Genomic DNA, 57671 nt, shown 5'->3' with positions numbered 1-57671 from the left:
GAGCTCATTGCTGCCGCGCGGAAGCGGGACGAATGAATGAGCGCGAACTGGACGCTGGCTGCACCATCGCTGAGCCCGGAAATGCCGATCCGGTCAGGATCGACAACGCCAAGCGCGATCGCCTGGTCGATCCCGGTTTCGATCGCACGAAGCATGCGCCGCCGCTCGGCAAAGCCGGTCATGCCAATGCGGATGAAGCTGTCGATATCGGCAGCGCCGGAACCGGTAGCGGCGGGTGCCACGCGGTTGAAACTGAACACGGCAAAGCCCCGAGCGGCAAGCGCATGGACGGGATATTCATCGCCCGTGCCGCCCCGCAAAAAGCCCCGGCTTTGATATTGGACGACGACCAGCGGGTGCTTTTCGCCCGGCCGGTGGGTTGGCGGGAGCACGAGATCGCCATAGCCAGCAACGCCGTCACTGGCAGTCCAGCGCAGCCTTTGGACCTTGCCCATGGCGACCGAGGCAAATTCGGGATTGGGATCGAAGACCACGTTTGAGCGGCCACGATATGGATCGAGCCGGGCGATGACCCTTGGCCGATCGGCTGTTTCATGGGCGCACACCAGCTCGCCGGCGAGCGGCTGGCACCCGAACCAGGCGTCGACAGTCGCAAAGAGCGTTTTGGGGGCAGCATCTCGCCCGATCCGCCAGCGCAGGAAGCGGGTGACCCCGCCATTTTCAGGCGTGCCGCTTGCCATGAGGAGAAGGTCGCGGGGCCCCTGCCACCACAGGGCACCGGTCGCCTGGCAGGCCGGGGTCTCACAAACCAAGCGGCGAGGACCCACTTCGACGATCAGTCGGGATGAACCCATCCCCTGGCTTGGATCAACCGGCTCGAGCCAAGCGCGTGCGCCCTTTGCATTGGCCGTATAGAGGCGAGCCCCTGGCGGGAGCGGAGGCGCCTTGGTCGCCTCGGCCGGGATGGGACCGGCCGCCTGGCCGGTTTCGGGATCGATCCGGCGTTCGACAAAGGCAATGGGAAGCGGCGGGCGCGGCCTTGCTTCCGACAAGGTCCAGAAGCGACGATCATAAAGAAAGCCGCGCCGCCCTTCCGCATCGATCGCCGCCTGGGCCCCCGCCATTGGCCGGGTGGTCACAAGGAGCGTCTTGCCATCCGGCGCCCAGCGCACGGCGCGGACCTCCTCCTCGCCTTGGAGGACGGGCCACGCCCCACCCCCATCGGCCCGTGCGCGCCAGACTTGGGTGAGGCCCTTGTCGCGCCTCAGATAGACAAGCCATTCCCCATCGGGCGACCAGGCTGGCGTCACCCCCTCGATACTCCCGACAGGAAGGTCCGGAATGCCCCGCACATCGCCGCGCGCCAGGATGGGCTCGCCGCCCAGATCGACCAGGCGGGGCGTCTCGCCTGGCCGGAGCGGAACAATGACGAGGCCGATGCAGAAGCGGTCGGTGTCAGGATCGCCGCGGCGAAGGACAAGCGCGACCTTAGTGCCGTCGGGCGACAGGCTGAACGGCGCCGTACCGCCCACGAAATTTTCCGGGCCGCCAAAATCTCGCAGCCGCGCCAGATCGCCCGGTTCCACCGGGCGCGGGGCCAGGATAACCGGCGCGAGGAGCGCTTCGCGGCAGCCAGCCCATGCGGGGATGGGCTGGCAGAAAAGGACCGCACCAAGGGCCGCGAGGATGCGCCTCACCATGACTTGCTCACCGTCAGCGCAACGACCCTGCCGAGCGGGCTGGCATTATCGGGATCGAACCCCGCTGAAAAAGGCCCGAGAAAATAGGCAGCGCGGGGCGGATCGCGGTCGAAGAGGTTGGTGGCACCAAGCGACAGGCTCCATCCCCTGCCCGGTCCGGCATCGCCGAAGCCATAAGCAATCTGGAGATCAACCGTCGTCCAGCTGGCGACCTGCTGGGGTGTGGCACTGGTCAGATTGGTGTAGCTGTCGATGTAATTGGCAAAGGCAGAGACCGTCCAATGTTGGTCGGACCAGGCGGCTCGGGCGCGCAGCCTGAGATCGACCGGGTTGCCGAGCCGGTCGACGACATCGACCGCCGGTGCCGTGGCGGTGAGACCCTGGCGGATGGTGAAAATATAGGCGCCGGTCAGGCCGAGATCGGCCGTCCCACCCAGCGCATCGAAGCGGTAGCCCAGGTCAAGATCGAGCCCGCTCTGCCGGACGACCGACAGATTCTGGAGCCGCGCATCGATGAGCAGTTCAATGTCGTCCGGCGCGAGATTGAAGGGGTTCTGGAAAACGGGCGCTGCAAAAAAGCCCTGGATGGTCGCCAGCGAAGGATTGGCATCGATAATGCCTTCATAGGTTGGCCGGTTGACCAGAAAGGCCAGCAAATTGGCGGCCGGGGAATCGATCCGGTCGCGATAATCGATATTGTAGTAAGTGAGGCTGGCGGTCAGGCCGGGAAGGACAGCGGGCCGAAGATCGAGCCCAAGCGTCCAGCTGGTCGCGCGCTCGGCACGAAGCTCGGGATCATTACCCCGAATGACGAGCACATTGGTGGTGCCGGTTACCGAAGCGGGATTAGGCAGCGTGAAAGCGAAGAACAGCGAATTGGCAGGGTCCTGGCGCAGATTGTTGAAATTGGGCGCTCGGAAGGATTTGCCCCAGGTACCGCGCAAGGTCGCGCCGCGAATGGGTTCCCAGGCGATGCCGAGCTTCGGATTGGTGGTAGCGCCAAAGTCGCTATAGCGTTCGGCCCGAAGGGCCGCAGAAAGATCGAGCCGGTGGAGCCCCGGCAAATCCAGGCCCTCGCCAAAGACCGGGATGCTGAGTTCGCCATAAGCAGCGCGGACATTGCGGGGGTCGGGAAGATCGATGGGCGCGAGCGTCACCGGGGCGAGCGTCGAGACATCGCTGATCGTCGGTCGCGCGCGGTAGCGCTCCTCGCGATATTCAGTGCCGACCGCGAGCCGCAGATCGCCAGCCGGCAAGGCGACGAGCGGCCCATCGGCGCGAAGCGCTGCCGACCAGACGCTCCCGCCATTGCCAGCGCTGGTCGCTCCCCGGATGCGGGCAATAGCCGCCGGAGTGTTGGTGCCGCCGCTGCCGAACAGGTTGTAAGCCGTGGCCGGATCGGGATCCGCCAGGGCCGCAGCAAGCCGGGCCGTGTTGATTCGATTGTCGATCCGGCGCTCTTCGTCCTGCCGCCCCCAGGTTCCGTGGAGGTCAATCGACCAGCGGCCAAGTTCGGCCGCTGCGCCAAGGCTGAGGCCATAGGCCTCGACACGGCCGCTCGTTGTCTCGGGGCCGAGATCATCGACAAAGCTGTACTGGACGCGGACCGGCTGGCGCGTACCGATCGGATCCACATAAAAGGGATTGGTGACTGGGACGGTGCGGGTCGCATTGCTGATCGGGCGCTCGCGCTTTTCAAAGTTTCGCGACGAATAAAGGCCGCGCGCATAAAGGTCGAAGCCCGGCATGAACTCCTGCCTTGCCGCACCATAAACCGAGTGGCGCCGCTGGTCGGGAAGCAGGTCGGCCTGATCCCAGTCGTTGCCGGGGTTGAAGCGGTTGGGAATGAGGTCACCGGCCTGGAGATTGCGACCATCCTGGCCGGCCGGAATGGCAAAAATCTGGCCATTTGCCGCGATGATCGTCCCGGGACTGGCAAAGCGGTTCCGGTTGTCCGTGCCGCCATAAGCGCGAAGATCGTCGGTCGCATAGGCGCGGGCTGACGCCCCCAGCCGGGTCCGGCGATAAAATTCATAAGCGATCATCGCATGGCCGGTTCGCCAGCGTGTGCCAATCAGCTGGCTCGCCACCACATCCTCGGCATCGCCATCGGCGGTCGCCACCCGAAGCCGGCTTTCGGCACCTGAAAAATTACTGCGCGGGATGATGTTAACGACGCCTGCGACCGCATCCGAGCCGTAAATTGCCGAAGCCCCATCAGCGACGATCTCGATCCGCTCGATCGCCGAAGCAGGGATCATCGAGACATCGCTGAAAATGCCGGAAAAGCCGCCCAAAGGCGGCCGGTCGCCATTCAGAAGAACGAGTGTCGAGCCGGTCCCCAGGCCGCGCAGGTTGATGCTCGAGCCAGCCGCCGTGTTGAGCCCTGATTCGGACTGGAAGGAGCTGACGCCGGCGGTCTCGCCTGGCGAGCCCCCGAAATTCTGGGGAATGGTCTGGGCAATATCCTGGACGGTCGCATAGCCGCTGCGCTCGATCGCCTTGCGATCAATCACCGTGACGGTCGAACCGACGGGTCCTGAACCCCGGATCCGCGTACCCGTGACCAGAATGTCCTCATCAACCCGGCGTTCGTCTGAGGTTTCTGCGCTGCTATCCTGTTCGATAACCAGCCCATCGCCGGCGGGTCTTGCCCTGAGGCCAGATCCGGCCAGCAGGCGTTCAACTACTTCATCGAGCGTGAATGCACCGCGAACCGCCGGTGCCGTCTTGCCGCTGAGGCGCTCGGCGGGCGCGGCAATGCTCCGGCCGGTCTGGGTTGCGACGATGCGCAGCGACCGGGCGAGTGGCTGGGCTGGCAGATCATAGGTCTGGCGCTGCGCCTGTGCCGCAGCGGGTGAGGTATGCGCCAGCACAAGCATGGACATGGCAAGCGGCAATGCGGATTTGGCAAGAATGGGCATCGACAGGGGTCCCCCGGATTAGGCACACCAACGCGGCGTGGCTGGGGGTTCGACGGTGGTCGGCTGCTTTACCCTGGGAATTTATTTTGCCGAGGCGAGGATGTAGTTGCGGTTGGCGTCCTGTGAGGCATCGAGCTTGAACATGCGTCCGATTAGTCGGGCCAGCGCATCCTGGTCGCCTGATTTGAAGGTCCCGGTAAAGCGCAGCCTTCCTAGCGCAGGATCGCGCAGGATGATCGCATGGCGGCCATAGCGGTTGGCAGCGGTAAGAACGTCTGCCAGCGGGGCGCCCTCGAAGGAAAGCATGCCCGAAGGCCAGTTTTCATCGATTGCCCGAGCCTCGACAAGTTTGTCTGGCGCCTCGGCCGAAGTCGCGAGTTGCTGGCCCGGTTTTAGGAGGCGCCCCCTCGTGGCAGAACTGACTGCTGCTGACTGGCGAACCTCGACAGAGCCTTGAAGCAAGGTGACGAGAATAGTGCTATTCCCCAGGTCAACGTCGAATAATGTGCCATGCGCGATGACCTCGCGATGACCCGCATGGACGACAAAAGGTCGCTCTCGGTCATGCGCAACAGCGAACCGTGCGCGCCCCCGGATCAAGTTCAATCGCCGCTCACCTGAATCGAAGCGGACTTCCACCTCGCTATCGGTATCGAGCGTGAGCCGCGACCCGTCTGCGAGCGTCATGCTGCGAATTTCGCCGATCTTGCTGGCGATCACAGACCCGGCAGCCGAATTGGCTGGTATGAGGTTGCCATAGACAAAATTGCCGAGAACCAGGAGCAGCAGCGCGGCTGCAGCCACCTGCGCAGCTCTTACCCAGGATCGGCGCTGGAGGACCGACGCTGGGCGATGCGCCGAGTTATCCGCAAGCAGGGCGGTGTCCTCCCAACTGTCGAGGACAGCATCATAAGCGTCCGCATGCTCCGGGTCGGAGGCATACCATTGCTCGAACCGGTCCATGTCGCCCGCGCTTGGCCCCGCACGCAATCGAGCAAGCCAGGCAATGGCCTGTTCGCGCACAGGATGTGCTGTGCCGTCAATCCTGTCTTTCGAAGGCATCAGTCCTTCAGCGCCCGGTCGAGATGGTCGATTGCCTTGGTCATATGCCATTCGACGCCTTTGACGCTCAATCCATGCCGTTCAGCAATCTCTTTATAGCTTAATCCGTCAATCCGATGAGCGAGGAAAATGGCCCGCGTCTTCGGCTTTAAGCGCAACAACGCCTGTTGAAGTCGATTGAGTTTGTCACGCGCTTCGAACCTCGCCACCGGATCGCAATCGGGGAGGGCGACATCGTCAACCGGGATATGGCGTGCGAGCGATCGGTTGAGCGCTGATCGTGCGCGATCGCGCAGCAAATTTAAGGCGATTCGGTTGAGGTAGGCCTCAGGGCAGTCAACACCTCTATTACCCGTAGCTTCTGCTGATACGAACCGCACAAAGCTATCGTTGACTAGGTCATCCGCATCGTCGTGTCCCGCTCTTCGTTTGAAGAATCGACGTAACTGGGGCGCGTTGCGGTTGTATATGTCTTCTATGTGTAGGACAGATGGAATAATCCGATCGCTGGGAGTGGTGCATTCATCGTCGCTACTGCAGCGCGAATTCAAAGAATTGAAATTTGACGTCACGAACTTGTTCGCAAACCGAACCGAGTGTCGGAAACGATCCATGTTCTTGCAGTGTCGTGACTTCCAAGCATACTATTCCGACCGACGATTGTCTGTGCTCGGAAGACAAGCCGGGTGTTGAGAACATGCTTGAGACATGCGCCAACGCCTTTAGCCGCACGCGGCTTGGACATGCGCATCGGCCACCCGGCCGAACGAATGCTAGTGTCGTCTCTCAAGCGAGGTTCTCACGCCTCGGCACCACCCTCGTGGCACAAATTTAGCTTAACCGCACGATAGTGATAGGCAACCCTTTTTTTAGCTCCGGTTGCTGGAAATATTATAATAAATCTATTTGGGATATTCCGAAATTTTCAAAATGCACTTTAGTAGTATTTATTCGGCATGATATAATTTAATATTATCAAAATAGTAAAAAAGGAAACTATTTTTTATAATTTATAAATATTGTTCTATCTAATACATCAATTTGTAGCGTCTGTGAATAGTTATATCATAGACTGCGGCTGCGATGCATAAATATGCATTACTATTATTTTATATTTTTAATTTTCAATTGATCTAAATAATTATGTTTTTTGATCTAGACAGGAATATTTGATTATGATCAATTACACTTTATGATCGGCTCTGTCGCGTTTGAAGACAGATAGAAATAAGTAATGGAGGGGGAGCATGCAAAATCGCCGCCTGTTCATGACTGGCTCGGCGCTGATAGCGCTTACTGGCGTTAAGCGCGCGGCCGCCCAAGACCAGTATCAATATGACGTGCACGGACGTTTGATCTCGGTCAATCGCATAGACGGATCCAGTGTCAGTACGGCTTTCGATGCAAGCAGTAATCGCACACAAGTAACGGCAAATGGACCCGCTCCGACGCCAAGTCCTAGCGCAACGACAATTCAGCTGACCGGCTCTGCGCCCAAGAACTTGCGGGCGATTGCTAACGCCGCGGGCTATGCCGGCGCCTCGAATGCCAGCTACCGGTTTGAGGTTCCCTCAGGGACGGTGATCCAAGGAGCGGCCGGCGGCGCGGCGGCGGCGGGCGGGACCGCCATCGACACCGGTTCCTGGCCTGCGGGTGTAACGCTCGTCGTAGTCTTGCTGACAGGCTCAATCGTTCGTGGTGGCGGCGGCGGAGGCGGCGGCGGGAGCCTCACGCCATCAATGGGAGGTGCCGGCGGCGCTGCGCTGAGTGCTCAGGTTCCCATGTCCATAGAGGTCCAATCGGGCGCCATACTTCAGGGGGGCGGAGGCGGAGGCGGAGGGGCCAAAAACCATCAATTCTATACACCTTATGGTGGGGGAATGGTCGGCGGGTGCGGCGGCGGCGGAGGCGCCCCCAACGGTGCAGGCGGAATTCCTGCACTTGGAACCAATGGCGGATCAAATGGCTCGCCAGGTAATCCGGGGACCGTATCGGGTGGTGGCACTGGTGGAACTAATACCGGTCCCACCGGGGGCAATGGCGGCAATTATGGAGCTGCCGGCTTTGCAGGCCAGAACGGCGCTGCGGGCGGAGCGGCCGGCTATGCAGTGCGAAAGAATGGCCAGACCGTCACTATCAACAACAATGGAACAATTACTGGGCCGCAAGGCTAAGGTTGGAGGGGGACGAACCATGGTATCACGTAAATTGCTGAGCCTCAGCGCCTCACGCCATGCCCTAGGCGCGCTGATGTCAACCTACCCTAAGCAACATCGAGCGCCAAACCCTTTGAGGCCGATGGCCTTGCAAGTCGCTGCCTATGTAATTGGTTCCTGCGTCGTCGTGTTGCCGACGGCGGCAGTCGCCCAGACGCAAACGGCCCCACCGATTTTCCAGACGGTTGATGAGCATGGCGTGGATCTGCGTACCGGTTCGCTGACCCTCGAACTGGGCAGGATTTCCATCGGTCCTGCCGGGCCTGGTGGACTGGATTATGTTTGGCAAATCGGCGGGATCACGCGGGACAATGCCAGCGGCTTTATCGAGGAGCCGACCACGCAGCAGCCCTATCGCTACATGGTGGTCGTAAAGGGCGTTTCGCACGCCTTTTCGCTCAGTGGCGCACTAGGATCGGGCACCTTCACATCCGATCAGGGCAACGGCTCGACTCTGACCTATGACGCCGGCTCGCAAATCTTCACGCACACTGGACCGGACGGAACGATCGCTACGTTCTCAAAGGCATTGCCCGGAGGCAATCCAGCATCGCCAACAGCCCAGCTGCTGTCGATCACCTATCCGGCAGGGGAAGTGGTGACCTACCATTACCGCTATGCTCCGACGACGGCAGGATCGGTTACCACCCACACCTATTTACTACGATCGGTGGCCACCAATCTCGGCTATCAAATGCGGATCGACTGGCAGCCCACTCCAGAGGATTCCACGAAATTCTACCGGGCGAACGTTACCCTGTTCGACATGGCGGACGTGACCTGCGATCCTGCTGCAGCGAGTTGTTCAATCCCCGGTGTATGGCCATCGCTTACCTATAACCGCAGCACGAAAACGCTTGTTGACACTTCCGGGAAGTCGGTCTCATTCGAAGGGACCGAAATTCATCCGACGAAGATCGTGATGCCGTCCGGTGTGCAAAAAACGTTCAACTTCTCCGCCTACAACGTGCTGGCACCGGGGCAGGTTGCAGTTTCCGCAGTCAATGATGGCAAAGGCACCTGGGCTTATGAATATCCTGCGGGCCAATATGGTGTTCCGGTTGCGCTGGTCACGCGACCTGGCTCGACCATACAGCGAGTTTACAATTTCTCGGGGAGTGGAACTTGGGGTGAGCCTTCCTATTTTCGCGATGAGCTCAGCAATAGCATAAACTATTACTATGACAGCTTTAAGAGACTGACCTATGCTATCTATGGCAGACACGGCAGCTCTGAGTGGCGTCGTGTAGATTATACTTATGACGGACGGGGCAACCGCACCTCTGAAACCCGGACTTCGTCCGATACGACCACACCTGCAATCGGGATCAGCGCTGTATTTCCGTCCACGTGTACGAACCTCAGGACATGCAACAAGCCTTCATCGACGATCGATGCTCGTGGCAAACAAACCGATTATAGCTATGATCCGTCTAATGGTGGGTTGCTGACGGTCGAGGCGCCGGCGCCGCAGGCCGGTAGCCCACGCCCGACCACCCGTTTCTCCTACCAATCTATCGCAGCTAACTATCGTAACGGCAGCGGGGCGATCGTCTCGGGTTCGCCCGTATGGCGACAAACTGTGTTCAGTAGCTGCACGGCGGCGGCAGCTTGTGAGGGTCAAGCGTCACAGGTAAAAACTACCACCGTTTACGGGCCGGATGATGGTCTACTGCCTGTCTCCATCACCACCGGATCGGGCGACAATACGTTGCTGGCGACCACCGGATTGACTTATTATCCTAGCGGCGACGTCAAGACCATTGACGGCCCCTTGCCCGGCACGGCCGATACGACCCGGCGCTATTACGATGCCAATCGGCGACCAATCGGTGAAATCGGACCAGACCCAGACGATGCGGGCCCCCTGCCCCGCCAGGCGACGCGCATCGCCTATGACAGTGATGGACGCGTGGTATCGAACGAGACGGGATCCGCGACGGCTCAGGACGATGCGGCAATGAACGGCTTTGTTTCAGTCGAGCAGAGCTATACCGACTATGATGCCCAAGGCCGCCCCGCCCGCGTGCGCGCGGCAACTGGTGCCGGTACGAGTTCGTTGATGCAGCTGAGCTACACCAACAGCGGTCAGCCGGAATGTATGGCCGTTCGAATGAACCCCGCCGCATTTTCGTCGTTACCGGCATCGGCCTGTGACCTAGGCGCCCAAGGTTCAAATGGACCTGATCGCATCACCAAGCTGACCTACAACCCGATCGATGCCGTGCTGACGAAGACATCGGGATTTGGGACTTCATCGTCGATCACTGAGCACACAGCATATACCATATTCGGAGAGATCGAGCATGTGCGCGACGGCAACAACAATCGCACGAGCTACACCTATGATGGCCAAGGTCGCCTAAAGCGCACCTACTACCCGGTGGCTACGCTGGGTGCAAACGCAAGCTCCACGACCGACTATGAAGAGAATGTCTATCTGGCGAACGGCGATCTTACGAGCTTCCGCAAGCGCGACGGGCGTAGCCTGGGCTACACATATGACGACCTTGGACGCCTTGTGCAGTTGACAATACCCGATGGGTCAGGACTTGCGCCAACGGCTACGCGTGACAAGTTCTTCGGATATGATCTTCTCAATCGCCAGACCCATGCCCGTTTCGACTCGCACTATGGTGAAGGCATAATCAATGGCTATGATGCACTAGGCCGCCTGATCTCAGAGTCACAGGTGATGGACGGCGTCACCCGCAATCTCGGTTATTATTATGACTTGGCCGGCAATCGCACGCGCATCAATTATCCGGATGGCTCATACTTCACCTATGAGTATGACGGGGTCGGCAGGATTGCATTGATCCGGGAAAATGGCGGTCCACTGCTGAAGTCGTATAGTTATAATGCCGCAGGCCGTTGGTCCGGCGAAATATCCCGTGGAGGCGCAATCGCCACGACCGCAAGCTATGATTCATTCGGTCGAATGCAGTCCTTGAACCACGATATGGCGGGCACTGTCGGAGATTTGACTGCGAGCCTTGGCTATAATGCGGCCGGGGAGATCGTCACTCGGTCGCGGGACAATGCAAGCTACGCCTGGGTGCCAACGAGCGGGACGCTCAACTATGTGCGCAATGGCTTGAACCAATATACGACCGTCAATGGTAATCCCTACAGTCATGACTCGAACGGCAACCTAAGCTCGGACGGCGTGACCACGTACGGCTATGACGTCGAGAACCGACTGATCAGCGTCACTGGCGGCGGTCGCAACACCACCCTCCGATACGACGTGCTGGGCCGCCTCTATGAAGTGGCTGCAAACAGCGGAACAACACGTTTTCTTTATGATGGGGGCGATCTGATCGGTGAATATGACACCGGCGGGTCCCACTTGGCTCGCTACATCCATGGTGTTGCTGTTGATGAGCCTGTCGCGTGGTATTCGATCGGCGCGCCCTGGCCGTCTGCTTCCCGTGCATATGCCGCAGACGAAAGGGGCTCGATCGTCGCCGTGACCGATGCGGACGGCAACCGCATCCTCACAAATACTTACGATGAATATGGCACCCCCGGCTCGGATGCAGGCGGACGCTTTCGCTACACAGGTCAGGTGTGGCTGCCCGAAGCTGGCCTTTATTATTACAAGGCGCGAATGTATTCGCCCATGCTGGGCCGGTTCATGCAGACAGATCCGATCGGCTATGGAGACGGGCTGAACGCTTATGCCTATGTCGGCAATGACCCAATGAATATGGTCGATCCCAGCGGGTTGTGTAGCCAAAATCAAGAAAAGCGGGACGCCAATGGAAAGTTGGCTCCAACACCGGGCGGGCCTTGTCCTGATGATATTGTCGTTTGGGGACGTCGTCGAATGTCAGACGAGGACGCCGCACGCTGGCGCGGGGCTTTCTACGACAACTATGTCCGAGGGGTCTGGGACATCGGTAAGACTTTTATCCCAGGTTATGACCTTTACAATTGCATCAATTCTGGTTGCTCGGCGGCCGGATGGGCGCTGGCCGTTGCTGACATAACTCCGGTCGGGAAGGGCGTTAACACCGCCATCGATGTAGCACGATTGCTGAAACGGTTCGGTTGTGGATGCTTCGTGGCTGGCACAATGGTGGCTACGCCGGACGGGTTCGCAGCGATCGAAACGCTCAAGGAGGGAGACCTAGTCCTTTCGAAGAATGAAGCGACTAACGAATTGGGCGCCAAGCCCATCACGGGACTTATCCGACCAGATCCAAAGCCGGTGTTCGCGGTTATGCTGGATGACCCAAATGGCGAGCGCGAATTGTTCCATGCTACCGATGATCATCCGTGGAAGGTGGAAGGAAAAGGTTGGGTCGAGACGAAGGACCTTCGCCCAGGTGATCGTATCGATACAGCTGACGGAGACGATATGGTGCTCGCGGAAGTTATCGATACGGGTAAGGTTGAACAGACGTACACATTGGAAGTTGCAGACTGGCACACTTTTTTTGTCGGAAACGACAAAGTATGGGTGCATAATGCGTGCAAGAAACTAATCAAAGCTGCTGGGGCTCTAGGTTACACCTTAGACAAGAGCGTTCCGAGACAGATGGGGCAGGATGTTTTTAAAAAAGGGCGTAGTTATATTTCAAGAGATGTCACTGAACATAAAGGTGGAGCTTGGAAAATGTTCGAAATGCGCGGTGGTAATCTTGTAAGAACGGGCACTTGGAATAGTGATCTTACGGTAAGGATTGATAAATGAATTATCGATTTGGAATATCTTCTGGAGGAAAACTGAGTGATGACTGTACATTGTCAAAAAACAGTATCTTAGGAACTATATTTATTGGACAATACAGTGAAACAATAATTATCGATACCAGTATCTGGTCTCCTTCAGACTATAATAAAAGTTGGGAAAAAAGTTTAATTAGCCTGATTGAAAAAAAGATTGATACACCGTTCTGCTGCTCTTTAGGTACGAATGATATAAATATTTGGTATGCGATTTACGATATTCAAATCGTAAAGTTTTTGAATGTGATTTCAAAACGCAGTAAATTTGCTGTTTCTGGATTCAGTATAGAAGAAAAAAATAATGACCTTGCTCAAGTGCTGAAAAACCCTCAAGAACACTGGTCCGTTTGGGATCTTGATATGAGGAAACTTAATAGTATTGGAATAACAGATAAGTTAACATGCTAGTGATCTCATAAATAGGGTGAAAATATGGTGATTATCTCATTTCCGAATGCCTTCAGACTTTCGGTGTAAAGTTTTAATCGGTTAGAGGCGCTCGAGATGATTTTTTACTAGTTCTGTAGAGGCATCGAAGCGCCTGCATAGGGATCATTGTTCGACCTCTTACCAGGAACTGTCGAAATGGAGTGAGAGGTCTCGCGCTTGGCCGGTGTCTTGAGCAGAAACAAGCGATTCGAAGTGCTAAGCACACCAAAAGAGATCGCGGAAGCACCGAAAACGATAAAGCATCCCAGCAGTGTCCACCCTGCGCGGCGCAAATCGATCCGCCCGCTGAGCATCGCCAACCCGAGAGAGGCAATCGCAATGATCGCGATGACCGTTGCGACAGTTCCGAGCATGGTTGCCTCGATCCACTGTGCACCGGCCGGAAGGACCGAGCGCCCAACCATGGGTGTCAGCGGGTCATCTCTGGTCATTGCAAAACCCGCCATGCAGCTCGCGTTGTAAGAAAAGCCTGGGCATCATCTGAGACGTACTTCTTCAACCCGCCTCGTGCCCTCGTGCCGACCAAGCTGCACAAACACATCGATGGTCGACCGAACATAATGGACAATGTCATCACGGTTCAGCCGCGTCCCAGCCTGGAGAACCAGCAGCGCAATCTGTTCGATCGCCCGCTCAGTGCTATCAGCATGGACCGTGGTCATCGATCCGGGATGACCGGTGTTGACCGCGCGCAGAAACGCAAATGCCTCGTCGCCACGCAGCTCGCCCAGAATGATCCGGTCGGGACGCATCCTGAGGCTTGCCGCCACGAGGTCATTGGCAGTGACCTTCGCCTCACCCAATTCACTGCGCGCCGCCAGCAGTCCGACCGCATTGGCATGGCGGATCTGAAGCTCGGGTGTGTCCTCGATGAACAATAGCCGCTCGTGCCGCGGCACCTCGCGGAGCAGTGCGTTCAGGAAAGTAGTCTTGCCTGTGGAGGTGCCCCCTGAGATGAGGATGTTCCGGCGTCCCAGCACCGAAGCCTTCAACAAGCCTCCAATGTCACCCTTGCCGAGCAGTTCATGGAGCTTGGCGTTGGCTGCATCCGGCCTCGCTCCACCGATAAGGCCCGCAAAGGCGCCGCTAGCGGTATAGTCGTCAAGCGACAGCTCTTGCACCACATGCTTGCGAATGGCGATGGCGATGTCGCCGCGGGTTGCGGGGGGCACCACAATCTGCACGCGCTCCCCGCCTGGCAGGATCGCCGACAGGAGCGGATGTTCGCGGCTAATCCCCTGATGCGACAGCGCGGCCACCTGCCTGGCCAGTCGCAGCAGCACCGTCGAGGTGAGGCCAGGCGTTTTGTGATGCTCGATCGAGCCGCCCAGGCTTTCGGCCCAAAGCTCGCCCGGGCGATTGATATAGATGTCGGTGACATCGTCCCGGGCGAGGATCGGGAGCAGCGGCGCCAGGCTGGCGTTGAGATAAACCGGATCGAGCGCCTGGACTGCACTCACCGGTCCTGCTCCACGCCAGTAAAATCAAGATCCCGGGCGACGAACACGCTGATGCTGGTGCCCGGCCTTACGGTCAGGGTTGGCGTTACCTGCGAGGGCTGTACGGTCTGAACCGCGCCGCTGAATGAGCCTGGCAATGCGATCACGGTGGGCGAATCCACAGCGCGTGCCGCGAGGTTAGATCCGATATTCAGCATCGACTGCAGGATCGCGCCGCCGAACCGCTCGAAGAAATGGGTGTCGACGCGCGCACGCACGCCGGTTCGCCCGAGCGTGTCCGCAACAGGGGAACCAATCGCAATAGTGGCCCCGTCGGGACGGATCAGCCGGGACCAGATCACCAATGCCCGGTTCTGGCCCGGCACAGCGGTCGATTCATATTCGCCGATCAGCCGACTGCCCTTGGGCACCAGCACGCGGGACCCGTCAAAGCTGTAGACATCGCGCGAGACAATTGCGCGCGCAAACCCGGGCCGCGTTGAATCAAGCGCTGATTCAAGCACCGCCGGAATAAGGCTGCCCTGCACGATCGTTGTCGCGCGATTGGCAAATGCGCCGGCCCGTGCCCGGCTTGTATCCAGACGCTGCGAGGGTGGCGATGGACCAGCAGCGCCTCCCTGGGCCTCTCCGCCTTTAGATACAGGCGGTTCGCTCACACGACCGCCGCTCTGGTCAATCACCAATATGGGCGAGGCTGGATTGCGCTGAGGCTGGGGCGGCGCTGCGATCGGATCGGGCAGTGCTGGCTGGGGATATGGCTGATAGGGCTGCGCCGGCTGAATGACTGGCGAGGGCTGAGCGGGCGATGGCGAAGGTGTCGGCATGGGCGGCCGGACGGGAATCGCCTCGGGCCCTCGAAGCTCGATGACCGGCGCGGGCGGCACATACAGGCTAGGCGGAGGCTCGAACGCTGCCGCTGATGCCGCCCGGACCGCAGGCGCGGCAGGTGCGCGGCGCTGGCTTTCAAGCACAGCGAACAGCGCCAGACCGCCAAGGCTGATCCCCGCAAGACCAATCCATAGTGGGACCGGCTGGCGATCGCGGCCAATGCTGGGCCGGACATCGCGCAGCTCCGAGGGCTGTTCATCGCTCACCGCTTTTTCCCGTCGCGAAGCCGGTCAGCACGCGCCATGCGACGATCGATCCTGAACACGAGCCTTGAAGCAACCGCATCGATCACGAACACGCCATCGCGCATCATGCCGTTGACCAACAGCTCGCGCTTGCCCTCGACCGCATAGACCGCAGGCAGCGCTGCAGCGGCAGGCCATTCGATATAGGTCTTGGCGCCATCGTCGCTGATCCCCTGGGGCCAAAGCGACTTGTCTCCACGCAGGCGGTAGCGATGCTCGGCCTTGCCGGTCGAGGCAGCATCCATCATGCCGGGGCCGGTTACCGGCTTTGGATAGGTAAACTGCACAGTATAGGCGGTGGTCGGCAGCAGCCCTGGATAAGACACCAGGTCGAAGTAATAGCTACGCGTATCGGTGATCACCGTCATGTTGGTGACCACGCCAGACTGGCTGGGCTTCAGGAACAGGTGATTGCCGCGCTGGCTGGTCACCACCTGCCAGGCACCACTGTCACCGAGCGCCACGCTTTCGATTTTCTCATCCGGCGCAAATTCAATGCCGAGCTGATAGCCGACCGCAGCGTCCAGCTGCACGACCTGTTGCGGCCGGTATTCGATGGTTTGGAACCGGCTATTGCCGCCATATTGTTGAGCGGTTGCCGCGCTTGCCAGCAGGCAGCTGGCAGCCAGGATATGGAGAAGCGCGCCTTTCACTGCGTCATTGCCTGGCCGGGATTAACGGGGACTGGTTGCGCTTGCGTTGCCGGGCTGCTGCGTTCCGCGGGCCCTGGTGGCGGAGGGAGGACCTCTGGACTGCGCTGATATTGAGTAACCTGGAAGCCGAGCGGATTGAGAAAGCGGTCCTCGGCACGCATGGGCTCGCCCGAAAACCGGAAGCGCATCACCGCGACAAAGCTCCCGAGCGGCATTGCTGCGCCGCCGACATCGATCCTGCGCCGATCAAAGCGGACCATTGCTGTTTCGGGACCCATTGGCGTCACGCTTTTGACGATGGTCTCAACGATCGTTGACCTTGGAAAAAGCTGAAGCGGACTGTCTGGATTGGACGCCTGCATACCGGCAATGTAGCGCGAACGCGCGCTATCAGCTGACCATAAGGCTACTTTCCGGAAGGTCGGCTGCAGCGCGTTGATGTCGAAGCTTTCGCGGGCGACGACATATTGCACCAGGAACGACTGGGTGAGCGCGGTGTCGCCGTCGATCCGCGCCGGCTCAAGCGGCTTCACCGCCTGGACAAAACCGGTCTGGCGATCGACCAGCAAGGTATAGGGCTCGACCGTCTTCAGCGGCATCATCAGCATGATCGCCAGCGCTTCGAACAGGGCGATCACGGCAAGGGTGGCAGCAACGATCCAGGCGATCCGTCGCGAGCGGCGAAGCGCCGCCTGCCGATCCTGCGACCAGGTAGCGGCTTCGCGGTAGTAGGCGGTGCGATCGGTGGCGGGCTCGCTCATCCGCGCTGCTCCCGCTTGAGAGCGCCTGCGGACACGCGGCCGACCGTTCGGCGCCGGAACGACTGGCCAAGAGGTTGCAGCATCGGATCGCTGACCTGGCGATCGGGCGGTGACGCCTCCATGCGGCCACCGACCAGCGCCACGACTGGCGCGCTCGCACCCTCCCGGCGCTGGCTGCTGGCGATGGCATCGGCAATGATGAGCGCACGCGATCGCTCCTCGCTATCCGAACGGTCAGCGATGCCGGATGGACGCTCGCTTGCGGGCTGGACTGCGGCGATTGGGCTTTGGGACCCAAACCAGGGCCAACCTCTTGGCAGCTGAAAGCCCTTGGTTAGGCGGATCGCTGCGCCAATGACCGCGATCAGCGAAAGGCAGAAAATGAACGTGATCGCGAAGAGCTCGGCGGGTGCATCGGGAACTGCAATCCGCGAGGAACGCGCCGCCAGCAGATCGGTCAGCCAGGGCTCAAGCAGGGCAAGTTCAATCCCGAGCATCAATGTCACTCCGAATGTGCCCAACACCGCCCCCAGCAGCACGCGGACCCAGCCTTCGAAAAGGCCGCGCGTCGTCTCGAACAGGAGGAACAGCGCGAACAGCGGCGCGATCGCCAGGGCCAGCCCGGTGATCAGCCGAACAGCGGCAAAGGCACCGACCACACCCAACAGAAACAGGATGCGGGCACTGCCCAGGGCGAAGGCATCAAAGCCACCAAACGGCCCAAGCGCCTGGCGCGGCTCGCCGATCGGCGGCGTGCCTGCGCCGAACAACGTCATGGCGCCAAGTGCGTCATCCACCGCCGCTAGCCGCAAGGTCATGCCGCCGCCGGCACCCGGCAATCCAGAAGCCCGACCGATGCTCCCGAAGAGCTCGGCCGGGCCAAGCACCGCCGTGTCATAGACCAGCACCTGATAGGCCGGCCAGCTGGTCGCGAGCACCAGCACGATACCGATCTTCACCACCGCCAGCACCGCGTCCCGGATGGTCGGTACATAGCCAAGCAGCATCCGGTAGCCGATGATCGCGACGAAAATAGTCAGCGCCACCGACAGCAGCGTTGCTACCGGCGAACCGGGTGCCGCGAGCGCTGCATAGCCCTCGGCGCCGATGCTCCGCGCCTCGCAATCGACGAAGCGTAGCACGGTCTCCACAAAGTCGCTGCGCGCGCTCAAGGTCGGGCAAGCCATTATGCGCGCTCCAGCAGTTGCGGCATCCAGGCCGAAGGCTCGTCGCCAACGCTCGAGCGGAGCTCATCCAGAATGCGCACGGTCCGTTCACGGCCCGACAGGATGGTCAGCAGATCCTTTTCTCCGGAAAGGTTGAGGCGCGCGACCACGCTGTGCGAGCCATGCTTGATGAGGAAGCAATGCGCGCTGTCCGGCAGGGTTCGGACCAGATCGAACTCATGCGTCGATAGGCCAAAGCCGCCCATATAATCCTCTGCCCGCGCCTTGGGATTGGCCATGAAAATCTGCGTCGCTGCCTGTTCGATGATCGCGCTGGCAATCCTGCTCTCAAGCGCATCCTGCGCACTCTGGGTGGCAAAGCCGACAATGCCGTTGCGTTTCCGGATGGTCTTTTCCCAGTCCTTGATCCGGCGGACAAAAATGTCGTCGTCGAGTGCTTTCCAGCCTTCATCAACCACGATGATTGCCGGGCTACCGTCCAGGCGCTCCTCAACGCGGTGAAAGAGCACCATCATCGCCGGGCTTCTGAGTACAGGATTGTCGAGGATCTGGGTCATGTCGAACCCGACGGTCGCTGCCGAAAGGTCCGTAAGATCGCGCTCATTGTCGAACAGCCAGGCGCGCTCGCCTTCTCCCCACCAGGGCCTCAGACGAGACCAGAGGTCGGCCGCATGCGGGCGATGCCCCCCTCGGAACAAGGCTGCGAGATGCCGAAGCCGCCGATGAGGCAGCGGCTGCTCAAAATTCGCGTCCACCGCATCCTTGATCTGGGCAAGTTCTTCCACATCAGCCCCGCCGGCCAGCAGCGCCAGCCACTCGATCAGGAATTCGCGATTGGCGGGTGTATCGTCGAACTGGAGCGGATTAAGGCCGGAAGGCTCTCCCGGACGGAGAATGTCATATTGGCCGCCAATTGCCCGGATGAAGAGCTCAGCGCCGCGATCCTTGTCGAAGAAGATGATGCGCGGCGAAAACTTCCTCGCTTGAGCAAGCAGGAAGTTAAGCACCACCGTCTTGCCGGATCCCGACGGACCAATCACTGTGAAATTGCCGAGATCGCCCTGATGGAAATTGAAGAAATAAGGGCCTGCTGCCGTCGTCTCGAGCAGCGTTACTGCCTTGCCCCAATGATTGCCATCGACCGATCCGAGCGGAAAATTATGACCGCTGGCAAGCCCTGAGAAATTGCTGGTAGAGACCAGCCCTTTGCGAGCGATATAGCGGAAATTGGCCGGGAACTGAGCCCAATAGGCCGGTTCGAGCGCAATCTCTTCCCGGACACCGATGATGCCAAGATCGGCAAGCGCCGCGAGCACTTCGGCAACCCCGTCGTCCACAATTGCGGGGCTTTCGCCGCGAATGGCGACAGTCAAATGATGCTCGCCAAAGGCAGCGCGGCCGGCGGCCACATCATCCTTTGCTCGCGCGAGTTCGCCGCGCAGGCTCACTGCCTCATCCTCGGCCGACTTCATTCGCCGCAATGCCAGGTTCATGCGCGACAGGGACGCCTGGCGTTCGACAAAGGCAAAGCTTTGGCTGATTGTAAGTTCGAACGGCAGCCGCATCAGCTCATCGAACATCCCTGCCGATGTCTGGGCTGGATAATCCTTGATCGAGACGATTCCGACAAATGTTGCAGGCTCGCTTCCCATCGGGCCAAGTTCAACCAGATCCTGCCCGAAGCTCAGGCGCCGCATCGGCAGATAATGGCCGAGGTCCTCGAGCGGCAGCGCGATCGGGCGCATCTCGCCATTGAGGAGATTGGAAAGGAACTCGAGCGGCTCGGAACAGGGACCAGTGGCAGTCTCATACACGCTGAGCAGCCTGGGGGCATAAGTGCCGAGTGCTGCCATCAAGGCTTCTCGCGCATTGGTGAGCTGGCGAAGTTCATAGGCTTCAGCAACCGCCGTTTTGCCAGTCGGTGATCCGAGCCAGCCGCGAATTCGGTCCAAGGCGCCGACGCGACCCTGCAACGGGCGCCGGACCAGCGTGAGATAGAGGTCGTTCACATAAAGCTGGCGCCCAGCAAGGCGCTGATGCCAGCGCTCGTCAAGATCCGCCGAGAACGCATCGGGAAAACTGCCGGCAGCGCTAGCCTCGACCCGGCGCCGGACCACATGATGATAAAGCGCGAAATTGGAAGAACCGATCGACTGCAACATCGCGTCACGCAGCTGTTTTCGGTAGTTTAGCTCCTCGCTATCCGCAGTTTCGAAGTGGAGGCCACGCAGATGCAGGAACTGCATGATCAAGCCATCACGGGTTTCGATCGTGTGATCGTCGATGTGACGCGCATAAGGCAGATGATGGCCGACCGGCTTCTCCTTCGCGATCACTTTGGGGTCGCGCGTCAGGGCCGGTAGGAATTGCATCGCCACAACGTGTGATTGGCAACGCGCGGGCAACGCGCGATCCGGGTCAACCAAAGGTCGAAGAAGCGGGGTTCGCGCAGGCACAGCAGCACGCCAACCGCATGGATGATGAGCGCCAGCGCGATGACCCAGAAGGACCTGAAGATCAGGAATAGCTCGGCAGCGACAATCGAATTAGCCACAAAGTAACTGTAGGTGACACCGGCGAACATTTGAGGCCGCGTGAGCGCCACGAATACGGTGTCGCGATCGAGCGAGGACATTACGTCAGCCACCAACTGCGGCGGTAGACTGGATACCCGCCACGATGCTGGCTGCCCCAAAAAGAATGAAGCAGCCCAGGATCACGGTGAGGCCATAGCGCCAGTTTATCCGTCCGGTTAGCATCATGAACCCAACCACCGCCACGGCAATGACCGCAGCGACCGTTGCAACGGTGCCGAGCAGAGTGCCGCGCAACCATTGTACCGCTGATACGAAGATACCCGAACCCGCAGGATCAGCAAGATCCTGCGCCACAACAGCGTCCGATACCGCAACGCACACCCAGAAAGCGACCGCAAACAAAGCCACTCGCACCTTGCACCTCTAGAACAACGAATCCCGGAGGCAGCGTGCTTGGCTTTAGACTCGTTGGCAACAGGATATTTCAAGATATCGGTTTCAGACCTATATGACAAAACTCATACGCATGTATCTACAAAATAGTGAAAACCATCATCTTCAACGAAAGGACGTCGACAGGTGCAGTTTGCCAATCTGGGATCGTAAAATACTAGTTTACCTCGTCAGTATTATGTAACATGTTCGTCATATTCCTGAAACATTACCATCCTCGAAGATTTGATTTGACATACTTTCGATGACGAATTTAGAGTGAGTCAAAAATGTATTGCGGCTTATATTAAATTTGAATCAAAGTCGTTCAATGTCATAATAGGCTGCGATTCGCATGACGCCTTCACTTATCTTAGTCTCTCGATTCATTTGGAATAGAAGGAAACTTCGTAGATAAAGATTTGACGCTGTTTCAGCGTATCGTTCCGAATTTATCTACATTAATCGAACCATCTGGAGCAGAAAATGACAAATCGCAGCCGTGGTTTTTCACTGTTTGTTATTACGCTTTCTGCGCTCGTCTCTATGATCACGAACTATAATGAGGCTTTTGCCCAGAGTAGTGATACCGTCACTTATACGTATGATGCGTTAGGGCGCCTAACTTCCGTTAGCGAAACCACCACAGCCACTTCAACTTCTACGAGTTATGTTTATGATGCCGCTAATAATCGACAGCGTGTAACCGTGGAAGTCAGCGGTGGTGGGGATGGCGGAGCATGTACGCTGACTGCAGAAGGCGCCTATCCGGTCGCCGGGTATGTTGATACGCCATTTTGGGCATCAGTTACGCTCTCTTCTGGATGCACAAACACCGTAGTCGTTAACTATACGACGCGAGATGGTACGGCTGTATCTGGGCAAGGCTATCCTCCTTTAAGTGGTTCTCTAACCTTTAGTCAGGCTGGTACTCAATATATCCGTGTATGGGGAAATCCCTATTGTGCTGGATTATATTATTATCTGGATTTATCGACAAGCTATCCAAATGTCACTGTCAATCATCCTTCGGTATTCGTTAATATCGATTACCCATAAATGAGATTATTGGTGATAACAGCAGCCATATCGGCGTTTATATTGCAAACGTCTTCGCAATCAGTTTGCCTTGTGCGAAACGTAGACCAAGCAATGGGTGGGTCAATTATTGCCATAGTAGCGCCAAAATATATTGAAGCTGTTCGCAACAGGGGATTTGTTCAATTCGAATGTGGAAAGGTTGTAAAGGATGCGGTGCGTTTTGCTAACGAATCGTGTCGAATGGCATCAAAGTTGCGCCATAAAGAAAAAGGCATTGTATAGCACCTTTACGGTATGAGTCCTCAAGTCTTGTGTGATGCAGCAAGACAGTTGGCGGCGCTGTGACCGTCCTGATTTAGTAGCTAAAACTCTTTTGTAGACTTATATGTTTGTATCGGTTTTTGTATGAGCAGACGTTTCAAATTACTTGCAACTGCCGCATTGTTTGCAACACACTCAACAGTGTTAGAGCAAGGCCAGGTGGCTCAACACCGCTTTCGTCAGCTTGATGAAAATGGTGTTGACTTGACACATGGCGATTTTATCATGGCATTTAGGGAAGCATCGATCGGTTCGGGCGATGCTGAATTAGATCTTTTTCGTCGCAATGCTACAAACCGATCTACAGATTGGGAGTTACTAAAATTTGGTCGATTTCCGAAAATGTGCAGACGAGCGGTCCTTACCCACAAGTAATAACGATTGAGAATGGATCTGGTGAAATCAGCAGGTATGTATGCAACTCGCTGCTTGGGTTTGTTTTGACCTGCCACGGGATTTTCATCCAGCTCTGATTTGAGCCGCGGCAGTTGTGGTTATGCTTTTCGGTGCTTTGTTTGCAATGGGGTCGGGCATGCCTGACCCCATTGCAAAAATCGTTTCGGCATAGCTGGCCGGGGTCTGGTATCCGATCGAAGAGTGCGGGCGGCAGGTGTTGTAATCCTCCGCCCATTCCCGGATCACCGCGCGGGCATGGTCGAGACCGTGGAACAGCGTCTCGTTCAACAACTCGTCCCGCATCCGCCCATTGAAGGACTCCACGTAGCCGTTCTGCATCGGCTTGCCGGGAGCGATGTAGTGCCACTCGATCTTGTGATCCTTGCACCAGGCCAGGATTGCATTGGCGGTGAACTCGGTCCCGTTGTCGCTGACGATTATGCCAGGCTTGCCGCGCCAGGCGATGATGTCGGTCAGTTCGCGCGCTACGCGACGGCCGGAGATCGACGTATCGGGGATCGCGGCTAGGCATTCCCTGGTCACGTCATCGACGATGTTGAGCACCCGGAACCGCCTGCCACAGGCGAACTGGTCGTGGACGAAGTCCAGGCTCCAGCGGGCATTGGGCCGAGCCGCCACGAGGATCGGAGCCCGTGTGCCAACCGCCCTGCGCCGGGTCCGCCGCTTACGAACGCCAAGACCTTCCTCCCGATAGAGCCGGTAGACACGGTTGATCCCCGATGGCTCTCCTTCCCGCCGCAACAGGATGTGCAGCTGGCGGTAGCCGAACCGGCGCCGTTCATTGGCCAGCTCGCGCAAACGCGCGCGCAACTCCGTCTCCGGCGGCCGCCGGGACTGGTAGCGAACGCTCTTGCGATCGGCATCGATGACGCGACACGCCCGCCGCTCGCTCATCCCGTGATGATCCCGGAGATTAGCAACCGCTTCCCGCTGTGCGACGGGCGTCACCATTTTTTTGTGAGAAGGTCCTTCAACGCCGCATTGTCCAGCATGGCATCCGCCAGAAGGCGCTTCAGCTTCGCGTTCTCGTCCTCAAGCGAGCGCAGCCGCTTCGCCTCGGACACTTCCATGCCGCCGTACTTGGCCTTCCAGTTGTAGATCGTCGCCTCGGATATGCCGTGTCGACGCGCCAGATCGCCGGCCTTCACGCCGGCCTCTGCCTCCTTCAGCACACCGATGATCTGCTCTTCCGTAAACCTCTTGCGCTTCATCTCGTCCGTCCTCGTCTGGGCCGGACTCTAATCGCAACTGGAGTAAATTACCCGTGGCAGGTCAAGTACCTTCATTAGTGAGGTTGTGGCTGCCAGCCCGGCGTCAATCCCGAGCGCCTGATCGGGCTCGGCATCTGCCAGGGCAGTTCGGAAATGCTGCGGGCGGTTGCCGAGGACGATATGCTGAAGGCCGGCGTCACGCTTGCCGGGCAATACTGCGATCATGAAGGATACATCGCCTCGCTGACCGAAGGGGGCTAGCTTTCACGCTGACCGGCATGCTGATCGTCGATGAACGCGATCATCGCTTGAACGGGCGCCAAGGTGCTCTGGCTCGCTCCGCCTGAGCAAAATACGCAGAGGCCTTGCGCAGAATCTCGTTGACCTGCCACGACTGGCGAATCTCGCCCTCCAGCGCCTTCACCTTGTCGGCGACTTCGGTGGAAATGACGGACCGCTTGCCGTTATCGACCTCGACAGTCTTTACCCACTCATGCAGCGTCTGCGGAACGCAGCCGATCTTCTCCGTAATCGACATCACCGCCGCCCAGCGCGACGGATAATCGCGCTCGGGATCCAGCACCATCCGTACCGCACGCTCGCGGACCTCTGGCGCATGCTTGTTCGTCATCTTCCTCATACAGGCTCCACCTTTTCAGTAGTTGGAGCCTCCGACAAATCCGGCGCGGTTCAGATTTTCGCTCGGGACAGATCGAAAAAAATGCAAAAGGGCTCGATTTTCGACGCCTTATTCGACTTCGGTATAGCCGCTGATCCCTTTGCAGGTTTGAATGACCTGCGTTGACGACGTTAATTTTCTATTTTGCTTATGTGAACGCCTTTTCTGATAGCGATCAATAAATCGGAAAATTGCTGTTGCCATCGATGGTGAATAATGTTTTCTTCGTCGCCTAGAAGAACTTGGGGGGCGTGTCGTATGCGTGTATATCACCTCATGGTCATTGGTTTGGTCGGAGCTTCTTCTGTAGCATTTGCTGCCGAGACTGTCACATATACCTATGATGCAAAAGGGCGTCTGGTCAGAGTGGTTCATTCTGGCGGGCCTGCTGCGAATGCAGATAAACAATATAGCTACGACAAGGCGGATAATCGCAAAAAGGTCATCGTTGCAAACGCCCAATAGGGCTCGACCTGCGGTAGCGTCTGTATTGACCATCTTATCATGTGATTTTCCATTTTTTGTGACGGTGCGGCATGTTTCGAACAATTGGATTGCTATCGTGCCTGGTGTCCTTGTTTGGCTGGTCGCCAAGCCATGCGCAGAACAGAGACATGGTGCCCGAGCGCATCGAGGCTTCCCCGCAAGCCGCTCCTGGGGGCGGAGATTGTCCGTCTGGGTGTCCTGGCGAATACAATGCTCCTGCCCCGATCCCTCCTGAGCACCACGCGGTCAGTCCGGGAGGGGTCGACCTGCGTTCAGGCCAATATCAGTACAGCGAGGTCGATCTTGAAATTGGTGCAGGCGACGCGAAGCTTTCGCTTGTCCGTGAGTTTAGCACGGGGTCCTATGATCAAGTTCAAACATCTAAACAGGGATTTGGCGAACTATTCAGCCATAACTGGGACATTCGTATAATAGAGCAACGTATTCCAGTTTCAACTGCAGCAAATCCATCAGGATACGATTACCAGATGACCGTACAGTACTCTGGATTGAGTACAACATTTCGATCTCCAGCGACGAATATCAATTTTAAGGAAGTTTCTACAACTCCAACTGTTTACAGCAGGCTCGTTGCTGCAGAAACAAGTCAACCCAAAACCTATATATTTACCGGTAGTGATGGAACCATCGTTCAGTTTCGGCCGCTCCGAAATATATTGCAAGGTAGTGACTGCCTAAATCCGACATATAACAGATGTGCGTTGTATCAAAAATTACCCAACCAGATGGGACGATATTAGATTTTAATTACGATACTACAAATCCAACAGGAAATGAAACCACTCGGTTAAGAAGTGTGGTGAGCAGCAGAGGTTACGCTTTAATTCTTGAATATTCTGCTGTATCAAGCGGGTACAATGCTATAGTCAAATCTTGCGTGATTAATCTCACAAAAGTTTTAATGACATCAAGCGTATGTCCAGCAACGGGGCCATCCACCACTTACTCATACGTGGGATCCTTCCTATCATCTGTAACAAGTATTGATGGAAAAATAACAAACTATTATAAAACTATATCAAATAATAACTTTGGAACATTTTCAATTCAGCGTCCGGATGAGGCGGTTCCTTACGTTATCAACTCGTTTAGCTCGCTCAATAATTACTGGCAATTTCGTATTGAATCTCAGCAGTTTGTTACTGGTGAGTCATATTCATATGGATACAATTACATAGACCAGGCCGGAGGAGGTGTTCCGAGTATTGTGGGAGGTTATTATACTGATTCGAATGGAAAAAAGGTTGAACTGAAATACGGTGCATATCGTAAGCTTCAGCCAATTGACGATCAGACCCTTATTGTTACACCTGGGCCCGAACAAGTTATTGATCAGCTAGGTAGAGCTACCATAAGCGATTATTGTCAACAGGCTCCAATTGGTGGAAGATGCTTTATTGTACCCACAAAAACGATAAGATATCCTAATGGATCAATAAAGTCATTGCTGTGGGACGGTCAGAGAAGATTATATGAAAGCAGGCTATCTGCAGCAGGCGAATCTGACATTGTTATCACTCAAGCCTACGATTGCGCAGCGCGGGTTTGCCAAAACAAGCCTACATCGATCATTGATCCGCTTGGTCGTGTGACGAGCTACACGTACAGTTCTGTCCATGGTGGGGTGTTGACGGAGGTTTTGCCGGCTGTTGATGGTGTGTCTCCTGCCAAGAAGTACGGATATGTTCAGCGCTATGCGTGGCTGAAGAACGGCAGTGGAGGGTTTAGCCCGGCAGCTTCGCCGATCTGGCTATTGTCGGAGATGCGGACGTGCCGGACGACGGCGCTGGATTTGTCGAGCGGCGCGTGTGCGGGCGGGGTGAATGACCTTGTTCTGACGCAATATGAGTATGGCCCGGACAGTGGACCCAATAACCTCTGGCTGCGTGGCACGGCCGTTACCGCTCAAGACACCGATGGCGTCATTCGCACCCTGCGCACGTGTTACGGGTATGATGCGATGGGTCGCAAGATCTGGGAGACGGCACCGAAGGCGGGGTTGGCACAATGCAACTGAGGGCGGCAGCGATGCGCGGATTGGTGATGCTTGGGTTGCTGGTCGGAGTTGGCCCGGGCATATCGGGCATTGATCCGGCCCATGCCCAAAGCGCAGCGTCGCCGTTCACGACTGGCTATCGCTATGACGCGATGGGCCGGGTGACTGGGGTGATCAGTCCCAAGCCGGATCTAGCGCCAGACGTTCATCCTGCCACCCGCAATACCTATGACCCGGCGGGTCGGCTGGTGAAGGTGGAAATGGGCTCTCTGGCAAGCTGGCAGGAGACCGATACGCTGCCTGTCAACTGGAGCGGGTTCGACATCCATCAGACGGCCGAGATCGCTTATGACGGGATGAACCGCAAGACGGTCGAGATCCTTTGGTCAGGCGGCGTCCGCTACCAGCTCACCCAGTACAGCTATGATGCAGTGGGGCGCCTGGAATGCACGGCGGTGCGGATGAACCCGGCGGCCTATACCAGTCTGCCGGCCAGTGCCTGCACGCTGGGGGCGGAGGGGACGCAGGGCCCCGACCGGATCACACGCAACCAGTATAATGCCGCAGGCGAGCTGATTAAGGTCACCAAGGCACTCGGCACGGCGGTCGAGGCGGATGAGGTCACCTACACCTATACCCCCAATGGCAAACAAGCGAGCGTCACCGATGCGAACGGCAACCGTGCCGAGTACAGCTATGACGGCCATGACCGGCTGAAGCGATGGACGTTCCCGTCGCAAACGACGCCCGGCCAGGTCAATGCGGCCGACTATGAAGAATATGGCTATGATGCCAACGGCAACCGGACTTCTCTAAGGAAGCGGGATAGCCGGACGATCGCCTATACCTATGATGCGCTCAACCGGGTGACGGCCAAGACCTATCCCAATGGCGGGGCGCGGGCGGTTTATTACAGCTATGACCTGCGCGGGTTGCAGACGGCGGCGCGGTTCGACGGCCCATCGGGCGGCGATGCGGTGCTCAGCGGCTGGGACGGGTTCGGCCGCCCCACCACCAGCACCACCGCCATGGGTGGCACCAGCCGAACACTGACCTACAGCCATGACGCCAACGGTAACCGGATACGCGTGACTCATCCGGATGGGCAGTTCTTGAACTATCATTATGATGGATCGGATCGGCTTTACTGGGCCGATCGGAACGGAACAACGCCGATCTTCCATCCCCAGTACGACACAGCGGGTCGGGTCAGCGTGTTGTACCGGCTGAACCAGTCGGCCTTTAACTGGACGTTCGGAACGAATTATGGCTATGATGGCGTCTCGCGCATGGCGTCCTATGGCCACAGCTTCACCAGCGGCGGCAATGTCACGACCTCGTTCGGCTACAACCCTGCAAGCCAGGTCACCAGCCGGACGCGGGACAATGACCAATATGCGTTTACCGGCCATGTGAATGTGGACCGCGATTATGCGGTCAACGGGCTCAACCAATATACCAGCGCTGGCCCTGCCTCGTTCGCCTATGATCCCAATGGCAACCTGACCTCGGACGGTACCACCGGGTTCGGCTACGACATCGAGAACCGGCTGGTGAGCACGACCACCGGGGTGACCATGACCTGGGATCCGCTGGGACGGCTGTGGCAGACCTATGGGCCTTCGACCGGGGTTACCCAGTTCCTCTATGACGGCGACGCACTGGTCGCAGAATATGGCGCCGGCGGCAACATGCTGAAGCGCTACGTCCATGGCACCGCCGCCGGGGTCGATGATCCCATGGTGGAATATGACGGCAGCAGTACGGACTATCAGCGCTATCTGTTCGCCGACCACCAGGGCTCGATCATCGCGATCGCAGACCGGGACGGCAACCGCACCAACATCAACACCTATGACGAGTACGGCATCCCCGGCGCCGGCAATACCGGCCGGTTCCAATATACCGGCCAGGCCTGGATCCCGGAACTCGGCATGTACCACTACAAGGCCCGCATCTACTCCCCAACCCTCGGCAGGTTCCTCCAAACCGATCCCATCGGATACGACGACCAGATCAACCTCTACGCTTACGTCGGGAACGATCCGATGAATGGGGTGGATCCAGACGGTTTATACGAGTGTTCGGGTACAAAGGCTGAATGTCGTACTGCGGCCGCTCTGGTGCGTGGTCTGAATGCTGCCGCAAACTCAAATCGTCTTTCGAGGGCTGAGCAAGCCGAAGCTAAAAGCGTGGCAGAGACAATCGGCACCGAAGGCGATGGTAACGGACTTACGATCGACTTCGATAATCTTGGGAAAGATAAAGTTGGCAATTTCATATTGGGTCAAGCAGACAGTGTAAATAGAACTTTGACGCTAAACACGGTTGCTTTGAGCCATATCGACAAAACTATTGGAATGAGGCAGGCCTTCGTCGAAGGGGTAATTACGTTGGCCCACGAGGGGCGGCACATCCTCGACATTTATCCAAAAAGTATTGATGATAGAATTAATGTAGAAACGAGGGGCTATCAGATGGATTCTATCATCGGAGCTGCTTTTGGTAGAAACCGTTGGAATGACCGTCAGATACAGAGTGGAGCAATTCGATCGTGCGATATCACTGGAAGATTGCATGCATGCCGAGACACCTCGCGGAGACTCTACCCCAATGCATACCGATAATTGCGGTACTTCTGATATTACCTGCTTGTAAGGAGCAGGTATATCGTCTGGGCTCATGTTGGAATAAATCGGACATTTCTACTAGTTTGAATGTAGAAGGAGCAGTTATAATTGAAGGACGAAATAGAGAATCTACGTTAATATTTCCTACAGGGTGTACGTCCGAGGGAGTTGAAATGCGCCTAAATGACAATAATATGTCATTGGAAATGATGGCGCAAAATAAAATAGTTTCTGACGAAGCGGGCGCTGTATTCTTCGAAGGCAATATTAGCGGCAGAGTGATTAGAAATCGCGATAATGAAATAATGATTGAAGTATTCAAGGTTAAGGATTTATACTCACTCGATCCGGCTTATGTTATTGCACGATCAAAAGAGATGGAAAGTCGATCAGATCGGGCCGGGAACCCATGAACAAGTGCTGGTCGATTATGGCTGCGACGTAATGTGGTGGGCGGCCGTGAGCAGGAGAGCTGTGCAGTAGCTGTCTACCACATTACGTCAAAAACGGTCCAGTTTTGACGGGGGAGAGCATCATCTATCCACGGCATCGCCAGAGTATCTGGCGGCAAAAGTGGTTCGATCCGCGACCACTGTTCGACTGAAAATCAGCAAAATCCGCATTCATCACGCCTCCTCGCTATGGAGCGATGAAGCATGTGTGGACGACCCCTGGAGTGGAAGAGCATTTTTGCAGCGATCAGCACCGGTCGGGTGCATCCATGTGTTCGGCCTGTTCGGGCAGCACCGCAGTATCCATCCGGTGCGGGCCGCATGAGAAACGTAATCAGGCTGCGAGGGCCTCGCGCTGCGGGATCCAGTTCCAGGGCAGGAGTTCGCCGAGGCAGCTGATCGATTGATCGGCGATGAGCGCAAGGACGTCGGCGAGCCATGCCTACGAATCGACATCGTTCAGCCTGGCGGTCTGGATCAGCGTGTAGATGACCGCGGCGCGCTCGCCGCCGCGATCAGAGCCACAAAACAGCCAGGCCTTCCGGCCCAAGGGCACGCAGCGTAGCGCGCGTTCGGCCGCTTTGTTAGTCATGCAGATGCGTCCGTCGTCGAGGAACCGGGTGAACGCGTCCCAGCGCTTGAGCATGTAGAGGCGGGCCTTTGCCATATCATGGCTGCGCGACAGCTTACCAACCTGATCGGTGAGCCAGGTGTGGAGCTCGGTCATCAGCGGCGCGCTGAGTTGTTGGCGAACGGCGAGCCGGTCGGCCGGAACCTTGCCATTGATGCCCCGCTCGATGTCGAACAGCGCATCGAGCCGCTGCACGGCATCGAGCGCGATCGGATAGATCATGCTGGCGCGCTCGCCGCGGCTCTTCTTGCGCGCGGCGCCCTCGACGTTGGCGAGCTCGAAGAACTTGCGCCGCGCATGCGCGTAGCAGCCAGCCTCGAGGATCGGTCCAGGCGCACGGCCGTTGCGATACAACTCACCATAGCCGCCATAGGCGTCGGCCTGTAGGATCCCCGACCAGGAGGCGAGATGCGCCTGCGGATGCTGGCCGCGCCGATCGCGCGAGTAATGGAACAGCGCGGCGGGCGGGTCCGCGCCGGCGAACGGCTTGTCGTCGCGCACATACACCCACAGTCGACCGGTATCGGTCTTGCCCCTGGCCATCACCGGCACAGTGATGTCGTCTCTGTGGAACCGCTCAGCGGCGAGTACATGCGCCTCGATCAGCCGATAGAGTGGGGTGAGCGCATGAGCCGCAGTACCGACCTGATCGGCGAGCGTCGAGGTGCTGAGCGTCACGCCTTCACGGGCGAAGCGATCAGCCTGACGGTTGAGGGGCTGGTGTTGCCCGTACTTCTCGAACAGCAGCATGGCGAGGAAGCTTGGACCTGCCCATCCGCGCGGCATGACATGGAACGGCGCTGGGGGCTGCGAGATCTTCTCGCCGTCCCGGCAGGCGAACTTCTCGCGCACGGTCTGGCTAAGGTGCTGGCGGTGCAGCGATCACCGTCGCATCGATTATCTGACCGCCCTTCGGCAGATAGCCGCTGGCCTTCAGTCGCGCATCGAACAGCGCGAACAGCTTCTCGATCGCCCGGGCTTGCACCAGGTGCTCGCGGAACAGCCAGATCGTCCTGGCATCAGGGCTCGGTGCATTTGGCGTTAGGCCCAGAAATTGCAGGAACGACAGCCAGTCCCCGATCTGGAACTCCGCCTGATCGTCGGACAGATTGTACAGCGCCTGGAGGAACAGCGCCTTAAACATCATAACGGGATCATAGGGCGGCCTGCCGCCCCTCGCCCCATCCGAGCGCTTCAACACCTTATCCAGACGGTAGCGGAACGGCTCGAAATCGACCAGCTCGGCCAATGTCACCAGCGGATCGCCGCCTTTGATCAGACGCGCCAGATGTTCCTCCTAATCCCAAAAACCAGCCTGCCGCCCCATGACCGCCTCCCATCATCGCAAAGGCAAGTGAATGACGACGCCGAGTAACCGTCAGAGGTTTTTCGAGGCGTCCATCTAGTGAAACCCTGAAGTCTTGCAAATGCATCGTGGGTTCGATTATTATGGTGGGAACCGAACTAAGCCTGCAAAGCGTTGGTTCAGGACGAAAAAGTTTTTGGGCCTTACTGTGGTATATTCCGAGGTATGCGGAAAACTTGGATCGATAAGAATCAAGAAATCTCAGCCGCTTATCAAATTGGTTCGAATCCCTCCCGCTCCGCCACCGGCCATGCCACAAGGGTCCGCACAGGGCCGGTGGGATCGACTTTTTCTCCCTGATGACCTTCGCCTGACAGACCCGCTCGGCCTCGGCCGTCCGTGCCCGTCCATGCCCATCCGACGAATTGGAGGGGCGAAAACGTGGTACGCGCGGTCGAAAAACGAGGTATTTCTGGAGACCGATCGATGCTGACCGATGCAAAGGGGCGCCGCGCTAAACCGCGCCCGAAACCCCATAAGATCGCCGATGCTAATCGCCTGTTTTTGATGGTCCCCATCCGCAGCACCGGGTCTATCCGTACCTGCTGCGCAAGCGGGTGATCGACCGGCCCAATCACGTGTGGTGCGCCGATGTGACCCACATTCCGATGCGCCGGGGCTTCCTCTATCTGGTCGCGATCATGGACTGGGCAACGCGCAAGGTCCTGGCCTGGCGGCTGTCGAACACGATCGACGCCGGCTTCTGCGTCGCGGCACTGAAAGAGACTTTGGCCCGCTACGGCAAGCCCGAGATCTTCACTACCGACCAGGGCGGCCAGTTCACGTCGCAGGCCTTCACCCCGGTGCTGCGTGAGGCCGAGGTCTGCATCTCCGTGGACGGCCGGGGCCGGCGGATCACCAAGTACAACACCCAGCGCCCGCACCCGGGCCTCGCCGGGAGCGCCCTGCTCGAGGCCTATCGGCAGATCGGGCAATCCGATCATGGGGGGCAGGCCCCCGATGATCTGATGAACAAACAGGCGACATGAACGACAACCGGGATGAGCTTAACTTGGCCGCCAAACCGTCCAAGAAGGCGGGACCACCCCAGCGTGGCGCAGTTTACGTCCTTTTGTCGATCAGACTGACGTGCCCATCAGTCCGCCAATGCCCGCCGTCACGACCATCGCCAGCGCGCCCCAGAACGTGACGCGTGCCACTGAACGTGCCGGAGAGGCGTCACCGGCAATCGCACCAAGCGCGCCGAGCACGGCAAGGCAAAGGAGTGACACCATGCTGACTAGCCAGATCAGCAGTGGTGCCGGCGAAAATACGGCCACAAGCAATGGCGCTGCAGCGCCCGCGCTAAAGGTTGCTGCGGATGTCAGCGACGCCTGAAGTGGCCTTGCAGTCGTGAATTCGGAGAGCCCCAGCTCGTCGCGAGCATGAGCCGCTAACGCATCCTTTGCCATAAGCTGTGTTGCCACCGCTTCAGCAACCATCGGCTGAAGCCCGCGCGCAATATAGATCTGGACAAGTTCTTCATGTTCGATCGCAGGCTCCTTGCCAATCTCGCGACGTTCCTTCGCCAGATTGGCATGCTCGCTGTCCGCCTGCGAGCTGACCGAGACATATTCGCCGGCCGCCATGGACATCGCGCCGGCAACCAGTGCTGCAGTCCCGGCGAGCAGGATATTCGCGCTGCCGCTTTCCGATGCAGCGACGCCGACGATCAGGCTTCCCGTCGAGACGATACCGTCGTTCGCGCCAAGCACGGCGGCACGAAGCCAGCCGATCCGCTTTACACTGTGTCGCTCGGGGTGAGTGGTGACGCTGCGCATGACCTTTCCTCTCACCCTTGGTCCATTGCCGCACTAGGTAACATCACCAAGCGCCACATCTGCGGCGCAGGCCTATTTTCCGAGTGGATGCGATGCAGCCGCGTATCGGTTCCGCGTCGATGGAGTCAGGCAATGTACTGCAGCATCCTCTTGCCAGTCGATCTCGATCAGCCACGCTCCTGGAAAAAGGCGCTACCGACGGCTGTTGCACTCAGTCGATGCTTTGATGCGAAACTCTCGCTCGCGAGCGTCGTGCCTGAGCATGTGGCCATGGTCAAAGCGCAATGGTCAGCGATCGGCTATCGCGAGATGATCGAAACAGCGCGCGCAAGACTTGGATCGCTTGCGGCAACCATCGAAGGCGCCGGCAATATCGACTACCATGTGGATTGCGGCGCTATTCATGCGACGATCCTTTCGATTGCCGAGCGATTCGAGGCGGATCTCATTGTTCTTTCCTCGCATCGTCCGGTGATGCGCGACTATTTGCTTGGCGCCAACGCACTGCGCGTCCTTCGTCACGCCAAATGCTCGGTATTCGTTGTCCGGGACGCAGAGATCGATGCCGACTGAGCCGGATGCGATCGATCGGGTCGCCGTCTCGCAAGGCACTGATGCAAAGCGTCCGAAGCAGGTCGGATTGGAAGAAGCAGAGGCACGACGGCGGCTGACGGAGGAAGGCTATAACGAGCTTGCGCGCCGCCAACGCCGATCGACGATTGCCGTTGTGCTCGGGGTGATGCGTGAGCCGATGCTGTTGTTGCTCGTGGCCGGCGGCATCATCTATCTGGCGCTCGGCGATCTGGGTGAAGCCCTGATGCTGCTCGCCTTTGCCGGCTTCTCGATAGGCGTGACAGCGTTGCAGGAAACGCGCAGCGAGCGCTCGCTTGAGGCGCTAAGCGACCTGGCCAGTCCGCGGGCACTGGTGCTGCGCGATGGTCTGCATCGGCACATTCCGGGCCGCGAGGTTGTGCGAGGGGACTTGGTTCTGCTTGGCGAGGGCGACCGGGTGCCCGCTGACGGCTGGATCGTAGAGAATCATACACTGGCGATGGACGAGTCGCTGCTGACCGGAGAGTCGGCCCCGGTTTCAAAGGCAAGGACAACGGAAGGTGTGGCCGAGACCAGGCCAAGACCGGGTGGGAATGGTCTTGCCTATGCCTTCTCCGGCACGCTCGTCGTGCGCGGCAGTGGGCTGTGCCGGATCGCGGCGACGGGAGCGCAAAGCGAAATCGGGCGCATTGGTCAGTCGCTGGTGCTGATGGAGGTCCAGGCGCCGCGGCTCTATCATGAGACACGCCGGCTGGTTGCACTGTTCGCAATCGGCGCAGTGCTGATCAGCGGGTTCGCCGTGCTGCTGTTCGGCCTGCTCCGCGGAACCTGGCTCGAGGCGGCGCTTGCCGGCATTGCCCTTGGCATGTCGATGATGCCCGAGGAAATTCCGGTGGTGCTCGCCATTTTCCTGGGGATGGGGGCTGTGCGGATGTCCCGCGAGCGCGTGCTCGCAAGGCGCGGGGCGGCAATCGAGACACTGGGTTCTGCAACCGTGCTGTGCACGGACAAGACCGGCACGATCACGGAGAACCGCATGACCGTTGCAGAGCTGCGCCTCTCTGACGGGAGCGTCTTTTCTCCCGACGGAACCCCGCTCCCGCACGCCTTTGTGCCGATCGCTGAGTTGGCGCTGCTCGCAAGCGCTCCACAGGCGGTTGATCCGATGGAGATCGCATTTCACGACCTTGACCGAACGCAGCGCAGCACACGAAATCGCAAGTCCGCCAGAGCCGATTGGGATTTGAGACACCGATATCCGCTCGATCCGGGCCTCTTGGCCATATCCCATGTTTGGCAGACGGGAAGCGCGGTCGAGGACCATCTTATCGCCTCGAAGGGCGCGCCTGAAGCCATCGCCGAGCTCTGTCGATTGGACGGGGATGCGCGTGCATCGATGCATGTCGCAGTCGACGCGATGGCCCGCGAGGGATTGCGCGTGCTCGGGATCGCCGAGGCGCGCTGGCGCGGAAGTGATTTTCCCGCGACCCAGCGCGGGTTCAAGTTTGTTTTCCACGGCCTGATCGGGCTTCGTGATCCCCTGCGCGCTTCGGTGCCTGGGGCCGTTAAACAGTGCCGCAGTGCCGGCATCCGGGTGGTGATGATCACTGGAGACTATCCCGAAACGGCGCGGGCAATTGCTCGGGCCGCCGGAATCGACGAAGGCGAAGTGATCACTGGCACGATGCTCGCTGCGATGGACGATGCCGAGTTGGCGCAGCGTGTTCGGCGCGTGGGCGTGTTCGCGCGGATCATGCCAGAGCAAAAGCTTCGGATCGTCAAAGCCTTCCAGTCCGCAGGCGAGGTTGTCGGAATGACAGGTGACGGCGTCAATGACGCGCCGGCGCTCAAGGCGGCTGATATCGGGATCGCGATGGGGAAGCGCGGTACCGATGTTGCGCGCGAAGCGGCGGCAATCGTGCTTCTCGACGACGATTTCGGTTCGATCGCTACTGCGATCCGCATGGGGCGGCGGATCTACGACAATCTGCGCAAGGCAATGGGGTTCATCGTCGCAGTGCATATCCCGATAGCGGGGCTGGCACTGATGCCCCTGCTCTTTGGTCTGCCGATCCTTCTGGGACCCGTGCATATCGCGCTGCTGCAAATGATCATCGACCCGGTCTGCTCGCTCGTCTTCGAAGCCGAGACCGACGAGGCGGACGTGATGCGTCGCCCCCCGAGGCCTGCGGGCACCCTGCTTCTGTCGCGCGCCTTGCTGGGCTGGTCCATCGCGCAGGGATTGGTTGCCCTTGCCAGCGTTGCGGCGGTGTTGATGTGGATGCTGACGGGCGGTGCGCCCGAGACAGAGCTGCGCGGAACGGTGTTCTTCGCACTTGTGGGCGCGATCCTCAGTCTCGTCTTGGTCAATCGCTCCTTCTCGGCGACCCTGCTGGCTGGTTTCGGTCGCCCCAACATGGCTTTAGCGGTGATTGCGGCATTGGCAGCGGCGGTCCTCCTCATCGCCGAATTCCTTCCCGCTGCGGGTCAGCTGCTGGGAATGACCGCGCTCGGCTGGACCGATGGGCTGGTGGCGCTAGGCGCAGGCACAGCCGTGCTTGGCACGCTTCAGGTGGCAAAACATGCCAAGGCAAAGGAGTCGTAACCGGGGGCGCAGACCCACGGCCCGACGGGATGCCGCTATGCCGGATGCCGGTTCGATGCCGACTTGCCATGGATGCCGGATTGAGTGCGACTGCGTTCAGCGGGTCCGGCGCAGCAAGGGCGACTTCATCGCCTCGAGCCGTCCAATCACCGCCGGCATGATTTCAGGCAGATCCTCTGCAATCAGGCCAGGGCCGAATTGCGTCGCCGCAGCCCCATGTATCCAGGTCGCGGCAGCCGCAGCGTGAAAGGATGACATGCCTTGGGCGAGCAGGCCAAGCACGATGCCAGCCAGGACATCGCCGGATCCCGCCGTCGCCAACGTCGGGGGTGCGTTGGTATTGATGATCGCGTGCCCGTCAGGCGCGGCAATGACGCTGTCGCTGCCCTTCAGCACAACGGTTGCGCGGCTCTGGGCAGCGCTGGCACGCGCGCGTTCCAGTCGATCGCCAGCAATGTTGAATAACCTGGCGAACTCCCCGTCATGCGGCGTCAGCACGCAGGGACTGGTTATTGCTGCACGGAGTGAATCGAGTTTCCCGCTGAATACCGTAAGGGCGTCGGCATCGAGGACGGTTGGACGACCCGTCGCCAACATGGCCAGGACAGCGCCGCGCGTTGCCGCTGTCACGCCGGCCCCCGGACCAATCAGCATTGCCCCGATGCGCTGGTCGCTGAGGAACCGTTCAAGTGCATCGGCATCTGCGACCGGATGAACCATGATGCTGGTCAGTGCGGTGGCGTAGATTGGGAAGGCTTCGGGCCCGACAACAACCGTCACCAGTCCTGCCCCCGCTCGCGCCGCCGCTGCCGCAGCCAGGCGAGCAGCGCCGGTGGCCGGGAAGCCGCCCCAAACAACCGCGTGTCCCCTGTCGTATTTATGGGTGGTTTCGTGCAGACGCGGAAGCTGATCGATCCATAAGTCTGGACTGTTTTCGAAGATCCGGGGATTGACGGCATCGATGATGCCGGAAGCTATGCCGATATCGGCGATGACAAGCTCCCCGCAAAGCGTGTGGCCCGGAAGCAAGAGATGTCCCGGCTTCTTTCGAACGAATGAGACGGTAAGCGAAGCGGCAACAGCACCGGCCGCGACGCCGGTATCGCTCATGACGCCGGTTGGAAAATCGACAGCCACGATGGGGATCGCCCGGGACGAGGCCGCCATAAGCACTTCGATCACAAGGCGCGGCAACGCTCGATCAAGGCCCGCGCCAAACACGGCGTCGACAATGAGTTCGGCCTGATCAAGCACGTGCAGGCCGAACGGCTCGATCGGGGACGCCCAGCGGTCGGCGTTGACCTTGGCAACGCCCACCAGCTTCACCGGTTCACCGAACAGGGCGAGGCGAACCGGCCAGCCTGCGTCCCGCAGTTTGCGGGCGACGACGAAACCGTCACCCCCATTTTTGCCGGGCCCACACAGGACCGCAACCGGACGACGCGACCAGCGGTCCATGATGCAGGCTGCAACTGCCGCGCCTGCATTTTCCATCAGCTGCTGTTCGGAAATGCCCGCTGCGACAGCCAGACGATCAGTCTGCGCCATCTGATCGGTGGTCAATATTGCATAGCCCTGGTCCATGGGTTCATGCCTCATCGCCGCTTTCCTTGAACCCTGCCAATGCGCACATCGTCACGGTTGGTGTTTGATGTAGCGCCGAAACGGATGGAATGGAGCGCAGATCGTTGATCCATGATTTCAAAGTGGTGCGCGCGGCGCTATCGGCTATTGCCGAATTGGTTTCGGATATCGCCGTCGCGCAGCGTGTTGCGTGCGTTCAATGAACAAACCGGCTGATAGGCATTGCCGCCAGCGCCGCCGTGCTGATGTAGGTCGAAATCGGGCGGCGTCAGCCCAGAGCAAGGCGAACCGGACGGAACCATGAAAGGCTCTCCCAGTCCGGCAGCGAATGCAATCCGGAGCGCGTCGGGAAAGGATTTGGCACCGAGCTTATGCATGACATGCGAACGGTGAACCTCAACCGTTCGCGGACTAATCCCCAGATCATAGGCGATTGTCTTGTTTGGAAAGCCACGAACAAGCCCCTCCAGGACGTCGATTTCGCGCGGAGTGAGCGCAGCAATTTTTTGCCTTGCCAAGTCCTCGCGCGCGATCCAGCGCTCCGCCTGCAGCACGTGATCGAATACTGCCTTGACCATTTCCAGAAGCACCCCGCGATCAAAAGGCTTTTCGATCAGGTCTACGGCCCCAGCTTTCATCGCGTTTACGGCTGCGGCGGTATCGCCATGTCCTGTCAGCACGATGACAGGCACAACAAATCCTCGCTCCCTCATCTCCCATAATGTCTCAAGGCCGTCTTTTCCGGGCATCTGCAGGTCCAGCAACATGCAGCCAGTGCCCGGGGGTCGCTGCTGTTGAAGAAAATGCGAGCCGCTTGGCCAACATTGGGGCTGATAGCTTGCGGCGCGCAGCATGAAACTGAGGGCACGTCTGAACACACCATCATCATCGACGATATGCACGGTCAGGCTGGGCGCTGCCTCGTTCATCAGGAAACGCCTTCGGTCAGTGGCAATGTGAAGCAGAACGCAGCACCTCCGCCGACCTGATTGCGCGCCGAGATTTTGCCGCCATGCGCCTCCACGATCATCTTGCAAATCGCCAGACCGATTCCGAGACCGTCCTGCTTACCCGTGACGAAGGCATCAAAGAGCTGGGAACATTGTCCGGCACCAAGCCCCGGACCGGTATCCGCCACGATTATCTCGGCAAATCTTCCAGCCGGACGGGCGCGGACAAAGATGGTGCCACCGCCACCCCGCATCGCGTCGATCGCATTGCGGATGAGGTTGACCAGCACCTGCTGCATCTGAATCCGATCGACACAGACGAGGGGATCGAAACCATCCAGATCGACTTCGGATCGGACGTGCATTTCTGCGGCGCCTGCCATAGCGAGGGTCATGGCATCTTCGATGAGCCGCGAGAGATGTTCAAAGCTACGCTGCAAGTCGTCGCGCATGACGAACGCGCGCAGCCGGCGAACGATGTTGGCCGATCTCAACGCCTCGGTCGCTGCGGCATCAAGGGCACCACAAGTCGATTCGATCGTACCGCCGGATCGCAGCAAGGCCGCGGCGGTCTGTACGAAGCTGGTGATTGCGGCAAGCGGTTGGTTGAGCTCATGGGCGAGCGCCGCCGCCATGACCCCCATCGCACCAACCCGCGATAGGTGCAGCAGGTCATCGTACAGCGACCGCAACTGCCTGGCCGATTGCTCCTGTTCCTCGAGATCGCGGATGAAGGCGACAAAAACCTGCTTGCCCTGCACGCGGATCCGATCGACGATCATCTCGTATGGAAAAGACGTGCCGTCGCGGCGCACGCCAACGGCATGACGAAAGCGCTGGCCGCCCGTCACGTCTTCCGATCCAAAATATGAGACGATATCAATGTCCTGCCGGGTGCCAGCTGGCAACGACATCAGCTTTCCAATGCTTTGGTTCAGCACCTCATGCTTGCCAAACCCGAAAATTTGCTCAGCCGCCGCATTAAAGAAAAGAACCATCCCGCGGGAATCCATGACGATCATGGCATCAGGAAACGCATGAATAATTTTATTCATCTGGCATGAATCAATTTTACTTATGAAGTCGCCATCGATGGGATCGCGAAATTTTTCATGCCCATCCAACACGTCATACTTTTCAGTAGATCCGTTGGCATGAAGATTTTTACTGATGAATTGAGATGGCATCATCATATGTTCTCGACTATCGATTACCCATACTCGATCACGTCTATTGTCGCCACAACCACTGGCGATCTGCCATAAGGAGAATCCCGTAAGCCTGCGCCGACGCTTGCCAGGCCCCGGATGATCCGGTTGCGCGATTCGCCCAGCTGATGGGACGCGACAAAGCCATTCATCGATCCCGGTATCGTTTCGGCGATGAACAATGGGGGACGGACTAGGCAATCGCCCGGCCGGACAGCGGCATTGCTCGATCGCCCCGCTGTCGATCATGATGAATTCAGCACGGTGCCAGTCGCCAATTGACGCTGCGTTCCAATCCACTGATCGCAGGAAAGGCGGGTCCGGGGCGCTGCATGAAACAGGACCCTGCAGCCATCAATGTGCCGGGGGCAGTGATGCTTGCCATTCGAAAGCGTCGAAATCGTGCCGTTAGCTTTCGGTGCCCCGGTTTCGAGGCAGGCAGCCATTGCCTTGCGACTAACGGGCGGGATTGACTGAACCAGGCGCGTTTCAGGCCCCAAACAAGAACCGGGAACGGCTTTCGCTGTTCCCGGTTCCGGCCGGCTATCGATCGCTCAATCCCGACGATGCCGGTATGACGTAAGCCAGCGCGGAGGTGAGTCCGTCATGATCCTTAAGTCGAATTGCTAAGGCGCAGCGCTGGGGGATCAGCCATTCCCGGCGCGCTCGGTGACAAGGGTTCACGTATCCGCGCAGCCCACGCTAATATTCCCCTGGCAAACGCACTGGATGCCAATGGCCCTGGCTGGAACGACACCGCCGAATACGGGAATTTCCTGATCGTGCGAATTGCCTGCCGACAAGGCACGTCGATCGGACCGGCCCTAAAGCGCTGTTGTCTCGATTGACGAGGCGCGGGACGGCACGGCCGATGCGGTGTCAGCCCTTCCAACGAAAGGAGATCCACATGCGTGTGTCCATCATCATCAAGGCGTCGGTTGCGGCTGCAGGCTTCGTCGTCGCCATGCCGGCATTTGCCCAGACCACAGGCGGCCAGACCAATACCACCATCGACGACAACAGCGATGATAACGTCGTCATCAACGATCTGCTCGACGTGTTCTCGGTCGACAACGCCGCTGACAGTTACAGCGAGAGCTACACCAAGACCTATGCGAGCGCCGATCAGGACAATGACGGCAACAACTCGCACAACGGCAATACGATGATTGTCGCAAGCCAGTCCCTGAAAGCGATGAACATCAATCGCGAGCTGGACGAAGTCGTCGATCTGGACGGCGAGGACGGTTCGGACACTGCTGTTGGCTATAATAGCGGGTCGAACTCGGTCAATGACAATGCATTCGCGGCGTTTGCAGGCATCAACAATGCCGCATGGAACACCGGGATCAACGCCAACACCCAGGCCGCCACCAACATTGCGGCGCAAGGGACCGTCAACTTCGGTGTCAGCGGCAGCGCTGGCAGCGGTGGCGGCGACGCCGACTGACCCCCTGCCTGTCCGGACCGGGGCACCCCCTGCCCCGGTCCGGAAGCTTTTTCAGGCCGGAAGCAAAGGAGCAATTCCATGAATATAAGTCATACCCTCGCCCTGGGGACCGCGCTTTGCTGCGCGACACCTGCCCTTGCTCAATCGAACGATTTGCCGGTGCAGCTTGCGGAGACAGAGCTCGCCGCGCTGCGCGGCGGTCAGACGATCGTGGTCAACAACCAGACGCTTGCCGCAACCACATCGGGCAACATCATGGGCGACAATGTCGCTGGCAACATCTCCCTGGCGGACAATGCCTTGTCCAACTTCAATGGCATCGGTAATTTCGTGATCAATACTGGCGCTCAGAACAATCTTCAGGCTGGCATGACGCTGACGGTCACTGTTCAGCCATGATCCGGTCCGCACCGTCCATGCACCTCCACCTGCCGAGCCTTGGGCTCGCGCGCGCAGCGCTGATCGCGCTGTGCGCGCTATCCGCGGCAGAGGCGCATGGCCAGGTCAGGTTAGGCCCTGAGCAGGGTGGCAACTATACCGTCCGCGTAATGAGCTGGTGGGAAATCCCATTCCGCACCGTCACGCGGCAAGGCTATGACTTCAGCTGCGGTTCGGCGGCCATCTCGACCCTGCTCAGCTATCATTACGGGCGTCCGGTGTCGGAACGTGAGAGCTTTGCCGCGATGTGGCGAACAGGCGATCGGGACGCGATCCGCAAGCATGGCTTTTCCCTACTCGACATGCGGACCTATCTGACATCGATCGGCTATCGCGCGGAGGGGTTCATGCTGACGATGGACCAGCTTCGCCAGGTGCGGCGGCCAACGATCGTCCTGCTCGACCTGAACGGGTTCAAGCATTTTGTGGTGATCAAGGGAATGCGCGGCAACAAGGTGCTAACCGGCGACCCTATGCTGGGCCTGACCCAATATCCCGCCTCGACGTTCGCAAAGCACTGGAATGGCATCGCGCTGGCAATCCTCGCCACGCCGGACAGGCGGCGCCCGACCTTTGATCTGGCCAGTGACTGGGGACCCTGGTCCCAGGCCCCAATGGACGATCAGGGCGCCATGCTGACATCGGTTGGCGACCTGACCAGCTTCTTGCCGCCCGATTACCAGATCTCCCCTCAAATCCTGCTCGACGTCCGGGTCGGCACCGCAAACTAGGATCAGCGACATGCGCGTACCTGCAATCATTCGCTTCATGATGACCACCGGCATGCTGCTGGCAGGGCTGGTATCAACCGCCAGAGCAGAGGAACTGGCGCTTGAATCGATCGAGCCATGTGATGATGCGACACTGGATGCCCAGAGGGGCGGATTCGTCATCGGGGGCATGACCATTTCGCTGGGCGCCGACATGCGGACCTATCTCAACGGCGATCTGGTGATGCAAACCACGGTCCGCTGGCAGGACGGCGGCGCACAGACCGAACGCTGGGTATCCGCCGCGCTGACGCCGGCGACAGCGGAACAGCTGCAAACCGGCTTTATCGAAACGGGGACCCTGCGGCTCAGCGTTGGCAGCCAGCCTGTATTCCTTGCGAATGCAGGCCAGACCGCACTCATTCAGCGAACGGACGGCGGCATTCAGAACATCGTGCTGAACACCGCAAGCGCCACTGCCATGCGCCAGGAAATGGACGTGGCGCTGGATGTGACCGGCTATCAGCCCTTTGGCGACGTGATCGGACAGGCATCGCTTGCAGGCAACCTGAACGACACGATCGCCCGCCTGTCGATCAGCGCCGCCCGTTTCTGATCGTGGCGCTTTTCCGCGTGGTCACAGTCACAATACGAACGGGAACCGGAGCGTGACGCTGACGTCGGGCGCATCCTCAGTCACGCCGAACTCCACGCCGAAGCTGATGGTCTGGCGCACATTCAGACGATAGGACATGCCGAGCGTCATTGATCCGACCTGCAGGGGTCTGGATCGTTCAATGCCATCCCCAATCTCGGTCTTGGTCGCCATCAGATAGGAATGGCGATACCCCAGTGCGAAGGAAAATCGCGGGTTCAGCGCGAATCCAAATCCCAAATTGCCTGATATTGCATCGCCGGGATCGACATGGCCGATCGGCGCACTGCCGATCAGGCGATCAACGTCGCGGCCGATATGCCAAAGATAGGTCGCACCCGCGAAAATCACCACGGGATCGGACGGCAACAACATGCTGAGACCTGGCTGCACACCCCAGAAACCGGATCCTGTCGCCAGCCCCGTCGCCACGCCGAATTCGTCATAGGCGATATCGAACGGCCCCTTGCCGGTATCGCTTTTGACCCGCAGCGATGCGACCCAGATCGGGTTCTGACCGCGTTGCGAATTGAGCTGATAGCGTGCTGCAAACTCGATATCGCCGATATCGTCTTCCTTCAGGCTGATGGATCGCACAATCCCCTCGTCGCGCTGCTGCGCCACCTCGATCCGGTCGTACCGGTGCAGTCCGGGGATCCGTGCCTCGATTTCCAGCCGGTTGGTCAGGCCGTAGCGTACGGCCATGGTCGACGCGATCGTTTCGCGGCGGGCTCGACTGGCCTCGATCAAGCCGATCTGGATCCCCGGGACCAGCTCGAAACCTCGAAAAACCAGCCGGTCGGTGGCGGATTGGGTATATTCGAACGTCGGATCAATGACGATCCGCCCGGCGGGTGTCAGTACGCCCACATCTTGAGGCACCGCCGCGACCTCGTTGCGAACGTCGCGTTCGACCTCGGGCTGGTCGCCGACCGGCGCGTCCGGCATGGCCGGCTCCGCGGTCTGCTGCGCGGCAGGCGGCGCCGCCTCCGGTCTCGGAGCGCCAGCCTGGGGCGATTTCTGAGCCACGTCGCTTGACGATGGGTTCAGCCCCTGCACGCCGCGGCCCCGATAGGTCACGATATCCGCGCCGAGCAAAAGGCCTTGTAGATCATCAATAGCGATCCGTTGCTGTTCGATGATCCGCTGCTGCGCCTCGATCTGCCGCTGCTGTTCGGCAATGGCAGCCTTCAACGCTTCGGCATCGGACACCTGAGGGCTGGCCCAGGCTGTGGATGTGCAAATGCTCGATCCCAGGAGCGCGACGAACAGCCGCGCGCTCACAGCGTTGCCCCTGCAAGTCCGAACAGGCGAGTGTCATCGCGATCAACGATCAGCGATGACGGGTCGTCAAGCCCGCCCAACAGGGCCAGGCGGCGTCGATCAATCGCGGATATTCGATGAAGCCCGTCCGTTTCGATGATGCCCATCCGGGCCAGGGTGCCCAGTGATCGGCTGACGGTTGAGGGGGTCAGGCCGAGATGGTCGGCAATGTCGACACGCGACATCGGCAGGTCGACAATGTCGCCCCTGCCGATCCGGGATACCAGCCGGTCGATAAAGGCTGCGATCCGCTGGATCGCGCTCGGACGCCGCAACAGCAGAACGCTTTGTTCTAGGCTCGCGATCGCCTGTGCGGCATGGGCGTTGAGCCACTCACCGTCCATTCCGGATAGCGCGTGTCGCCGAAGCACCGTCGGTTGCAGGGTTTCGGCAGATGCGGAATAGACCTCGCTGTTGGTGCCCAGAATATCTCCAGCGAGTGCAAACCGATCGATATGCCGCGTTCCATCTTCCAGATAGCGGCAAAGTCGAAGCGCGCCCTCGATCACCTCGAACCACGCGAAATTCTCTTCCCCCTGATCGAAGACAATGGATTTGGGCTCAAATCTTATCATCGTCTGATCATCGATTATTGCATAAAACCGATCGGTCATCGCTCGCCCCTTATCTGAAACATTTTGCTACAATGTTGTTCAGTTTGCAGATGTTCACGTTCCAGGACGCGCAAAGGCGTCGGACAGATCAAAGGCTAGGGGCCGTCACACTGGGCCAGAATCCGTAGTTTACCTGAGTGTCGGCAAACACTTGCAAACCATGGGCAGAAGCGCGAGCAGGCCGCACGCCAATGTCCGTTTCCGGCCGCACCTCAAAAGCAGCAAAACTCGCTGGGTGAAGGCTCGCCTGCGGCTTGAAGTTGCGACAGGCATGGTCCTCGACGAAGCGGACCAGGCGCATGTCCTCGATCCGGTGGCGCTGGCGCAGGGTCACCGCAAAGATCACCCGTTGGGATCGGTCTTCCCGCTCACCAAAACAGAGACGAACGTCCGGATCGTCGGGTGCGCCACACGGGTCGGGATGGGCGACGATGCCGGGATTGAACAAGGCCGCTGCCTCGAACGAATATTCCTCGACGAAACAGGCCCCCCGCAAGCCGGGCCTGAGCAGGCGTTACCGCGCATCCCTTTGCCTGCAGCTCGGCCAGATCGCAAAAGCGTCGCTCAAGCACGCGCCCGATGTCACCGTGTCGGCCGGGACATAGGGCCGCAAGACGACGCGCGAGGGCTGCGGACGCAACACGAGGTCCAGCGGCTCAGGGCTGAAGGAAGACAATGACCAGCACCCAGAAATCCCGAAACACCGCCCAGGAAAGACAGCCGAGCACAGCGAGCGTCAGTGACAAGCCGACAACTGCACCGAGCGTCCGGGTGCTGCGCCTTTCCACCTCACTTTCCGGTGGTGCGGGCACGGCGGCCAGTTGCACCGGCACCCATATTGACGAGATGGTCGCCATGGCCGGGACAGGTTGCGGGCCATCGTGTTACGGCATCCCTGCTGGCGCGCCGGGCGACAACCGGGCTCATACAAATGAAGCTGGCGTCGCGGCTCGCTCGAACAAGCGACACCCGGCGTTGCGCCGCAGGACGTGCAACGACCAACGCGGCCGCGTTGGAAACAGCCCCGGGTTCCGGCCATCCCGTGTTCCCGATCGGCCCGGTTGCGCCGCCAGTCGGCAAAATTGCGGCGATGACCCGTGCAAGTGTCATGACGATGGCCCCGGAACTGGTCTCCAGGTTAAAGCCGCCTCGGCCAGCGTGCCCAATGCGTAGTTGTCCGTATCCGCAGCAGGGCGGCAGGCAACATTGCGGATGGCCAACGGCGCCATTTTCCCGCCTTGTTGTGCGACCTTATGAGTGCAACCCAACTTTCCGGCTAACCTTGAGGTTCGGGCGAGGAGCCGCGGGCGGACCCTCTGTCTGTCTGGAAAGCAGTGCTTCCAGCCGGGGCATGGTTCGTGCGGTGATCGTCGGCCAGATGGTCGATCTTGCGGCCCGCCAAACGCGCGCGGCCCGGGCTTCTCTCCCGGCATCGTCGGCAAGCCAGGATCCAACCGCTTCGGCGGTTGCTGGCACGTCTCCGAAACCAACGAGTCTTCCAAGCCCATTACCGAGCAGCTCTTCGGCATGGACATAGGGCGTCGACACGATCGGCTTGCCCAGTGCAAAGGCATAGGCGAGCGTGCCGGAGGTGATCTGCGCGGGATTGCCATAGGGGGTCACATAGACGTCGGCCGCCGCGATCCGGTCGAGCAGGGCTTCTTCGTCGAGAAAACGCGGTTCCCAGCGCAGATTGGCGGCAATGCCGAGCTGCTGGGCGCGGGCGATCAACGACTTGCGATAGGCTTCCCCCTCACGTTCGACGAGGTGCGGATGCGTGGCGCCCACGATCCGGTACAGGGTTTCCGGACAGCGATCGAGAATTGCGGGCATGGCCTCGAGCATGGTCTCAATGCCTTTGTCTCTCGAAAGGAGGCCAAAGGTCAGGATCGTCTTGCGATTCTCCTGTCCGAGAAGATACCGCATGGCGACCGGGGAGATCCGCGGACGATCCGGCGATCCGTGCGGGATAACAGCAATTCGCGCGTCCGGCACATCATAGGTGTCGATCAGCATGGTCCGGGCGCGTTCGGCCATGACGATGAACAGCTCTGCTCGCTGGGCAAGGCGTTCCATCACGTGCCGTTGATCGTTATCTGGGTGGCCGAGCACGGTGTGGAGCGTCACGGCAACCGGAAGGTTGGTAGCATCGAGCAGCTCGAACAGGTGTCTGCCAGCCAGCCCGCCATAGATGCCGAATTCATGCTGGACCCAGATCAGGTCTGCCCCGCTGCGATCGATCCGTAATGCAGCTGCGCGATACGCAGCCGGTTCTTCCTGTTCGATGGTACCACAGACGCTGGTGGGAAAAGCGTATCGCCCGCCGGGATCGATCATGGCATAATGATCCACCGCAATCCCCGGTGCAGTCTCCAGCAACGCGTCGCGAACATGGCTGGAATAGGTCGCGAGGCCACAAAGCCTCGGCAAAGCGTTGCCGACCAACGCAATATGTCGCAGCTGTGGACGAACGATGCGAAGGCCAGGGGGCATTCGGGATGGCGCGCCCCTTGCCGAACCTGGCTCCATCTCCGCACGGGCAACGGGAATCGACCTCATCGAATGATCCCTCATGATCTCGATCGTGGATAGACGGGTGTACTCAGCACCGACCCTGCGACCGGTTGCGAACATTCCGTGGCCCTTGCCCGAGGCGGTCGGGTATTTGCGTCGGAGGGACAATCCCTGTCCGCCGAATTCGTCCGCGATGCATATGCCACATCCGACGTGCGAGCGATTTGACGCGTGCCGCAGTGGCGCTCGGTCTTGCGCTCGACTGGGGTCGCTGGGCGGCGCATTGCGAAGTCGCCCTGCTTTCGCTGTGCCGCTGGCTACGGCCAGGCAAGGGCCCTGGAGCCGGCTGCGGGGCCTTTTTTGCTGCGCATCATCGGGCTCAGGCCAGGACGATATTGTCGTCGACGCGAAGCACGCCTGGGGCGGCCCAGGCAGCTGCCTCTGCGATCCGCCGCTCATTCCATGCACGAACCCACCCGCCGAGCCTGACGGTCGATCCGTCGACCGACACCTCGATCGAGTTCGCGTCGACTTCAGCAGAGCGCTTGAGTGCAGCAATGATGCGCTCGCGAACGTCAAAGGCTGCTGGACGCTCTCTGACGTTAAGACTGTTTACCACGCTCTTCACGCCGCTGATCCGGCCAGCCGCTTTCGAGGCGGCCTGTTTCTGATAGTGCCAGTCCACCTCGCCGGTCAGCGTCACATATCCTTTCTCCACCTTCACCTGGACCCTTCTGTCGGGGATTGAAACATCCCAGGCGAACAGGCTGAGGATCCGCTGCGCGATTTCCTCGTCAGAAGTTTTGGGATCGCTCGCGAAGCGAACCTCAATTTCCTGTGCGACAGCTTTTACGCCGATAACACGGCGCGCAGCATGCTCGGCGGCCATTTTCATCGCATAATTTGGGACATGGCCGCTGAGCGTAATCACGCCGCCGTGCGCCGCGACGCCGATATGGCCATGCTCGACATCGGGTGCCCAGCTGAGCTCCTCGACGACATCCTTCTGCAATTGGGTATCCGTTTTCATCATTGGTCTCCGCCATCAACGGTGCGGGGCATCAGGACCCCGGCCTGCCGGACTTTCAACCAACGACACCGATGCGAGAATCAGGAGTGTTGCGTAGTTCGCGTTGGCCGCTTGGAGCCGTAACCGGCATGGCGTCGCGCATCCGACAATCCGACACCCGCAAATGCCGGCTGGCTAAGGGATGTTGCGGATTCGATCCGGTTCCGGACCGCCCCATTCTGGGCATCCCTCGATCAGGATTGAGACCCCTCTTGACCATTATCCGCGCTGGCACTGCTCCACATGACATTCGCGAATGGGCGCACGACTTGCGCAATCTGTTCGGGGCGATCGCATCCGCCCGGCATTTGCTCGAGGATGGACCCGACGACACGCGCAGGCGCCAGATATTGGACGCGATCGAGGCAGCTGCAGCGCGCGGAGGAGCGATCGTCACCAATCTGCTCGCCGCTGCGTCTGAACCACCGCCCGAGACATTCGGCCTGCGCGCGCGCATCTTGCTTCTGGAACCGCTCCTCCACATGATCGCCGGTCGGGGCAATCGCCTGATCCTTGACCTGGTTGATGACGATTCCTTGATCGAGGCCGTGCAAAGCCGCTTCGATGGGTTGATGATCGAACTCGTCGCCAACGCCAGGGCTGCGATGAGCCGGCCAGGGTCGATCAGGATCCGCTTGCGGGTGCGCCAGGGGCACATCCGGCTCCTCGTCCTTGACAGCGGATGCGGTATGGTCGGGGAGGTCCGCTGCAACCTGCTGACGCAATTGCCGACACTTGGTGCCCACGGAACCGGCTTTCAGCAGGTCCGCCGCTTTGTCGAAGACATGCACGGCAGGCTGCGTCTTCGCAGCAGTCCGGGTGCTGGCACCCTCATCGCGATCGACCTGCCCGCATGGTCCAGCCCCGCGCGCTGGTCCAAAGACCCGCTAGCGCGCGATCGCGCGCAAATGGATATCCCCGGCTATCAGACCGGTGAATGCTCAAACCGGTGACGGCGGCGTCCGTGCAGCAGCGCGGCGCACAGCTTTCGCGCCCGCTCCTCCACACTGGCCAGGCATTCCTCGACATGTTGGGTCGCGCCGCCTTCCACCACGGCGTCGAAATGGACGTGCTGCGTCTCGCAAAAGCCAAAGACGGTCTGGAGATAAAGGTCGAAGGCCTGGTGCAAACTCTGCCATTGCCCCCTCTCCTCAAGCCAGGGGCGGGTCGATGCCGACGAGCTGAAGATGATCAGCTGTTTGCCATGAAGCAGTGGGTGGGGCGTCAAGGTCTTTAGATTATCGGCGGCGAAACCGGCGCCAAAGACGCGGTCGACATAGCCCTTGACGATTGCAGGCGGCATGCCGAACCAGATCGGATAGACAAGCACAATCACCTCGCAATCGCGGATCAGATCGAGTTCGATCTTGACGTCTTCGCCGAGCGCGCCCCGACCAGAGGTCGATCGCTCGGCGGCGGTCAGGCAGGGGTTGAAGCCGAGGATGTAGAGGTCCCGAACCACCGCTTCCTGCCCGCAAGCGCGAACGGTATCGCCATAGGCGGCAGCGACCGCGTGATTGAAGCCGGCGGGTCCGGGGTGACCGAGGACGATCAGATGTCGGATCTGGGATTCACGACCGTCCATACCAATTTCCTTCAAATGACCGAACATTGCACAGCGATGCGCGCGCCTCGGCGGGGTTGGCGATGACTGGTCCGAACCAAATCCTGGTGCCCATGGCCCCGACAGCGGCGTAAGGGTCGCGGGTTGATCGCGCAGCCATCAACGCATCGCCTTCCCGATGCATGCCAGCGTATCGACTGCCCCTGAAGCGGCCATTCGGTTCTTTACGTATCGCCCTGCCAACCCGGACTGGCGTCCGCCACGGATGTGAGCAGACGCGCTATCGCCTCGCGCGGGTGGCGACGCATGCTGGTTTGAAGTGCGTATTCTGATCAACCTGATCTGCGACGCTTCGGGGTTTGCGCCATATGAGGCACTCGAAACCGAAGCGGTCGGTCGCCGCGAGGCAGCGGCATGACCCTTCAGGATCGACCTTCGCCCATCCCGGCCGCGAACGCGATGCGCAACGCTTCCGAAAGGCTGCGTGCGCGCAGTTTCGACATGATGTTCGCCCGATGCACCTCGACGGTGCGGGGACTAATGCCGAGATCGTAGGCGATCGTCTTGTTGGGATACCCTTGCGCCAGGCCATCCAGAACTTCACGCTCGCGATCGCTCAGGACCCCGAGAACGACTTCCGCGTCGGCCGCTCGGACCATGGTGTCCCTCGACGCTTCGATGCACCTGAACGCACGACCGACCGCATCATGCAGCACATCGGTGTGGAACGGCTTTTCAAGAAAATCGACCGCCCCGGCCTTCATCGCCCGGACGGCGGCCCCGACATCGCCGTGACCGGTCAGTACGATGATCGGCATCGTCACGCCGCGCTGCTTCAGCTGCTGCTGAAGCTCCAGGCCGTCCATTTCCGGCATTCGCAGGTCGAGCAGGATGCATCCGGTTTCAGCGTGCCTGACTTCCTTCAGAAAGCTGACCCCGGATTCCCAGGTCCGGACCGCATAACCGGATGTTTTAAGGAAAAAGCTCGCGCCTCTCCGCACGGCATCTTCGTCATCGATGATGTGGACCAACAGCCTTTCGCTCATGCCAAAGCCTCCGTGTCGGCCCGGACCAGCGTGAAATGAAAGGCGGTGCCCCCAGCCGGGACGGGCTCCATCCAGATTCTGCCGCCATTCGCCTCGACGATCGTTCGGCAGATTGAGAGCCCCAGCCCCATGCCGTCCAGCTTGGTGCTGTTAAAGGCTCGAAACAGATGATCGACGATCTCAGGCGCCACGCCCGGCCCCGTGTCGGAAACCGTGACACGGACGAAAGCCGTGTCATCAGTTGCAGCCGCGATCGTCAATATGCGCCGCTCCGAATGCGCCATCGCTTCGACGGCGTTGCGGATCAGGTTGATCAGGACCTGTTGAATCTGAACCCTGTCGACGAGCACGGCATCCAGATGGCGGTCAATTTGGAAAGCGACCTCAACGCCTAGCTCGCGCGCGCCAATCAATGCCAGTTTCGCGGCATCATCGATCAGTTGAGACAGCGGCTCGACTGTCTTCTCGATATCGCCGCGCGAAACAAATTCACGCAGCCGACTGACGATGCTGCCGGCTCGCAGCGCTTCGTCCACGGCACGGTCCAGGCCCTCCTCGATCATGGCCTGATCGTCGGCATTGCCTTCTCGATGCAGGTTTCGGACGCCGCCTACGAACGTAATGACTGCCGTGATCGGTTGATTGAGTTCGTGCGCCAGCGTCGAGGCCATGGTCCCCATGGCGCTGATCCGGGCGGCATGGACGAGCCTCGAACGCAGCTCCTCGATCCGCGCATCGGCCTTCAGCTTCTCCGTCAAATCGTCGATAAAGCCAATGAACATCCTCCGCTCGCCGGCCACCACCTCCCCGATCACAAGGTCATGGGGAAAGGTCGTGCCGTCGCGTTTTTGACCAAGGACAACTCTCCCGCGTCCGATGATCCGCTTTTCTCCGGTGGCAAGATAGTGCCGGATATATCCGTCATGCGCATGGCGATCCGGGGTCGCCATCAGAATACCCAGATTTTGCCCGACCACTTCGTGCTCGCAATAGCCGAACAATCGCTCTGCCGCGGCCGAGAAAGAGAGGATCTGACCCGTTTCGTCGGCCACCACCATTGCCTGGGGAACGGTGGTCAGGATCGCTTTGTGGAAACTTTCGCTGGCTGCGATTTGCTGTTCGGACGCACGCTCATGGGTGATGTCGCGGACGATCTTTCCAAATCCGCGCAGGTCGCCATCGGGCCCGTGCAATGCTGTAACGGTCACATGTGCCAGGAATGACGAGCCATCTTTTCGAATGCGCCAATCCACCGCTTCGAACCGGCCTTGGTCAGCTGCACGCTTAAGGTCAGCATCGGGCTGGCCAGCCGCGACCGACGCTTCGGGATAAAAGATTGCGCAATGCTGGCCGATGACTTCATCCTCGGCCCAGCCCTTCAGCCGCTGGGCGCCCTTGTTCCAGATTGTCACAACCCCTTGGGGGTCGAGCATGTAGATGGCGTAACCCGCCGTTCCGTCGATCAACAGGTTGAGTTCTTCGGCCAGTTCGTCGGCAAGGTTTGCCCGCCGCTCCGCACGAGCGGCATTTTCCCGGGAAACGCGTTCAATACTTCTGACCCAATGGCCAATCCAGAGAATGATCCCACACGTCAGGGCAAAGGAGAAGAGCTCGACCATCCTGTCCGCACCCGACAGGCCGTTTGCTTGGATGACGAACAAACCGGCAAGCACAGCGGTGAAAATGGCGGGAGCAATGCCGCCAAAAATGGCCACAACCAGTATGCTTGCCGTAAAAAGCAGAAAATAGGCGCGATCCCCCAACAGCGGTTCGGGGGCAAGCCGAAGTGCTATAGCGACACAAGCCGTCGCGACGGCAATTCCGTAGCGGCGAACCGGGCCCATCGCGCGGATGTCGTGGCCGTCCAGCACAGCGCCTCCCACCCCTTGCCGCCGATCGCTCCGGCCGCCTTTCTGCTCTTTTTTTTCGATTATCGCACGATTTTGACCAAAATGGAATATTTTTCAAATTGATCCCATTATTATGCAGGGCACGCCAAAATGATCCTGGGTGAAATCAGGGATTATTCGTCCAAAAAATCATATAATGAACTGGATATTATATAGTTAAATCTGGTCCGTATTTTACAAATTATGCTCATGTTTAATTGAACAAATTATTGTATTGGAATCGGCCATCGGAATTGTTTAACGAATATCCTATCCATAGATTTCAGAAATACTCAACGACACCTGATTCCCATCTGCTGCTGGCTGAGCACCGCCCGGCGCTTGTGATGGCGCTCGACTGCCGGTTTGCAGGGAAGCGCGACTCAGCGGCGATCGACATGATGTGCATGATCCACCCGCTCGCAGCTAACGCGATCATTCGCAGTCCGTAAAATCCCGCATGTCGGCTCACGGGACCCGGCAATAGCCTCAATTTCCATAGCGGACATGAGGAGGCAGTCATGAAGAACATACTTGTGTTGATTCACGATGACGTCGGCCAGGAAGCGCGATTCCAGGCGGCACTCGATTTGACCCGTGCGCTTGATGGGCACCTGACCTGCATCGACGTGTCGATTGCGCTGGCATTGGCTGACGACTTTGCCATGCAGGGTGGAGCGCTGCTGATGGCGGACGAACAGCACCGGGAGCAAGCCAACAAGACGCGGATGCTGGAACGTCTTCATGCCGAAGACGTGCCCTATGACTGGCTGGATGAGACCGGGTTTCTTACCCCCACCCTGCTCGCTCACGCCGGACTTGCCGACTTGATTGTGCTCAACCGCAGGCTCGAGAGCATCAAGCATCCCGACATGCGCCAGCTGGTCGGCGACATGGTGATCAAGTCCGGCAAGCCAATCATCGCGGTGCCGGAAACGGTCCGCACCTTCTGTGTCTCCGGCCATGCGCTTGTGGCCTGGGATGGCTCGCGAGAGGCGGTGGCAGCGCTGCAAGCCGCCACTCCTCTGCTTGCCAAGGCAGAAACCGTCATGATTCTTGAGATTGATGAAGGATCGGTAGTGACCCCGGCAGAGGATGGTGCCGAATATCTGTCGCGCCACGACATCAAGCCGGTGATCAAGCGTGAACGCAGCCTTGTCGACCTGCCCAGCACGATCATCCTGGACACGATAGAGGCCACCGATGCCGCCTATGTGGTGATGGGCGGGTTCGGCCACAGCCGCTTTATGGAAGGGGCATTCGGCGGCGTGAGCCGACGCATGATCAATGAGTGTCCGGTGCCTCTGTTTCTGGCGCATTGAACGACGATGCGGTCCGGGGCATGCGATGCTCCGGACCGGGCTGCAATGATGCACCAACTCCGCCAGCAATGGCTTGCCAGCGAGGACCGGCACCAGCATCGGCCGGTACAGGCGCGAGTGTCATCGGACACCCGATCACGCCCTGTCCCTCTGGCGACCATCGCGGCTTTCCGCGCGCACCTGACAACAAGCAGCAGAAGGGCAAGGATCGGAGCCGTTGCGCCCAGGACGGAAAGCGCCCCGTCCGGTAAAGCTGCTTCGATCACCCGAGAACAGCGATCCGTGTATCTACTGATCGCCGACCCCCTGGTCTCCTCATAGGCTGACCAGCCAGGCTTCCCGGAGAAGTCTTGGCGGGAGGCAGGCAATGGAGAAAATGCGCGCGGCGGTCGTACGAAGCTTTGGTGCACCGCTGGATATCGAGGAACGATCAGTGCCTAGTCCGCGTGCCGGCCAGATATTGGTCCGGGTCCATGCGAGCGGAGTTTGCCACACCGACCTGCATGCCGCACGCGGCGACTGGCCGGTCAAGCCGACCTTGCCTTTCGTCCCCGGTCACGAAGCCGTTGGCAGGGTTGCGGCACTGGGCCCGGGCGTCTGCGGGATCAAGGAAGGCGACGCGGTGGGTGTACCCTGGCTGCATGACGCTTGCGGATGCTGCGAGCACTGCGAGACTGGATGGGAGACGCTTTGCGAAAGCCAGCACAACACTGGCTACGGCGTCGATGGGGGTTATGCTGACTATGTCCTTGCCGACGCAGCCTATGTCGCCCGATTACCGCATGACGTCGATTTTCCGGCAATGGCGCCAATCCTCTGCGCCGGGGTGACGACCTACAAGGGATTGAAGGAGACCGAGGCGCGTCCCGGTCAATGGGTCGTGATTTCCGGGATTGGCGGACTTGGCCATATTGCAGTCCAATATGCGAAGGCGATGGGTTTGCATGTCGCAGCGGTCGACGTGTCCGAGAAGAAGCTTGCGCTGGCGCGGGCACTCGGTGCCGATGTCACGGTAAACGCCGCTGATCCCGAGTTCGTCGCCAAGCTGCGCAGGGAAACCGAAGGGGGCGCGCATGGCGTTCTGGTCACCGCGCCATCGCTTCCCGCCTTTCGACAGGCCATTGATATCGTCCGCCGCCGCGGGACCGTCAGCCTGATTGGTCTCCCGGCGGGCGAGTTTCCAATCCCGATCTTCGACGTGGTGCTCAAGCGCGTCACTATACGCGGGTCGATCGTCGGCACCCGCGCCGACCTTGCCGAAGCGATTGACTTCGCCATTGAGGGGAAAGTGCGATCCCGGATCGAGACCCAACCGCTGGAAGCGATCAACAGCGTGTTCCACCGGCTGCAATCCGGCGACGTTGGGGGCCGCGTGGTGCTGACATTTTAACAACTGGGAGCGACATATCACGGCGCAAGGATGAAACGCCCCAGGGCTTACCAGAAGCAATGGGTTGTGCGTTACGCTGCCGTACCCATAGTGTCCGCAGCAGCATAATGTTGCGGATCGATCGTAAGCTCGACAGAGAAAACCTCTGTCGAAGTGAGCTGACAAGTGTCGGTTATCAGGTGAGAGCTTTTCGGATTCGTTTGGACATTTTCCAAGGTACCCGAATAGCGCGGATTAACATTAAGGGTCGCGAAACGGTCGCTGATCAGATTGGCTTGAATCCCTCCCGCTCCGCCACCGGCCATTCCACTCGCGTTCGCCTAGGACCGGTGGGATCTTACCGGCGCGCTTGCAGCTGCTGCATCTGTGTCGCCGCCAGCAGATAGGCACCGACGCCATAATATTGGGTGTCGTCCGGGTTCACCTGTTCCGGGCGATCGCTGACCTGCTGGACCCAGCCCAGGCGGCCGTCGGGGCGGATGGCCCGCCTCAGTGCATCCCAGCCGCGCCGGGCGACCGGGCCATATCGGTCCGCGGACAGCC

General features: G+C 59.3%; 47 protein-coding genes and 3 pseudogenes (2 of these 50 only partly in view). 19 read left to right on the top strand and 31 right to left on the bottom strand.

All coding sequences use genetic code 11. From position 1 onward, the window contains the following. The 4 genes from NYR55_RS09505 to NYR55_RS09490 all read right to left on the bottom strand — a co-directional run. Positions 1-1547 carry the 5' portion of an Atxe2 family lasso peptide isopeptidase gene (locus NYR55_RS09505; RefSeq protein ID WP_260021015.1) on the bottom strand. Its footprint begins 433 nt before the window's first position, so 1547 of the gene's 1980 nt are visible here — the first part of the coding sequence; it begins with the start codon at positions 1545-1547; the stop codon falls past the left edge of the window. A gap of 107 nt (positions 1548-1654) precedes the next feature. Further along, the gene (locus NYR55_RS09500; RefSeq protein WP_260021014.1) at positions 1655-4537 is read right to left on the bottom strand and encodes a TonB-dependent receptor; all 2883 of its coding nucleotides are present in this window, start codon (positions 4535-4537) and stop codon (positions 1655-1657) included. A gap of 129 nt (positions 4538-4666) precedes the next feature. Continuing rightward, on the bottom strand, positions 4667-5608 hold the full coding sequence (locus tag NYR55_RS09495; RefSeq protein ID WP_260021013.1) for a FecR domain-containing protein: 942 nt from the start codon (positions 5606-5608) through the stop codon (positions 4667-4669). Between the two features lie 38 nt (positions 5609-5646). Continuing rightward, positions 5647-6261, bottom strand: a complete 615-nt coding sequence (locus NYR55_RS09490; protein WP_260021012.1) for a sigma-70 family RNA polymerase sigma factor — start codon at positions 6259-6261, stop codon at positions 5647-5649. 1255 nt (positions 6262-7516) lie between these two features. Between NYR55_RS09490 and NYR55_RS14925 the strand changes: the two genes are divergently transcribed. Beyond that, complete coding sequence (locus NYR55_RS14925; RefSeq protein ID WP_279338684.1) at positions 7517-12565, top strand: polymorphic toxin-type HINT domain-containing protein; 5049 nt, start codon at positions 7517-7519, stop codon at positions 12563-12565. Then, entirely contained in the window at positions 12562-13008 is a 447-nt protein-coding gene (locus NYR55_RS09475; RefSeq protein WP_260021011.1) for a hypothetical protein, read from the top strand. Before NYR55_RS14925 ends, NYR55_RS09475 begins: the two co-directional genes overlap by 4 nt. A 107-nt stretch (positions 13009-13115) precedes the next feature. Here NYR55_RS09475 and NYR55_RS09470 read toward each other — a convergent pair whose 3' ends face one another. The 9 genes from NYR55_RS09470 to NYR55_RS09430 form a co-directional block, all read right to left on the bottom strand. Continuing rightward, on the bottom strand, positions 13116-13481 hold the full coding sequence (locus tag NYR55_RS09470; protein WP_260021010.1) for a TrbC/VirB2 family protein: 366 nt from the start codon (positions 13479-13481) through the stop codon (positions 13116-13118). A 45-nt stretch (positions 13482-13526) separates the two neighbouring features. Beyond that, the gene (virB11, locus tag NYR55_RS09465; RefSeq protein ID WP_260021009.1) at positions 13527-14510 is read right to left on the bottom strand and encodes a P-type DNA transfer ATPase VirB11; all 984 of its coding nucleotides are present in this window, start codon (positions 14508-14510) and stop codon (positions 13527-13529) included. Then, positions 14507-15190: a TrbI/VirB10 family protein gene (locus NYR55_RS09460; protein WP_260021620.1), complete on the bottom strand. Its 684-nt coding sequence runs from the start codon at positions 15188-15190 to the stop codon at positions 14507-14509. The genes virB11 and NYR55_RS09460 overlap by 4 nt, the downstream gene beginning before the upstream one ends. 410 nt (positions 15191-15600) lie before the next feature. Continuing rightward, positions 15601-16296: a TrbG/VirB9 family P-type conjugative transfer protein gene (locus NYR55_RS09455; protein WP_260021008.1), complete on the bottom strand. Its 696-nt coding sequence runs from the start codon at positions 16294-16296 to the stop codon at positions 15601-15603. Further along, on the bottom strand, positions 16293-17057 hold the full coding sequence (locus NYR55_RS09450) for a VirB8/TrbF family protein (RefSeq protein WP_260021007.1): 765 nt from the start codon (positions 17055-17057) through the stop codon (positions 16293-16295). Before NYR55_RS09450 ends, NYR55_RS09455 begins: the two co-directional genes overlap by 4 nt. Further along, positions 17054-18229 (bottom strand): type IV secretion system protein, encoded by a 1176-nt coding sequence (locus NYR55_RS09445; protein ID WP_260021005.1) that lies wholly within the window; start codon positions 18227-18229, stop codon positions 17054-17056. The genes NYR55_RS09450 and NYR55_RS09445 overlap by 4 nt, the downstream gene beginning before the upstream one ends. A gap of 14 nt (positions 18230-18243) precedes the next feature. After that, positions 18244-20616 carry a VirB4 family type IV secretion/conjugal transfer ATPase gene (locus tag NYR55_RS09440; RefSeq protein ID WP_260021003.1) on the bottom strand — a complete coding sequence of 791 codons (2373 nt, stop codon included), beginning with the start codon at positions 20614-20616 and terminating at the stop codon, positions 18244-18246. Continuing rightward, positions 20595-20879 carry a type IV secretion system protein VirB3 gene (locus tag NYR55_RS09435; RefSeq protein ID WP_260021002.1) on the bottom strand — a complete coding sequence of 95 codons (285 nt, stop codon included), beginning with the start codon at positions 20877-20879 and terminating at the stop codon, positions 20595-20597. Before NYR55_RS09435 ends, NYR55_RS09440 begins: the two co-directional genes overlap by 22 nt. Before the next feature lie 4 nt (positions 20880-20883). Further along, positions 20884-21183, bottom strand: a complete 300-nt coding sequence (locus NYR55_RS09430) for a TrbC/VirB2 family protein (protein ID WP_260021619.1) — start codon at positions 21181-21183, stop codon at positions 20884-20886. 516 nt (positions 21184-21699) lie between these two features. Between NYR55_RS09430 and NYR55_RS09425 the strand changes: the two genes are divergently transcribed. Together NYR55_RS09425 and NYR55_RS09420 are read left to right on the top strand one after the other, a co-directional pair. Beyond that, positions 21700-22272 carry a Calx-beta domain-containing protein gene (locus NYR55_RS09425; RefSeq protein ID WP_260021001.1) on the top strand — a complete coding sequence of 191 codons (573 nt, stop codon included), beginning with the start codon at positions 21700-21702 and terminating at the stop codon, positions 22270-22272. 387 nt (positions 22273-22659) lie between these two features. Beyond that, positions 22660-22950: a hypothetical protein gene (locus NYR55_RS09420; RefSeq protein WP_260021000.1), complete on the top strand. Its 291-nt coding sequence runs from the start codon at positions 22660-22662 to the stop codon at positions 22948-22950. An 84-nt stretch (positions 22951-23034) separates the two neighbouring features. On the opposite strand, the gene NYR55_RS09415 is transcribed toward NYR55_RS09420, so the two are convergent. Together NYR55_RS09415 and NYR55_RS09410 are read right to left on the bottom strand one after the other, a co-directional pair. After that, a protein-coding gene (locus tag NYR55_RS09415) for an IS3 family transposase (protein WP_260020999.1) occupies positions 23035-24203 on the bottom strand; the annotation gives its coding sequence in 2 pieces (ribosomal slippage) (positions 23035-23951 and positions 23951-24203; 1170 coding nt in all). Between the two features lie 278 nt (positions 24204-24481). Continuing rightward, positions 24482-24843, bottom strand: a pseudogene (locus NYR55_RS09410) (IS3 family transposase); the annotation flags it as partial. A gap of 297 nt (positions 24844-25140) precedes the next feature. On the opposite strand from NYR55_RS09410, the gene NYR55_RS09405 reads away from it, so the two are divergent. From NYR55_RS09405 to NYR55_RS09385, 5 genes are all read left to right on the top strand, one after another. After that, entirely contained in the window at positions 25141-25347 is a 207-nt protein-coding gene (locus tag NYR55_RS09405) for a hypothetical protein (protein WP_260020998.1), read from the top strand. A 152-nt stretch (positions 25348-25499) separates the two neighbouring features. Further along, a complete protein-coding gene (locus NYR55_RS09400; RefSeq protein WP_260020997.1) occupies positions 25500-26129 on the top strand; it encodes a hypothetical protein in 630 nt (209 codons plus the stop codon). Beyond that, complete coding sequence (locus tag NYR55_RS09395) at positions 26084-27406, top strand: hypothetical protein (protein ID WP_260020996.1); 1323 nt, start codon at positions 26084-26086, stop codon at positions 27404-27406. The genes NYR55_RS09400 and NYR55_RS09395 overlap by 46 nt, the downstream gene beginning before the upstream one ends. After that, on the top strand, positions 27397-30012 hold the full coding sequence (locus tag NYR55_RS09390) for an RHS repeat-associated core domain-containing protein (RefSeq protein ID WP_260020995.1): 2616 nt from the start codon (positions 27397-27399) through the stop codon (positions 30010-30012). Before NYR55_RS09395 ends, NYR55_RS09390 begins: the two co-directional genes overlap by 10 nt. Positions 30013-30188: 176 nt before the next feature. Beyond that, complete coding sequence (locus NYR55_RS09385; protein WP_260020994.1) at positions 30189-30428, top strand: hypothetical protein; 240 nt, start codon at positions 30189-30191, stop codon at positions 30426-30428. A gap of 373 nt (positions 30429-30801) precedes the next feature. Here NYR55_RS09385 and NYR55_RS09380 read toward each other — a convergent pair. Further along, positions 30802-31962 (bottom strand): annotated as a pseudogene (locus tag NYR55_RS09380) (IS66 family transposase); the annotation flags it as partial. After that, entirely contained in the window at positions 31958-32299 is a 342-nt protein-coding gene (locus NYR55_RS09375) for a transposase (RefSeq protein WP_260021618.1), read from the bottom strand. The gene NYR55_RS09375 and the pseudogene NYR55_RS09380, both read right to left, overlap by 5 nt. Before the next feature lie 677 nt (positions 32300-32976). Here NYR55_RS09375 and NYR55_RS09370 point away from each other — a divergent pair. After that, positions 32977-33453, top strand: a pseudogene (locus NYR55_RS09370) (DDE-type integrase/transposase/recombinase); the annotation flags it as partial. A gap of 90 nt (positions 33454-33543) precedes the next feature. On the opposite strand, the gene NYR55_RS09365 reads toward NYR55_RS09370, so the two are convergent. After that, the gene (locus NYR55_RS09365) at positions 33544-34245 is read right to left on the bottom strand and encodes a VIT family protein (protein ID WP_260020993.1); all 702 of its coding nucleotides are present in this window, start codon (positions 34243-34245) and stop codon (positions 33544-33546) included. A gap of 132 nt (positions 34246-34377) precedes the next feature. Here NYR55_RS09365 and NYR55_RS09360 point away from each other — a divergent pair, with 132 nt between their 5' ends. Further along, positions 34378-34818, top strand: a complete 441-nt coding sequence (locus NYR55_RS09360) for a universal stress protein (protein ID WP_260020992.1) — start codon at positions 34378-34380, stop codon at positions 34816-34818. Then, complete coding sequence (locus tag NYR55_RS09355; protein ID WP_260020991.1) at positions 34808-37402, top strand: cation-translocating P-type ATPase; 2595 nt, start codon at positions 34808-34810, stop codon at positions 37400-37402. Before NYR55_RS09360 ends, NYR55_RS09355 begins: the two co-directional genes overlap by 11 nt. A gap of 96 nt (positions 37403-37498) precedes the next feature. Here the strand turns inward: NYR55_RS09355 and NYR55_RS09350 are convergent, their stop codons facing one another. The 3 genes from NYR55_RS09350 to NYR55_RS09340 all read right to left on the bottom strand — a co-directional run bounded on the left by NYR55_RS09350 (position 37499) and on the right by NYR55_RS09340 (position 41129). Beyond that, the gene (locus tag NYR55_RS09350) at positions 37499-38986 is read right to left on the bottom strand and encodes an NAD(P)H-hydrate dehydratase (protein WP_260020990.1); all 1488 of its coding nucleotides are present in this window, start codon (positions 38984-38986) and stop codon (positions 37499-37501) included. Between the two features lie 137 nt (positions 38987-39123). Further along, complete coding sequence (locus NYR55_RS09345) at positions 39124-39915, bottom strand: response regulator (RefSeq protein ID WP_347709661.1); 792 nt, start codon at positions 39913-39915, stop codon at positions 39124-39126. Then, the gene (locus NYR55_RS09340; RefSeq protein ID WP_260020989.1) at positions 39915-41129 is read right to left on the bottom strand and encodes an ATP-binding protein; all 1215 of its coding nucleotides are present in this window, start codon (positions 41127-41129) and stop codon (positions 39915-39917) included. Before NYR55_RS09340 ends, NYR55_RS09345 begins: the two co-directional genes overlap by 1 nt. A 922-nt stretch (positions 41130-42051) precedes the next feature. On the opposite strand from NYR55_RS09340, the gene NYR55_RS09335 reads away from it, so the two are divergent. From NYR55_RS09335 to NYR55_RS09320, 4 genes are all read left to right on the top strand, one after another. Beyond that, a complete protein-coding gene (locus NYR55_RS09335; RefSeq protein ID WP_260020988.1) occupies positions 42052-42594 on the top strand; it encodes a hypothetical protein in 543 nt (180 codons plus the stop codon). Between the two features lie 78 nt (positions 42595-42672). Then, positions 42673-42993 carry a hypothetical protein gene (locus NYR55_RS09330; protein ID WP_260020987.1) on the top strand — a complete coding sequence of 107 codons (321 nt, stop codon included), beginning with the start codon at positions 42673-42675 and terminating at the stop codon, positions 42991-42993. After that, entirely contained in the window at positions 42990-43763 is a 774-nt protein-coding gene (locus tag NYR55_RS09325) for a C39 family peptidase (protein WP_260020986.1), read from the top strand. The genes NYR55_RS09330 and NYR55_RS09325 overlap by 4 nt, the downstream gene beginning before the upstream one ends. 37 nt (positions 43764-43800) lie before the next feature. Beyond that, on the top strand, positions 43801-44358 hold the full coding sequence (locus NYR55_RS09320) for a hypothetical protein (RefSeq protein WP_260020985.1): 558 nt from the start codon (positions 43801-43803) through the stop codon (positions 44356-44358). Positions 44359-44385: 27 nt separating this feature from the next. On the opposite strand, the gene NYR55_RS09315 is transcribed toward NYR55_RS09320, so the two are convergent. From NYR55_RS09315 to NYR55_RS09290, 6 genes are all read right to left on the bottom strand, one after another. After that, a complete protein-coding gene (locus NYR55_RS09315) occupies positions 44386-45681 on the bottom strand; it encodes a hypothetical protein (protein ID WP_260020983.1) in 1296 nt (431 codons plus the stop codon). Further along, complete coding sequence (locus NYR55_RS09310; RefSeq protein ID WP_260020981.1) at positions 45678-46334, bottom strand: helix-turn-helix domain-containing protein; 657 nt, start codon at positions 46332-46334, stop codon at positions 45678-45680. Before NYR55_RS09310 ends, NYR55_RS09315 begins: the two co-directional genes overlap by 4 nt. Positions 46335-46422: 88 nt before the next feature. Then, positions 46423-46782 (bottom strand): hypothetical protein, encoded by a 360-nt coding sequence (locus tag NYR55_RS09305; RefSeq protein WP_260020980.1) that lies wholly within the window; start codon positions 46780-46782, stop codon positions 46423-46425. Between the two features lie 208 nt (positions 46783-46990). Next, positions 46991-47191 (bottom strand): hypothetical protein, encoded by a 201-nt coding sequence (locus NYR55_RS09300; protein WP_260020978.1) that lies wholly within the window; start codon positions 47189-47191, stop codon positions 46991-46993. A gap of 394 nt (positions 47192-47585) precedes the next feature. Further along, on the bottom strand, positions 47586-48671 hold the full coding sequence (locus tag NYR55_RS09295) for a glycosyltransferase (RefSeq protein ID WP_260020976.1): 1086 nt from the start codon (positions 48669-48671) through the stop codon (positions 47586-47588). Between the two features lie 556 nt (positions 48672-49227). After that, positions 49228-49878 (bottom strand): BON domain-containing protein, encoded by a 651-nt coding sequence (locus NYR55_RS09290; RefSeq protein ID WP_260020975.1) that lies wholly within the window; start codon positions 49876-49878, stop codon positions 49228-49230. A gap of 251 nt (positions 49879-50129) precedes the next feature. Here NYR55_RS09290 and NYR55_RS09285 point away from each other — a divergent pair, with 251 nt between their 5' ends. Beyond that, positions 50130-50870, top strand: coding sequence for a HAMP domain-containing sensor histidine kinase (locus NYR55_RS09285; RefSeq protein ID WP_260020974.1), 741 nt, complete (start codon positions 50130-50132; stop codon positions 50868-50870). Here the strand turns inward: NYR55_RS09285 and NYR55_RS09280 are convergent. From NYR55_RS09280 to NYR55_RS09270, 3 genes are all read right to left on the bottom strand, one after another. Beyond that, positions 50843-51529, bottom strand: coding sequence for an NAD(P)H-dependent oxidoreductase (locus NYR55_RS09280; protein WP_260020973.1), 687 nt, complete (start codon positions 51527-51529; stop codon positions 50843-50845). The genes NYR55_RS09285 and NYR55_RS09280 overlap by 28 nt on opposite strands. Positions 51530-51903: 374 nt before the next feature. Beyond that, a complete protein-coding gene (locus tag NYR55_RS09275; protein ID WP_260020972.1) occupies positions 51904-52527 on the bottom strand; it encodes a response regulator in 624 nt (207 codons plus the stop codon). After that, on the bottom strand, positions 52524-54398 hold the full coding sequence (locus NYR55_RS09270) for a PAS domain S-box protein (protein WP_260020971.1): 1875 nt from the start codon (positions 54396-54398) through the stop codon (positions 52524-52526). Before NYR55_RS09270 ends, NYR55_RS09275 begins: the two co-directional genes overlap by 4 nt. 539 nt (positions 54399-54937) lie before the next feature. Between NYR55_RS09270 and NYR55_RS09265 the strand changes: the two genes are divergently transcribed. Together NYR55_RS09265 and NYR55_RS09260 are read left to right on the top strand one after the other, a co-directional pair. Further along, a complete protein-coding gene (locus NYR55_RS09265) occupies positions 54938-55738 on the top strand; it encodes a universal stress protein (protein ID WP_260020970.1) in 801 nt (266 codons plus the stop codon). Positions 55739-56105: 367 nt separating this feature from the next. Next, on the top strand, positions 56106-57128 hold the full coding sequence (locus tag NYR55_RS09260) for a zinc-dependent alcohol dehydrogenase (protein WP_260020969.1): 1023 nt from the start codon (positions 56106-56108) through the stop codon (positions 57126-57128). 337 nt (positions 57129-57465) lie between these two features. Here the strand turns inward: NYR55_RS09260 and NYR55_RS09255 are convergent, their stop codons facing one another. Beyond that, positions 57466-57671: the end of a glycoside hydrolase family 88 protein gene (locus tag NYR55_RS09255; RefSeq protein WP_260020968.1), read on the bottom strand. It continues 928 nt past the right edge of the window; only the last 206 of its 1134 coding nucleotides appear in the window; its start codon lies off the right edge, out of view; its stop codon occupies positions 57466-57468.

It is taken from the genome of Sphingomonas sp. BGYR3 (assembly GCF_025153455.1).
In the GTDB taxonomy this organism is placed as follows: domain Bacteria; phylum Pseudomonadota; class Alphaproteobacteria; order Sphingomonadales; family Sphingomonadaceae; genus Sphingomonas.
Note: the sequence above shows the minus strand (reverse complement) of the source record. Positions and strands in the feature narration are given on the sequence as shown.

Bases quoted from the DNA above. Each gene is read 5' to 3' on its own strand.
- NYR55_RS09490 (WP_260021012.1), bottom strand. From the start codon at position 6,261: ATGGATCGTTTCCGACACTCGGTTCGGTTTGCGAACAAGTTCGTGACG.
- NYR55_RS14925 (WP_279338684.1), top strand. From the start codon at position 7,517: ATGGTGGGGGAATGGTCGGCGGGTGCGGCGGCGGCGGAGGCGCCCCCA.
- NYR55_RS09475 (WP_260021011.1), top strand. From the start codon at position 12,562: ATGAATTATCGATTTGGAATATCTTCTGGAGGAAAACTGAGTGATGAC.
- NYR55_RS09470 (WP_260021010.1), bottom strand. From the start codon at position 13,481: ATGACCAGAGATGACCCGCTGACACCCATGGTTGGGCGCTCGGTCCTT.
- NYR55_RS09450 (WP_260021007.1), bottom strand. From the start codon at position 17,057: ATGAGCGAGCCCGCCACCGATCGCACCGCCTACTACCGCGAAGCCGCT.
- NYR55_RS09440 (WP_260021003.1), bottom strand. From the start codon at position 20,616: ATGCAATTCCTACCGGCCCTGACGCGCGACCCCAAAGTGATCGCGAAG.
- NYR55_RS09435 (WP_260021002.1), bottom strand. From the start codon at position 20,879: ATGTCCTCGCTCGATCGCGACACCGTATTCGTGGCGCTCACGCGGCCT.
- NYR55_RS09425 (WP_260021001.1), top strand. From the start codon at position 21,700: ATGACAAATCGCAGCCGTGGTTTTTCACTGTTTGTTATTACGCTTTCT.
- NYR55_RS09420 (WP_260021000.1), top strand. From the start codon at position 22,660: ATGAGCAGACGTTTCAAATTACTTGCAACTGCCGCATTGTTTGCAACA.
- NYR55_RS09405 (WP_260020998.1), top strand. From the start codon at position 25,141: ATGCGTGTATATCACCTCATGGTCATTGGTTTGGTCGGAGCTTCTTCT.
- NYR55_RS09395 (WP_260020996.1), top strand. From the start codon at position 26,084: ATGTGCGTTGTATCAAAAATTACCCAACCAGATGGGACGATATTAGAT.
- NYR55_RS09390 (WP_260020995.1), top strand. From the start codon at position 27,397: ATGCAACTGAGGGCGGCAGCGATGCGCGGATTGGTGATGCTTGGGTTG.
- NYR55_RS09385 (WP_260020994.1), top strand. From the start codon at position 30,189: ATGCGCCTAAATGACAATAATATGTCATTGGAAATGATGGCGCAAAAT.
- NYR55_RS09365 (WP_260020993.1), bottom strand. From the start codon at position 34,245: ATGCGCAGCGTCACCACTCACCCCGAGCGACACAGTGTAAAGCGGATC.
- NYR55_RS09360 (WP_260020992.1), top strand. From the start codon at position 34,378: ATGTACTGCAGCATCCTCTTGCCAGTCGATCTCGATCAGCCACGCTCC.
- NYR55_RS09355 (WP_260020991.1), top strand. From the start codon at position 34,808: ATGCCGACTGAGCCGGATGCGATCGATCGGGTCGCCGTCTCGCAAGGC.
- NYR55_RS09350 (WP_260020990.1), bottom strand. From the start codon at position 38,986: ATGGACCAGGGCTATGCAATATTGACCACCGATCAGATGGCGCAGACT.
- NYR55_RS09345 (WP_347709661.1), bottom strand. From the start codon at position 39,915: ATGAACGAGGCAGCGCCCAGCCTGACCGTGCATATCGTCGATGATGAT.
- NYR55_RS09340 (WP_260020989.1), bottom strand. From the start codon at position 41,129: ATGATGATGCCATCTCAATTCATCAGTAAAAATCTTCATGCCAACGGA.
- NYR55_RS09335 (WP_260020988.1), top strand. From the start codon at position 42,052: ATGCGTGTGTCCATCATCATCAAGGCGTCGGTTGCGGCTGCAGGCTTC.
- NYR55_RS09330 (WP_260020987.1), top strand. From the start codon at position 42,673: ATGAATATAAGTCATACCCTCGCCCTGGGGACCGCGCTTTGCTGCGCG.
- NYR55_RS09325 (WP_260020986.1), top strand. From the start codon at position 42,990: ATGATCCGGTCCGCACCGTCCATGCACCTCCACCTGCCGAGCCTTGGG.
- NYR55_RS09320 (WP_260020985.1), top strand. From the start codon at position 43,801: ATGATGACCACCGGCATGCTGCTGGCAGGGCTGGTATCAACCGCCAGA.
- NYR55_RS09310 (WP_260020981.1), bottom strand. From the start codon at position 46,334: ATGACCGATCGGTTTTATGCAATAATCGATGATCAGACGATGATAAGA.
- NYR55_RS09300 (WP_260020978.1), bottom strand. From the start codon at position 47,191: ATGGCGACCATCTCGTCAATATGGGTGCCGGTGCAACTGGCCGCCGTG.
- NYR55_RS09295 (WP_260020976.1), bottom strand. From the start codon at position 48,671: ATGATCGATCCCGGCGGGCGATACGCTTTTCCCACCAGCGTCTGTGGT.
- NYR55_RS09290 (WP_260020975.1), bottom strand. From the start codon at position 49,878: ATGAAAACGGATACCCAATTGCAGAAGGATGTCGTCGAGGAGCTCAGC.
- NYR55_RS09280 (WP_260020973.1), bottom strand. From the start codon at position 51,529: ATGTTCGGTCATTTGAAGGAAATTGGTATGGACGGTCGTGAATCCCAG.
- NYR55_RS09275 (WP_260020972.1), bottom strand. From the start codon at position 52,527: ATGAGCGAAAGGCTGTTGGTCCACATCATCGATGACGAAGATGCCGTG.
- NYR55_RS09265 (WP_260020970.1), top strand. From the start codon at position 54,938: ATGAAGAACATACTTGTGTTGATTCACGATGACGTCGGCCAGGAAGCG.
- NYR55_RS09260 (WP_260020969.1), top strand. From the start codon at position 56,106: ATGGAGAAAATGCGCGCGGCGGTCGTACGAAGCTTTGGTGCACCGCTG.